Annotated in this window: 52 protein-coding genes (2 of these 52 running past the window's edge); 23 read left to right on the forward strand and 29 right to left on the reverse strand. The window is 41.3% G+C overall.

The window, feature by feature from the left end; all coding sequences use genetic code 11:
* Both carA and dapB read right to left on the reverse strand, forming a co-directional pair.
* Positions 1 to 505 carry the 5' portion of a glutamine-hydrolyzing carbamoyl-phosphate synthase small subunit gene (gene carA / locus IRQ78_RS05660; protein ID WP_055020805.1) on the reverse strand. Its footprint begins 632 nt before the window's first position, so 505 of the gene's 1,137 nt are visible here — the first part of the coding sequence; it begins with the start codon at positions 503 to 505; the stop codon falls past the left edge of the window.
* A gap of 207 nt (positions 506 to 712) precedes the next feature.
* Complete coding sequence (dapB, locus tag IRQ78_RS05665) at positions 713 to 1,510, reverse strand: 4-hydroxy-tetrahydrodipicolinate reductase (protein WP_138600475.1); 798 nt, start codon at positions 1,508 to 1,510, stop codon at positions 713 to 715.
* Between the two features lie 280 nt (positions 1,511 to 1,790).
* On the opposite strand from dapB, the gene IRQ78_RS05670 reads away from it, so the two are divergent.
* Together IRQ78_RS05670 and IRQ78_RS05675 are read left to right on the forward strand one after the other, a co-directional pair.
* Positions 1,791 to 3,104: a Na+/H+ antiporter NhaC family protein gene (locus IRQ78_RS05670; RefSeq protein WP_194441728.1), complete on the forward strand. Its 1,314-nt coding sequence runs from the start codon at positions 1,791 to 1,793 to the stop codon at positions 3,102 to 3,104.
* A gap of 93 nt (positions 3,105 to 3,197) precedes the next feature.
* A complete protein-coding gene (locus IRQ78_RS05675) occupies positions 3,198 to 3,980 on the forward strand; it encodes an outer membrane protein OmpK (protein WP_194441581.1) in 783 nt (260 codons plus the stop codon).
* A 75-nt stretch (positions 3,981 to 4,055) separates the two neighbouring features.
* Here IRQ78_RS05675 and IRQ78_RS05680 read toward each other — a convergent pair whose 3' ends face one another.
* Entirely contained in the window at positions 4,056 to 4,853 is a 798-nt protein-coding gene (locus IRQ78_RS05680; protein WP_054551513.1) for a M48 family metallopeptidase, read from the reverse strand.
* 192 nt (positions 4,854 to 5,045) lie between these two features.
* On the opposite strand from IRQ78_RS05680, the gene IRQ78_RS05685 reads away from it, so the two are divergent.
* Positions 5,046 to 6,245: a Bcr/CflA family efflux MFS transporter gene (locus IRQ78_RS05685; protein ID WP_194441582.1), complete on the forward strand. Its 1,200-nt coding sequence runs from the start codon at positions 5,046 to 5,048 to the stop codon at positions 6,243 to 6,245.
* Between the two features lie 27 nt (positions 6,246 to 6,272).
* Here IRQ78_RS05685 and grpE read toward each other — a convergent pair whose 3' ends face one another.
* Together grpE and IRQ78_RS05695 are read right to left on the reverse strand one after the other, a co-directional pair.
* Entirely contained in the window at positions 6,273 to 6,881 is a 609-nt protein-coding gene (gene grpE, locus IRQ78_RS05690; RefSeq protein ID WP_194441583.1) for a nucleotide exchange factor GrpE, read from the reverse strand.
* Between the two features lie 58 nt (positions 6,882 to 6,939).
* On the reverse strand, positions 6,940 to 7,884 hold the full coding sequence (locus IRQ78_RS05695; RefSeq protein ID WP_054551516.1) for an HrcA family transcriptional regulator: 945 nt from the start codon (positions 7,882 to 7,884) through the stop codon (positions 6,940 to 6,942).
* A 120-nt stretch (positions 7,885 to 8,004) separates the two neighbouring features.
* On the opposite strand from IRQ78_RS05695, the gene nadK reads away from it, so the two are divergent.
* The 4 genes from nadK (at position 8,005) to IRQ78_RS05715 (ending at position 11,748) form a co-directional block, all read left to right on the forward strand.
* Positions 8,005 to 8,889, forward strand: coding sequence for an NAD(+) kinase (nadK, locus tag IRQ78_RS05700; protein WP_166340406.1), 885 nt, complete (start codon positions 8,005 to 8,007; stop codon positions 8,887 to 8,889).
* Positions 8,890 to 8,985: 96 nt separating this feature from the next.
* Complete coding sequence (locus IRQ78_RS05705; RefSeq protein WP_194441584.1) at positions 8,986 to 9,549, forward strand: hypothetical protein; 564 nt, start codon at positions 8,986 to 8,988, stop codon at positions 9,547 to 9,549.
* 68 nt (positions 9,550 to 9,617) lie between these two features.
* Positions 9,618 to 11,291 carry a DNA repair protein RecN gene (gene recN, locus IRQ78_RS05710; protein WP_194441585.1) on the forward strand — a complete coding sequence of 558 codons (1,674 nt, stop codon included), beginning with the start codon at positions 9,618 to 9,620 and terminating at the stop codon, positions 11,289 to 11,291.
* Positions 11,292 to 11,349: 58 nt separating this feature from the next.
* Positions 11,350 to 11,748, forward strand: a complete 399-nt coding sequence (locus IRQ78_RS05715) for a hypothetical protein (RefSeq protein ID WP_054551519.1) — start codon at positions 11,350 to 11,352, stop codon at positions 11,746 to 11,748.
* Positions 11,749 to 11,823: 75 nt separating this feature from the next.
* Here IRQ78_RS05715 and IRQ78_RS05720 read toward each other — a convergent pair whose 3' ends face one another.
* Together IRQ78_RS05720 and IRQ78_RS05725 are read right to left on the reverse strand one after the other, a co-directional pair.
* Positions 11,824 to 13,419: a hypothetical protein gene (locus tag IRQ78_RS05720; RefSeq protein ID WP_194441586.1), complete on the reverse strand. Its 1,596-nt coding sequence runs from the start codon at positions 13,417 to 13,419 to the stop codon at positions 11,824 to 11,826.
* Positions 13,420 to 13,569: 150 nt separating this feature from the next.
* The gene (locus IRQ78_RS05725; protein ID WP_138615983.1) at positions 13,570 to 15,165 is read right to left on the reverse strand and encodes a hypothetical protein; all 1,596 of its coding nucleotides are present in this window, start codon (positions 15,163 to 15,165) and stop codon (positions 13,570 to 13,572) included.
* Positions 15,166 to 15,499: 334 nt separating this feature from the next.
* On the opposite strand from IRQ78_RS05725, the gene IRQ78_RS05730 reads away from it, so the two are divergent.
* The gene (locus IRQ78_RS05730) at positions 15,500 to 17,542 is read left to right on the forward strand and encodes an ATP-binding protein (protein ID WP_194441587.1); all 2,043 of its coding nucleotides are present in this window, start codon (positions 15,500 to 15,502) and stop codon (positions 17,540 to 17,542) included.
* 66 nt (positions 17,543 to 17,608) lie between these two features.
* Complete coding sequence (locus IRQ78_RS05735; protein ID WP_194441588.1) at positions 17,609 to 18,097, forward strand: hypothetical protein; 489 nt, start codon at positions 17,609 to 17,611, stop codon at positions 18,095 to 18,097.
* On the opposite strand, the gene IRQ78_RS05740 is transcribed toward IRQ78_RS05735, so the two are convergent.
* From IRQ78_RS05740 to gltB, 4 genes are all read right to left on the reverse strand, one after another.
* Entirely contained in the window at positions 18,090 to 18,782 is a 693-nt protein-coding gene (locus IRQ78_RS05740) for a response regulator (RefSeq protein WP_187489313.1), read from the reverse strand. The genes IRQ78_RS05735 and IRQ78_RS05740 overlap by 8 nt on opposite strands.
* 12 nt (positions 18,783 to 18,794) lie before the next feature.
* A complete protein-coding gene (locus tag IRQ78_RS05745; RefSeq protein ID WP_228290467.1) occupies positions 18,795 to 19,007 on the reverse strand; it encodes a hypothetical protein in 213 nt (70 codons plus the stop codon).
* Positions 19,008 to 19,269: 262 nt separating this feature from the next.
* Complete coding sequence (locus IRQ78_RS05750; RefSeq protein WP_194441589.1) at positions 19,270 to 20,685, reverse strand: FAD-dependent oxidoreductase; 1,416 nt, start codon at positions 20,683 to 20,685, stop codon at positions 19,270 to 19,272.
* Positions 20,686 to 20,694: 9 nt separating this feature from the next.
* Positions 20,695 to 25,152 (reverse strand): glutamate synthase large subunit, encoded by a 4,458-nt coding sequence (gltB, locus tag IRQ78_RS05755; RefSeq protein ID WP_194441590.1) that lies wholly within the window; start codon positions 25,150 to 25,152, stop codon positions 20,695 to 20,697.
* A gap of 693 nt (positions 25,153 to 25,845) precedes the next feature.
* On the opposite strand from gltB, the gene IRQ78_RS05760 reads away from it, so the two are divergent.
* From IRQ78_RS05760 to IRQ78_RS05785, 6 genes are all read left to right on the forward strand, one after another.
* On the forward strand, positions 25,846 to 27,099 hold the full coding sequence (locus IRQ78_RS05760; RefSeq protein WP_194441729.1) for an efflux RND transporter periplasmic adaptor subunit: 1,254 nt from the start codon (positions 25,846 to 25,848) through the stop codon (positions 27,097 to 27,099).
* Between the two features lie 21 nt (positions 27,100 to 27,120).
* A complete protein-coding gene (locus IRQ78_RS05765; protein ID WP_054551528.1) occupies positions 27,121 to 27,828 on the forward strand; it encodes an ABC transporter ATP-binding protein in 708 nt (235 codons plus the stop codon).
* 2 nt (positions 27,829 to 27,830) lie between these two features.
* Positions 27,831 to 29,144, forward strand: a complete 1,314-nt coding sequence (locus IRQ78_RS05770) for an ABC transporter permease (RefSeq protein ID WP_105173978.1) — start codon at positions 27,831 to 27,833, stop codon at positions 29,142 to 29,144.
* An 11-nt stretch (positions 29,145 to 29,155) separates the two neighbouring features.
* Entirely contained in the window at positions 29,156 to 30,361 is a 1,206-nt protein-coding gene (locus IRQ78_RS05775) for an ABC transporter permease (protein ID WP_054551530.1), read from the forward strand.
* Positions 30,362 to 30,442: 81 nt separating this feature from the next.
* The gene (locus tag IRQ78_RS05780; protein WP_194441591.1) at positions 30,443 to 31,771 is read left to right on the forward strand and encodes a sigma-54-dependent transcriptional regulator; all 1,329 of its coding nucleotides are present in this window, start codon (positions 30,443 to 30,445) and stop codon (positions 31,769 to 31,771) included.
* Positions 31,771 to 33,063, forward strand: coding sequence for a sensor histidine kinase (locus IRQ78_RS05785; RefSeq protein WP_194441592.1), 1,293 nt, complete (start codon positions 31,771 to 31,773; stop codon positions 33,061 to 33,063). Before IRQ78_RS05780 ends, IRQ78_RS05785 begins: the two co-directional genes overlap by 1 nt.
* A 54-nt stretch (positions 33,064 to 33,117) precedes the next feature.
* Here the strand turns inward: IRQ78_RS05785 and IRQ78_RS05790 are convergent, their stop codons facing one another.
* The gene (locus IRQ78_RS05790) at positions 33,118 to 33,456 is read right to left on the reverse strand and encodes a Grx4 family monothiol glutaredoxin (protein WP_054551536.1); all 339 of its coding nucleotides are present in this window, start codon (positions 33,454 to 33,456) and stop codon (positions 33,118 to 33,120) included.
* A gap of 264 nt (positions 33,457 to 33,720) precedes the next feature.
* Here IRQ78_RS05790 and IRQ78_RS05795 point away from each other — a divergent pair, with 264 nt between their 5' ends.
* The 5 genes from IRQ78_RS05795 (at position 33,721) to IRQ78_RS05815 (ending at position 40,200) form a co-directional block, all read left to right on the forward strand.
* Positions 33,721 to 34,302 carry a superoxide dismutase gene (locus IRQ78_RS05795; RefSeq protein ID WP_054551537.1) on the forward strand — a complete coding sequence of 194 codons (582 nt, stop codon included), beginning with the start codon at positions 33,721 to 33,723 and terminating at the stop codon, positions 34,300 to 34,302.
* 239 nt (positions 34,303 to 34,541) lie between these two features.
* Complete coding sequence (locus IRQ78_RS05800) at positions 34,542 to 36,464, forward strand: PrkA family serine protein kinase (RefSeq protein WP_054551538.1); 1,923 nt, start codon at positions 34,542 to 34,544, stop codon at positions 36,462 to 36,464.
* A 26-nt stretch (positions 36,465 to 36,490) separates the two neighbouring features.
* The gene (locus IRQ78_RS05805; protein WP_130167088.1) at positions 36,491 to 37,777 is read left to right on the forward strand and encodes a YeaH/YhbH family protein; all 1,287 of its coding nucleotides are present in this window, start codon (positions 36,491 to 36,493) and stop codon (positions 37,775 to 37,777) included.
* A 20-nt stretch (positions 37,778 to 37,797) separates the two neighbouring features.
* Complete coding sequence (locus IRQ78_RS05810) at positions 37,798 to 39,312, forward strand: SpoVR family protein (RefSeq protein ID WP_194441593.1); 1,515 nt, start codon at positions 37,798 to 37,800, stop codon at positions 39,310 to 39,312.
* A 6-nt stretch (positions 39,313 to 39,318) separates the two neighbouring features.
* A complete protein-coding gene (locus tag IRQ78_RS05815) occupies positions 39,319 to 40,200 on the forward strand; it encodes a universal stress protein (protein ID WP_194441594.1) in 882 nt (293 codons plus the stop codon).
* A gap of 56 nt (positions 40,201 to 40,256) precedes the next feature.
* Here IRQ78_RS05815 and IRQ78_RS05820 read toward each other — a convergent pair whose 3' ends face one another.
* Both IRQ78_RS05820 and IRQ78_RS05825 read right to left on the reverse strand, forming a co-directional pair.
* Positions 40,257 to 41,219, reverse strand: coding sequence for a sensor domain-containing diguanylate cyclase (locus IRQ78_RS05820; RefSeq protein WP_054551542.1), 963 nt, complete (start codon positions 41,217 to 41,219; stop codon positions 40,257 to 40,259).
* A gap of 3 nt (positions 41,220 to 41,222) precedes the next feature.
* Complete coding sequence (locus tag IRQ78_RS05825) at positions 41,223 to 42,227, reverse strand: response regulator (RefSeq protein WP_054551543.1); 1,005 nt, start codon at positions 42,225 to 42,227, stop codon at positions 41,223 to 41,225.
* Positions 42,228 to 42,432: 205 nt separating this feature from the next.
* Here IRQ78_RS05825 and tpx point away from each other — a divergent pair, with 205 nt between their 5' ends.
* Positions 42,433 to 43,014 carry a thiol peroxidase gene (tpx, locus tag IRQ78_RS05830; protein WP_054551544.1) on the forward strand — a complete coding sequence of 194 codons (582 nt, stop codon included), beginning with the start codon at positions 42,433 to 42,435 and terminating at the stop codon, positions 43,012 to 43,014.
* Positions 43,015 to 43,092: 78 nt separating this feature from the next.
* Here the strand turns inward: tpx and adk are convergent, their stop codons facing one another.
* The 10 genes from adk to IRQ78_RS05875 form a co-directional block, all read right to left on the reverse strand.
* Positions 43,093 to 43,737 (reverse strand): adenylate kinase, encoded by a 645-nt coding sequence (gene adk / locus IRQ78_RS05835; protein ID WP_036967590.1) that lies wholly within the window; start codon positions 43,735 to 43,737, stop codon positions 43,093 to 43,095.
* A gap of 180 nt (positions 43,738 to 43,917) precedes the next feature.
* Positions 43,918 to 45,831 (reverse strand): molecular chaperone HtpG, encoded by a 1,914-nt coding sequence (htpG, locus tag IRQ78_RS05840; RefSeq protein ID WP_054551545.1) that lies wholly within the window; start codon positions 45,829 to 45,831, stop codon positions 43,918 to 43,920.
* Between the two features lie 161 nt (positions 45,832 to 45,992).
* Positions 45,993 to 46,601 carry a recombination mediator RecR gene (recR, locus tag IRQ78_RS05845; protein ID WP_054551546.1) on the reverse strand — a complete coding sequence of 203 codons (609 nt, stop codon included), beginning with the start codon at positions 46,599 to 46,601 and terminating at the stop codon, positions 45,993 to 45,995.
* Positions 46,602 to 46,611: 10 nt separating this feature from the next.
* The gene (locus IRQ78_RS05850) at positions 46,612 to 46,938 is read right to left on the reverse strand and encodes a YbaB/EbfC family nucleoid-associated protein (protein WP_054551547.1); all 327 of its coding nucleotides are present in this window, start codon (positions 46,936 to 46,938) and stop codon (positions 46,612 to 46,614) included.
* Positions 46,939 to 46,997: 59 nt separating this feature from the next.
* Positions 46,998 to 49,433, reverse strand: coding sequence for a DNA polymerase III subunit gamma/tau (gene dnaX / locus IRQ78_RS05855; protein ID WP_194441595.1), 2,436 nt, complete (start codon positions 49,431 to 49,433; stop codon positions 46,998 to 47,000).
* 3 nt (positions 49,434 to 49,436) lie between these two features.
* Positions 49,437 to 49,982, reverse strand: coding sequence for an adenine phosphoribosyltransferase (gene apt, locus IRQ78_RS05860; protein ID WP_054551549.1), 546 nt, complete (start codon positions 49,980 to 49,982; stop codon positions 49,437 to 49,439).
* A gap of 161 nt (positions 49,983 to 50,143) precedes the next feature.
* A complete protein-coding gene (locus IRQ78_RS20725; RefSeq protein ID WP_254907726.1) occupies positions 50,144 to 50,266 on the reverse strand; it encodes a hypothetical protein in 123 nt (40 codons plus the stop codon).
* Positions 50,267 to 50,351: 85 nt separating this feature from the next.
* On the reverse strand, positions 50,352 to 51,110 hold the full coding sequence (locus tag IRQ78_RS05865) for an HvfC family RiPP maturation protein (RefSeq protein WP_283235034.1): 759 nt from the start codon (positions 51,108 to 51,110) through the stop codon (positions 50,352 to 50,354).
* Positions 51,103 to 51,966: an HvfB family MNIO-type RiPP peptide maturase gene (locus IRQ78_RS05870; RefSeq protein ID WP_138600427.1), complete on the reverse strand. Its 864-nt coding sequence runs from the start codon at positions 51,964 to 51,966 to the stop codon at positions 51,103 to 51,105. The genes IRQ78_RS05865 and IRQ78_RS05870 overlap by 8 nt, the downstream gene beginning before the upstream one ends.
* 54 nt (positions 51,967 to 52,020) lie before the next feature.
* A complete protein-coding gene (locus tag IRQ78_RS05875; protein WP_194441596.1) occupies positions 52,021 to 52,560 on the reverse strand; it encodes an HvfA family oxazolone/thioamide-modified RiPP metallophore in 540 nt (179 codons plus the stop codon).
* 173 nt (positions 52,561 to 52,733) lie between these two features.
* On the opposite strand from IRQ78_RS05875, the gene IRQ78_RS05880 reads away from it, so the two are divergent.
* Together IRQ78_RS05880 and IRQ78_RS05885 are read left to right on the forward strand one after the other, a co-directional pair.
* Entirely contained in the window at positions 52,734 to 53,711 is a 978-nt protein-coding gene (locus IRQ78_RS05880) for a tRNA-dihydrouridine synthase (protein WP_187490784.1), read from the forward strand.
* Positions 53,712 to 53,762: 51 nt separating this feature from the next.
* A complete protein-coding gene (locus IRQ78_RS05885) occupies positions 53,763 to 54,098 on the forward strand; it encodes a TraR/DksA family transcriptional regulator (RefSeq protein WP_054551553.1) in 336 nt (111 codons plus the stop codon).
* A gap of 14 nt (positions 54,099 to 54,112) precedes the next feature.
* Here the strand turns inward: IRQ78_RS05885 and IRQ78_RS05890 are convergent, their stop codons facing one another.
* The 5 genes in view from IRQ78_RS05890 to IRQ78_RS05910 are tightly spaced (at most 56 nt apart) and all read right to left on the reverse strand, a layout consistent with a single transcriptional unit that may run on beyond the window.
* Positions 54,113 to 55,117 (reverse strand): hypothetical protein, encoded by a 1,005-nt coding sequence (locus IRQ78_RS05890; RefSeq protein WP_194441597.1) that lies wholly within the window; start codon positions 55,115 to 55,117, stop codon positions 54,113 to 54,115.
* 56 nt (positions 55,118 to 55,173) lie between these two features.
* Positions 55,174 to 56,433, reverse strand: coding sequence for a tetratricopeptide repeat protein (locus IRQ78_RS05895; RefSeq protein ID WP_054551555.1), 1,260 nt, complete (start codon positions 56,431 to 56,433; stop codon positions 55,174 to 55,176).
* An 11-nt stretch (positions 56,434 to 56,444) separates the two neighbouring features.
* Entirely contained in the window at positions 56,445 to 57,062 is a 618-nt protein-coding gene (locus IRQ78_RS05900; protein ID WP_054551556.1) for an energy transducer TonB, read from the reverse strand.
* The gene (locus IRQ78_RS05905) at positions 57,062 to 57,466 is read right to left on the reverse strand and encodes an ExbD/TolR family protein (protein WP_054551557.1); all 405 of its coding nucleotides are present in this window, start codon (positions 57,464 to 57,466) and stop codon (positions 57,062 to 57,064) included. Before IRQ78_RS05905 ends, IRQ78_RS05900 begins: the two co-directional genes overlap by 1 nt.
* A gap of 14 nt (positions 57,467 to 57,480) precedes the next feature.
* Positions 57,481 to 57,671: the end of a MotA/TolQ/ExbB proton channel family protein gene (locus IRQ78_RS05910; protein ID WP_054551558.1), read on the reverse strand. The gene runs 334 nt beyond the window's last position; 191 of the gene's 525 nt are visible here — the last part of the coding sequence; its start codon lies beyond the right edge, outside the window; it ends in the stop codon at positions 57,481 to 57,483.

Raw genomic sequence — 57,671 nt, forward strand, 5'->3', positions numbered from 1 at the left:
CAAAATTTTCCTTGGTTGAGACAACTTTTGCTAAATCCATGCCTTTTAAGCCTGGGAAGGCTTGCGCAGCTTCAAGCGCTTTATTCTCATCTAACTCGTCGCCTGCAATGATACAACCGTTTTGAGCGCCTTTATCACGTAAGATACGTGTTAATTTACGAGTGTCGATGTCGGCAATACCTAAGATATTGCGTTCTTTTAAGTAATCACTTAACGATTGCTCGTTACGGAAATTACTTGCTAGCAGTGGCAAATCACGGATCACTAGGCCTTTAGCCCAGATTTGACCCGCTTCTTCGTCTTCGCTGTTAGTACCCGTATTACCGATATGTGGGTACGTCAAAGTTACGATTTGTTCCGCGTATGAAGGGTCAGTCAAAATTTCTTGATAACCAGTCATAGACGTATTGAATACTACTTCACCGACTGACATGCCGTCAGCGCCGATTGCAGTACCGCGAAACACTGTGCCGTCTTCTAGGACTAACAGAGCGGATTTAGTCAAGTTAACCTCCTAACAGTAAAAAACGGGAGTAAAGTCATTTGCTCTACTGCCCGTTTATAGCGATTGGAAACACGCATTTATGAATTTTTGGCAAATTGGCGCTATTCTACAGTAAATTAGCATTCAGATCTAATCTTAATTAATAAATTAGTAAAAATAAGCGTTATTAACTAAAAATTCACTGAAACTGCCAAAAAAGAAACTAAACTACTTCAAGTCAAGCACATCTTGCATGTCATAAAGTCCAGCTGGTTTATTTTTCAACCAGCCCGCAGCTCTTACAGCACCTAATGCGAAGGTCATTCTTGAACTTGCTTTATGAGTTAATTCTAGCCTTTCGCCAGAAGTTGCGAAATATGCGGTGTGTTCACCTACTATATCTCCGCCTCTCATGACTGAATAACCGATTTCATTTTGCGATTTTGCGTGTTCGTCATTGCTTCTATCAAAACGCGCGACTTCATCATGCTGCCAGCCTTTTGCCTCAGCAATCGCTTCACCAATTGCCAATGCAGTTCCTGATGGCGCATCGATTTTGTGACGATGGTGGGCCTCAAATATTTCGATATCCATATCATCGCCAAACTTCACAGCCGCAGTCTGCACTAAGTTAAGCAGTAAATTCACACCTACGCTATAGTTGCGGGCAAAAACAATCGGAATGTGTTTCGCGGCATCATTAAGCGCATCAAGATCATCTTGGTTAAGGCCCGTAGTACCAATTACCATGGCGATATTTTTTTCGACCGCTGTTTGCAGGTGGTTGCGCATTCCTTGAGGTAAGGTGAAATCTATCAATACATCTGCATCTTTTACGTCTGTTTCTTTACTAAATGATACATCTGCTGATGCAGCGCTGTTTAATTGATTAACCGCACTATCTAAAAGTGGTGAGTTTTCGCGTACGTACGCGCCCGTTAATGTTGCGTCATCTTTTTTTGAGACTGCTTCTAAAAGTGCAAGTCCCATGCGGCCGTTTGCGCCAAATACACCTATGCGGTTCATATAGTTACCTTATCTATTCTTCTTAGCTGGCTGGATTTTATCGAAAACTCATGTAATAGTCAGGTTAGCTTATAAAAAATACAGAGCTAATTTTAGATTTATTAATAGAACAACAATAATAACAGATAGTCTTTGCATTTAGCCATCTATACATTTAAACTTCTTCCTTTGCGCCGATTTGGTCTTTGGCTTGCGGGCGCTGTTGTTGTCTTTTAGACACAACTAAATACAGCTAAAAGAAGTGTTTGGCTGTGTTATTGGTTATCTAACGAGGAATATGATGCAGCCATCATTTAATAAAACAAAAGCAAAACTTTCTTTGCTGCCGCTTTTGGTGTTTGTCGGCTTATTTTTAGGCGCTGGCTTATACTTACAGTCTCAAGGTGTCGATTACGCCTTCTATCAATTGCCTGCTCCTGTGGCAATTTTACCTGCCATCATGCTGGCGTTTATCTTAAATAAAAATACCATCAACCACAGTGTTGAAACCTTTATTAAAGGTGCTGGCCATAGCAACATCATCACTATGTGTTTGATTTATTTGCTTGCCGGTGCGTTTTCTGCGGTTGCTGGTGCAACCGGTGGTGTTGATGCCGTTGTTAATGCGGGCTTATCACTTATTCCACCTGCTCTGTTACTACCTGGGTTATTTCTAATCGCTGCGGTTGTGTCGACTGCGATGGGCACTTCTATGGGTACTATCGGTGCGATTGGCCCGATTGCTTATGCCGTCGCCCAAAAAACAGGCATTGATCCATCTCTGATGGCAGGCACGATTGTATCGGGTGCCATGTTTGGTGATAACTTATCAATCATCTCTGACACAACTATTGCTGCAACCCGCACGCAAGGCTGTGAAATGAAGGATAAATTCCGTGAGAACTTAAAAATCGCCTTACCTGCTGCGGCATTAACTATCGGCTTATTATTCTTCTTAACCCCTGCTGCAGAAGCTGTAGAGACACAAGACTTCGATATTTTATTAGTGTTACCTTATGCATTTATCTTAATACTCGCGGTAATGGGCTTTAACGTATTCGTGGTGCTGTTTAGTGGTATTATCTTTGCCGCACTCATGGGCTTTACTGGCAGCTATGAAGGTGCAAGCTTTGTTAAAGATATTTATAAAGGCTTTACTGATATGCAGGAAATCTTCTTGCTATCGATGTTTATTGGTGGCCTTTCAGAGTTTATCCGTATTAATGGTGGTCTTGATTATATTGCTAACAAAATTCAAGCAATTACAAAAATCGTTGCAAAATGGCATCGTAAAGTTGCGGATCAATTAGGGATTGCAGCACTGGTTATGACCAGTAACTTATGCATCGCTAATAATACCGTGTCTATTATAGTTGCAGGCCCGATTGCTAAAAAATTAGCGGATGATGGTGAAATTACAGGAAAGCGTTCAGCAAGCTTACTTGATATTTTTGCTTGTGTTACGCAAGGCTCATTGCCGTATGGCGCACAAGCACTTCTACTGGGCGCAACCTTCAAAATTAGCCCATGGGAAGTCTCTACCTCTTCTTATTACTGCTTTATTCTTGCCTTTACTGCCGTTGCAGTAATTTGCTTACGCCGAAATAAAGCATAAGTTAAATAATTTTTTCTCTCGATACGCCCAAATATGGGCGTATCTGCTATAATCTTTCGTTTGTATCCCCCTTTACACCATCAATATTGAGATATGAACTTGAAAAAGATCCTTTCTGTTGCTGCGCTTTGTGCAGTAAGTACTTCGAGCTATGCCGCTAATTGGAGCTCTACGCAATTACACGTTAATAACGGTGAACACAAAAACCCGTTTTCATTGACTAAGTCAAACACCACGGTTGTATCACTACAACATGCGTCTGGTTATGACTATGGCGACAACTTCTTTTTTATTGATTACAGCAATGACGACCGTCAAGATGGTTATCAAGATAAAGACTTTTACGGCGAATGGTATTCAACATTCAGCTTATCAAAAATCTCTGGCAGTGATTTCTCATACGGCGCAATTACTGATGTAGGTTTAACGGCAGGTTTTAATGCCGCAGGCGATTCGAAAGTTCTTAAGTATTTACCGGGTGTAAAACTAAGCTGGCAAGCACCTGGCTTTAGCTTTTTATCTACTTTATTTACCGCTTACATCGATGACAGTGAAGGTGTAGCACGCGGTGGTGCTCCAACTGAAACGAACAGCTGGATGATTGATGTTGCTTGGGGCTACCCATTCACTATTGGCTCACAAAAGTTCAACGTAACAGGCCATGTTGAATACATTGCAGAGCGTGAAAATGAATTTGGCGAAGAGGTTAAAGCGTGGATTTTAGCGCAGCCAATCATTACGTGGGATTTAGGTCACGCAATGAGCATGAAAGAAAACACCTTACTGCTAGGCCTTGAGTGGCAATACTGGCACAACAAGCTAGGTACAGACACAACTGAATCAGTACCACAACTTCACGTTGAGTGGACGTTCTAATAAGCTGAAAGCTGAAAAAATTAAAGCCTGTAGTCATCACTGAGTACAGGCTTTTTTAATTTCTATAGATATTCTTTACAGTTTACACTGCGGGGTTTTACCCTTTGCTCGCGCCGCTTGTTGGGCTTTTAATGCTTCCGACATATGCTTTTGAAGCTCTTTGATGCGGTTACCCGGTGCTGGGTGAGTCGACATAAACTCAGGTGTACCGCTACTGCCAGCTGCACTCATATTTTGCCAAAGCGAAACTGATTGCTCTGGGTTAAACCCTGCTTTTGCCATTAAATCTAAGCCAACAATATCCGCTTCTGATTCATGTGAGCGGCTAAATGGTAAAACAACACCATACTGTGCGCCTAAGCCTAAGGCTTGCATAATTTCGCCACGATATTGAACATTACCCATATCAAGTGCTGCACCACCAACTTGTAGTCCTGTTTGTAACAGTGCGTTTTGTGATACACGCTCATTAGAATGCTCAGCAATAACATGTGCAACTTCGTGACCTAGTACTGTAGCCAATTGGTCTTGGTTTACAGCGACTTTTAATAAACCTGTATGAACACCAATATACCCCCCCGGTAATGCAAATGCATTTGCTGAATCTTCTTCAAATACAACAACTTCCCAAGACTGCTTGGCATACTCGTTAGGTAAAACCGCAATAACATCATCGGCAATACACTTTACATAAGCATTGACACCTGGATCAGTATTAACAGGCTGTGTTTTTTTCATTTCAGCAAAGCTTGCTTGACCCATTTGGCTCATTTGTTGATCTGAATAAAGTGCGATTTGGGTACGTCCCGTAGGAGAGGTTTTACAGCCAGCTAAAACAGCGGTGGCTAACACTGCCATGATTAACTTTTTCATACTAGTCCTTCAAATACTTTGTGTAATTGAGGCTAATATAGCAAAGCATTGCTTAATTTTATATGAAAATGAACAATCACCCACTCAGTTGTTACCATTTAGTTAATTCTTTTACTTAGCAGGCAAACTAAGTTCACCACAGTGACTCACACTGCTACAATAGTGACCTACTATTTGATGAATGAGTAAACAATGCCTTCCCCTGAGACTTTAAATAAACGCATTTTATTACCTTTACTGGCAAGTATTGTCGCGATTACGCCTTTGGCAATTGATCTATATTTACCAGCGATGTTGGTGATTGCCAACGACTTGCAAACAACCATGCCAAATGTGCAAATATCACTCAGCATTTATTTAGCAGGTTATGCTCTTGGCATGCTTTTTTTTGGCCCGATTGCCGATGAACTTGGCAGGCGATTACTCGCTAAGGTGGGTTTAGCGCTATTTGGTATTAGCTCATTAGCACTTGCATTTTGTACTAACATCGAATTATTTTGGTCTTTAAGAGCTGTGCAAGCATTCACAGGTGCCGCTGCAACCGTTGTAGTGCCGGGTATTATTCGCCACATTTACCGAGAGAACACAGCCAAAGGCATGTCTTACGTCTCGATGATCATGATGGTTGCCCCGTTAATTGCTCCTACTCTAGGCTCATTGATCATGGGTATTTCGACATGGCAGGTTATTTTTATTGCATTGGCGGCCTACAGTTTTGCTATTTTAGCCTTGGTGCAAATTCATTTAATCGATATTCCAATTTTTAAGAGTCAGCAACGTGGCTTGGCATTGTTCTTTAATAGCTATAAAACGGTATTTTCTCGTCGTAGTGCCCTTGCCGATATTGCCAGCTCAATGTTTGCCTCATTCGCATTCTTTTGCTTTTTAACATCGGTACCTTATGTATACCTCGATTTCTTCAAAGTAGATGAGCAATTGTTCGGTGTGTTATTCGCCTTTAACGTGTTGGCTTTAATGTTCGGTAACTTTATGAATACACGTTTAGTGCGGCGCTTGGGTTCTCGTAAACTGTTGTTTATTGGCCTTAGCATTGGCTTTGTGTCTGGTGGGGCATTGTTATTATTCAGTGTGATGCATTTATCACTGTATTTTATCGTAGCAAGCATCGCACCACTGATGATGAGCTTAGGTATTATAGCGAGTAATGCGGACTCATTGATACTGATGCAATTTGAGGAAAAATCAGGCACTGCAACAGCTGTTATTGGTACCCTGAGATTCGGCAGTGGCGCTCTCGTTGGGCCTATCCTTGCATTTGTTCACCCACAAAGTGCGATTCCATTTTCTGCGATGATGTTCAGCGCACTGATACTTATCTTACTCGTGCAGCTTTGGCATCGAAAATTGGACAAAAAAAATGCCTGTGATTAACAGGCATTTTTTATTTTTCTTTAAAGCTTATTCAGCTTCTTTTGATACCATAACCATTGCAGGGCGTAATAAACGGCCGTTTAATGTATAGCCTTTTTGCATTACTGCAAGAACAGTATTAGGTGCTACATCATTGCTTGGTTGAATTGACATTGCTTGATGGAATTCAGGGTTAAATTGTTCACCCTGTGGGTTAACAATTTCAACACCGAATTTTGATACCGCATCATTAAAGCTCTTAACAGTCATTTCGATACCTTCAAGTACAGGCTTAAGCTGCTCATTTTCTTTATCAGAAAACTCAATCGCACGTTCTAGGTTATCGATAACTGGTAATAATTCGTTAGCAAACTTTTCAAGTGCAAACTTATGCGCTTTTTCTACATCTTGAGCGGCACGACGACGCATGTTCTCAACATCTGCAGCAGCACGAACAACACTGTCTTTTTGATCGTTAATCGTTTGTTTAGCCGCTTCTAATTCGCTGTGTAGTAAAGCGATTTCAGCTTCAGGGCTCATTTCTTCGCCGTCAACTTGTTCAGTTGCTTTTTCTGCAGCTTCTACTTCAGCTTGCATTTGTTCAAATTCTTCGTTTAGTTCAACTTCTTGCTCTGGTGATTTTGTCTGCTCAGACATAGCTTACATGCTCCAATTCTTTACAACTGCGGTAATTATGGGGATTGAATTAAAAGATTCAAGAGGCTGATGAGCCGATTAACTTAAATTCTTGGATGATTGCTTCTATTTGCGCTGATTTTGGACAAATTACGCAAAATCGGCTCTGGTATTCATGGTTATTAAAATAAGGAACGCTGATCACCATCAACTCATTACAATCTGTAAATGGCAATTGTTCTGTGTTTAATACCGATACACCATTTTTAAATGCAAGTTTATCTTCAACAAAATTTAAAAACGATACACCTATATTTAAACTGGTTTGACAATCAACTTGGCGGTAAAGGTAGTTTTCACCGACCACAATACTGTTGTCTGAACCAAGCTTTTGGCTTAATTGTCGCGTCCATTGTGTTAGTGAGTCATGGCAATTATTTGGTGCCGTGCCTGCCATTGCCTGCATACGATATAAGCCTTCCATTAAGGTTTGCTGACTAAACACTGTATTAAGCCAAGTAGCAAACTGGTAACGAACGGCATCAGATGAATCTTCAGGTTTGGTAATGCAAATGTTATGGCTTTGCCCTGCTCTATCTATTAGTAGAATTAGCCAATTGCTACCATCAAAATCAAGTACCTCTACTCGAAAGACCAACTGTGAGCTGACTTGAGGTAAGCCCACACAACAACACACTTTATAGCGCTGACTCAAACCATGGGCAAGCTCGACTAATTGTGCTTGCTCAGGCTGCCAATATGGTGCGATTTCAGGTAGAGCAAAAAACTCATCAAGCCAATAATCAAAACCGGCATTGGTTGGTACGCGGCCAGCAGAAGTATGCGGCGAATAGAGTAAGCCCACTTTTTCTAGCCGTGCCATAGCATTACGCACTGTAGCTGAACATACCGCCATGCCTTTTTGTTTGGCAATACGAGTTGAGGCTACAGGCTGACCTTCCCCGTTACAGTAAAGGCTCATCACAGCTGAAAAAATTTGTTGGTCGCGCGGATTTAATTTCATAATTCATACATCTTGCTTCTTGCCAGTGGATATTTGGGCGCAGCAAGTTTATTTCAAGTTATTTTCAAAGCATTAATTTTTAATGTAATCTATCGATATGAAAGTTTAAGTGCAAATAACATGGATTCACCGTTTAAAACCATAGGTTTAATTGGCAAACCTAATCACAGCGGGGCAGCTGCCACACTTGCTCGCCTGCACACATTTTTGCGAGCCTTGGGTTTCGAAGTGCTAGTAGAACAGCGCACTGGCCGTCAACTTGAAGACCTTCCTCAAGAAAACCTAGTTAAATTGGTAGATTTAGGTGAACGAGCAGACTTAGCCATAGTCGTCGGTGGTGATGGCAATATGCTTGGCGCAGCTCGAGTATTAGCGCGTTTTGATGTCGCTGTGATTGGCGTAAACCGTGGCAACTTAGGCTTTTTAACTGACTTAAACCCAGAAGGTTTTGAAGCGAGCCTAGAACAAGTGTTAAGTGGCCAGTTCCTTGAGGAAAAACGCTTCTTGCTTGAAGTTGAAGTATATCGCCATGCCGAACTGAAAAGTGCAAACTTGGCAGTGAATGAAGCGGTACTTCATGCTGATAAAGTTGCGCATATGATCGAGTTTGAGGCCTTTATTAATAACGACTTTGTATTCTCTCAACGCTCTGATGGATTAATCGTTTCAACACCAACTGGCTCAACAGCCTATTCATTATCTGGCGGCGGGCCTATTTTAACCCCTGAGCTGAATGCGATTTCATTAGTTCCTATGTTCCCGCACACATTATCAAGCCGTCCTCTTGTGGTTGACGCTGACAATGAAGTACGTTTAAAGCTTAGCCTCGAAAATACCGACAGCCTACAAGTCAGCTGTGATAGTCACGTAGTTTTAGCTGTATTACCTGGTGACGAAGTAGTGATTAAAAAAGCTGACAAGCGTCTACGTTTGATTCACCCAAAGGAATACTCTTACTACAATGTATTAAGAAAAAAATTAAATTGGGGAAGCCGCTTATTTTAAGTGGCTTTTTTTATCTCAAGCTAATTGCCAAGGCGTATTGATTAGCGCAAAATAATAAGACTAAAAGCTGTATTTTTTAAAGGATTCTAAGGCGAAATGAGTTATATCGTTTTTCTTGCTCTATTATTACTTATCACCTTACTAGGTTGTTACTGGGTGGTTGAGAGCAATCGTCGTAAAGCTATTGAAGCTGAAAAAAAACGTTTTAATCAACGAGTCAAAGAAATCAATAATGACTTTAAAAATAAATTAATTGATTTTAGCGAAGGCAAAATTATCCGCCCTAAGAATATTTCGCGCCTAAATATGATCACCAGCAATTACTTTGTAGTGCAAGCGCACAATGAAGAAAATCTCACTTACCTCGAATTCATTAGCGATTTGCTTATCAACACAATCATAATGGAAGCCAGTAAAGCGCAAAGCCCTGAGGAAATTGATCAGCTCGCTGACAGGTTACAGTATTTTATGGCTGAATTGCCTAACAACGGCATCGAGTACAATAAAGCGTTTTATCAAGAAGCCTTACCATCGCTGATTGAAGTAATTAAATATCAGCCCCCCACCGATTTACAGGACGATCAGCCGCTAGCCCAGAGCACGCAAGCTGCAAATGAATCAGTCCAAGAAAATCAACTGCCAGAATTAAGCAAAGCTTAAAAATTTAATTTGCAAAACCCGAAAACACTGTATAAATTAACAGTTAATTGACTGGATGGATAAACAGTATGTTAATCGGGTTAGAAATTAAAAACTTTGCCATTGTAAGTAATTTAAGTACTGAGTGGCACAATGGTATGACAGCTATTACAGGTGAAACGGGTGCAGGTAAATCAATTGCAATTGATGCCCTGTCATTATGTTTAGGCGAGCGTGCAGATGCAGGTGCTGTTCGCCCAGGTACGGATCGTGCAGAAATTTGTGCACAATTTGATATTAGCCAACTCCCTCTTGCCCAGCACTTTTTAGAGCAACATTTACTCTCAAACAGTGAAGGCGAATGTTTACTACGCCGTGTTATTTGCAAAAATGGCCGCAGCAAGAGCTACATTAATGGCAGCTCAGTTACCGCTGCACAATTAAAAGAGATAGGTCAGTATTTAATTTCTATTCACGGGCAACATGCCCATCAGCATTTATTAAAAGCTGAACATCAGTTGCACCTGCTTGATGCATATGCCGGCCACAACCAGCTATTAGCTGATGTTAAAGAGCGCTTTAAAGCCTACCAAGCATTAATTAAAGAATTTAATCAACTTGAACAACAACAGCAGCAACAAGCAGCTCAAAAGCAATTACTGGAGTATCAAGTAGCTGAACTTGATGAATTTGCCCTGCAACCGGGTGAGTTCGAAGAGATTGAAGCTGAGCATCATAAACTAAGCCATAGCCAGACTATTTTAGAGTCATGCCAACGTGAGCTACAACACTTATACGAAAGTGATGAGCAAAGTGCGTGTTCATTGCTGCAACATAGCGCCCAACAATTTACAGAGCTGGCAAGCTACGATGAAAACTTATCTAGCATAGCATCATTACTGAGTGAAGCTGCCGTTCAAGTTGAAGAAGCTAGCCGCGAGATACGCAGCTATGTTGATGTAACTGATTTAGACCCTGCCCGGTTAGACGAAGTTGAAACGCGTTTAACAGGTGCTATGGACCTTGCCCGAAAACATCATATAAAACCAGAAGAGCTGGTAGAATTTCATCAGTCAATCGCAGAAGAGTTAGCATCAATTAGTTATAACAGCGACCGCCTTGTTGCTCTCGAAAGCGAAATTAACAATGCCCTTGAACAATATAAACAAGCAGCAAAACTGTTAAGTGAAAGCCGCCATAAATACGCAGATACGCTTAATCAATTAATTAGTGATAGCATGGCTAACTTATCAATGGAAAACGGCAGGTTTGCGATTGATATTCAACAAACTAGCGATAAAGCGCCAAGTGCAATGGGTTTTGATACGGTGTCGTTTTTAGTATCTACCAACCCAGGTCAACCGTTACAAGCACTGTCTAAAGTGGCTTCTGGTGGTGAGTTATCGCGAATTAGTTTAGCTATTCAGGTCATTATTGCTCAGCGTGTTACAACGCCGACTCTTATTTTCGATGAAGTAGATGTGGGTATTTCTGGACCAACCGCGTCTGCAGTTGGCAAGCTTTTACGCCAATTAGGTAAATCAACTCAAGTTATTTGTGTAACTCACTTGCCGCAGGTTGCAAGCTCTGGACATCAGCAATTTTTTGTAGCTAAAGAAATTGCAAACGGCGAAACCTACACTCAAATGAATAAGCTATCTAAAGAAGGCCGTATTGATGAAATTGCCCGACTACTTGCCGGTGACAATATCAGTAAAATGGCTAGAGCAAATGCCAAAGAGCTTATAAGCGCACATGCATAACCCATTTTTAGCTATGAAACTTAGATTGTTGATGAATTTGATGGTATAGAGTTTATAAATGAAAAATAAAAATATACTTACAGCTTTGGGTCTTGCCTTAATAACGCTTAACTCAGGGCATTCGTTTGGCGCAGTGGTTGAGCCACCCTATAACGATACGCAGTTAGTCGTTGCTTTATTTAAATGTATTTTGTTTGTCTTGCCCTCAACTACATTGTTGCTGGTTCTATGGAGTCACTGGAAGCACTTAAGATTTAAGCAATTATTACAAACAGTATTAAATTATTCATTGGTCATCATGTTAGCTAGCTTGATAATGGTTAATCATCTAACAGCTGGGCTTTCATCATGGTTAGTTGTGTTTGCTGGTATTCATTCATTGCTTGTTGGCATTAATTATTTATTGGTTAAACAACACACTAACAGGATAAAAAATACACTTACTAGTTGCTGGTAATGAAATTACTTTGGCTGCAAAAAAAATCGCGAAACAGCACGTTTCGCGATTTTAGTTCTTATTTGCTGATTAGCGTTATTCGATTTCGCTAGCTAAATATATCAAATTCATAAATAAACGGTCTGTCATACTACTAACTCCGGTACCATTGGTATAATTACCAACTTTATTTTGAGAGTTAATAATTGCATTATCTGCGAGTAATATATCACCCGATTTCAAGTCAAAAACCACTGTCGGTAAGCCATCTGGATTGACAGCTAACACTTGGCTTTCTTCTGGCATTACTGAGAAGTATCCCTTTGAACCACCGGCCTGATAAAAGCGTGTAACCTCTCCAAAAGGACCTGCAAATATAGCTTGTTGTATTTGAGAGTTTAAACCTTCTGGGTTTTGGGTATTTGGTCCATCTTTGTAGCCTTCTCTGGTTACTGTATAACCCCACTTTGAATACACCTTCTCGTCAGTCATATCGGAATCTGATGCTATGATGACAACATTTCCTTTCTTCTCTGACCAATTATATAGCTCTGCAATTTCTGTTTCAGTAAAATCACTGTTGTAAAAACTACCCATAAAGAAGATATCAGTGTTATAGCTTTCAATCGCTTCCTGAGTAATTGAGCCTGATGCCGCAAAATCATGATTAACCGATACTGATTTAGCTACAACCCCACTTTCACCAAAATTTTCTGGGCTTGCAAGTTTAGCCATCGGTAAATCAAACAAGTAAGCGTTTAATGTGTAGTTTTGCCATTGTGCCTTTCTTTGCTTATCAATACTCGTAATTACAAGCGACTCTACTCCTGTACTACAAGTAGGCTGCGCATAACATGCAACAGGCTTTAGAGTATTTAGTGCTAAATCGTTTATTCGCACTGGGTATGTCCCCAATGTGCATGTTTTACCTGTTTCGATTGATGCTTTATATAATTTAGTAATATTAAAATTACCTTGATCATTAATGACTTCACGGGAAATTACCAATTCGTCATTTTGATTTAGAGCAGCACCTGTTACCGTCGTTAAACCATGTTCAGATTTTTTTGTTAACTCCAGTGTTTCCGGATCCAATAAAAAAATGCTTGTGGCAGAGATGAGGTAAACCTCACCATTTTTAACAACCATGTCGCCACGCAGAATATCTGAACTACTATCGTAGCCCTTCATATTGCCTAAGAACTGAGTTTCACCTGAATCAATAGCAACCTGGTAAAGCTTACTCCCTTTAGAGCCATAAATAACGTCTTTGTTAGGGTCATAAGCAAGACGGGTCATAGGGTTAGTACGTGCCACTACAGTGTGTTTGCCTGTAGACATATCAACATAGGCGAGTTGTGTAAATCGATACTTGTCGGCTTTTATAGGCAGATCATTTAACTCTTCATCTGATAAGTTGAGAACACTCGTATCCAGTTTATAAGTTAAAGGTCTTGGGGCTGAAACATAATAGAGTCTATTTCGATAGCTATCAAAAGCCATTGCTGCGGATGAGAACTTTGCAGCAGAATGAATGTTAGCCGTTTGCGCTTGCTCATCTAAAGAAAAAACGAAGCCCGAGCTCCCTCTCCCTGAGTTGATTCCATATAACTCACCCGTACATTCAGACGCACTAAGGCCAGCAGGTATTAAGCCTAAAAGGCTAACTGTAGATAATAAAAACTTTTTCATTTTAAATTCCTTTCAATGTAAAAATAACTCACTTCCTGTTCAACTTTATTACTATCCTCCTTAGAATTTTGAACGAAATTGGTATAAAACTCACAAACAAAATCGCGAGGCCATAAGCCTCGCGATTTCAATTAGCGTCTAAAATTACAATTAATCGATTTCACTCGCATAATTGATTAAGTTCATAAATAAACGGTCTGACATGCTCGATACCTCGGTACCATCAGTAAAGTTGTCTTCTTTATTTTGTGTTGTCAGCATACCGCTATCAGCAAGTATTATGTCGCCTGTTGCAGCATCTAAAACAATTGTAGGCAAGCCATCCTGATTTACAGCTAAGACTTGAGTCCCTGAAGGCATTTCAGAGAAGTAGCCTTTTGCGCCACCAGCTTGGAAAAAGCGAGATACTTCACCAAATGGTCCTGCAAAGATTGCCTCTTGAGCTGCACTACCCACTCCTTCTGGGTTTTGTGTATTTGGACCATCAACATAACCATTGCGAGTTACTGTATAGCCCCATTTAGCATATACTTTTTCATCTGGCATATCAGAATCTGCTGCGATGATTACAACATTTCCCTGCTTTTTAGACCAGTTGTAAGCTTCATTTAATTCGCTGTCTGTGAAGTCGCTTTTGTGGAAACTACCAATAAAGAAAACATCGGTGCCATAAGCATCTATCGCAGCTTCAGTAATCGAATTTGCCGCTGCAAAATCATGATTTACAGATACTGTTTTATAAACAGTTCCCTGTTCACCAAAGTTTTCTGTACTTAAAAGCTTCGCAAGTGGTTTATCCATCAAGTGACCATTTAGTGTATAATTTTGCCACGTTGCTTTTCTTTGCATATCAATACTTGTAACAACAAAAGAGTCTGGCTCTACACTACATGTAGCTTGAGCATAGCAAGCAACTGGTTTTGCTGTATTTAGCGCCAAATCATTTATGCGCATCGGGTAGGTTCCCATTGCACACGTTTTGCCAGTCTCAATCGATGCTTTATATAACTTGGTAGTATTATAGTGACCTTGATCGTTTATAATTTCTCTAGAAATTAATAGCTCACCATTTTGATCAAGCGCAGCACCTGTAACAGCAATTAAGCCATGCTCTGATTTTTTCGTTAACTCCAATGTGTTCAAATTAACGGAAAAAATACTCGTAGCACTGATCAAAAATAGTTGGCCATCTTTAAAAACCATATCACCGCGTAAAATATCTGAGCTGTCGCCATAGCCAGTTAAGTTACCAAGTAATGTAGTTTTTCCTGATACAGGATCAACAGTATATAACTTGCTTCCTTTAGAGCCATACATCATGTCAGTATTAGCGTCATAAGCCAGTCGAGTCATTGGATTAGATCGAGAAACTACTGTGTGTTCACCAGTTGCCATATCAACATAAGCAAGCTGAGTATATTTGTATTTAGCCCCCTTAATTGGCAGATCTTTTAACTCATCTTCAGATAAGTTCAAATCACTAGGATCAAGTTTGTAAGTTAGCGGTCGAGGAGCTGAAACATAATATAATCGATCCCTTGCACTATCATAGGCCATAGCAGCAGAAGAAAACTTTGCTTTTGAGTGAATAGCGGCTGTTTGCTCTTGCTCATTTAAAGAAAAAACAATGCCTAGATGGCCGCGACCAGAATTAATTCCATACAACTCACCCGTACATTCATTAGCGACTACATTTGTAGATAAAGCACTTGTGACTGCAAGAACTGAAAGTAGCGATTTTTTCATATTATTACACCTAAAAATTAGGCCGACTAACTAAAATAATTAATAAAAATAATTAAATTACTGCTTTAGCATCAGGCCATTACGTTTAAATTTTGTACGCAATAATTTTATTTCGCTACAGTTCAAACACAATCAGAAATTACTGATTTGTCTCGATTTATTATAAAAACAGACATAACAATTAGCACCAATTATGTAAAACACACTTTAGTATTGACAATGGCTAATAACTTCTGATTTTCTATATTCTCAATGTTTTAATATTCTTACTGCTCCATATTTTCCACACATTTTCTCAGTAGCATAACGGCAAACTTGGTCACCGAAATATTTAATGAAGCTAACTGTAACTTTAATTCTTGCTCTTCTTTCTCTTCCTTGTATGGCTAATACAGATCACATACCGCAGATAGAAGAAATATTTGCCTTAGAGCAGAAAGGAAACCTAAAAAAAGCACTATTGTTAATTGAACAACTACAAAGCAAGAACACGCCTGTCGCAAAATCAACGATTGATTTGATAAAAGCCCCCATATTAAGAAAACAAGGGCAATACGAGGCTGCAATAGAGTTACTTTTACCTTTACAGCATATTGCTGAGTTATCCAAAGAAGAGCATTATCAAATCCAAAAAGAGCTTGGTATCAATTACAGACGTCAAGTTAAAACGACCCAAGCTCAGCAGCATTATATGACAGCACTCAAACTAGCTTACGAGTTAAAGGATAAAAACAAACAGGCACAAAGCCATAGTAATCTGGGTACCTTATATGACACGTTGAATGATCTAGACCAGTCTATGTTTCAGCAATTAAAAGCACAAAAGCTTTTAATTGGCAGTAAAGATAATGAGTTAATCGCCACCAATTTTTATATTTTAGCAAACCTTTCTCATCGCCTAGATGATCTTGCTCAGTCTGAATACTTCTACAAAAAAGCACTTGAGTTTGATATTAAAACAAAAAATCAAATAAACATTGCAGATACCAGCTTACAGTTGGCAAAGTTAGTTTATAAACGTGGTGACTATGAGCAAGCTTTGCCCTTATTAAAAAATGCCTACTCACGCTTAGCTGATTTAAATGCTTATGAAGGTATGGCAACAGCAAAGCATACGCTAATGCAACTATATTTAAAGCTCGAAAATAAACATATGGCTTTAAGTAGTGCAGATTCAGGCCTCAGAGCAGCACTTAAATCTGGCTCAGCATTGAGTCAAATATATTCATATTTCAATTTAATTGAACTCCACCTGCCACTTAAGAACTCGCAATTGATTGACCTCTATTTAAGTCGTTCAAAAGAACTTATCGAAGGAATTGATAATCGGTTACTAAATAAAAAGCTGCATGGCTACACCGCAGTTTATGCCGAACTTATCGGTGACTACAAACTCGCAACTGAGCAATTGAAGCTTGAAAATAAACTGGCCGAGTCTTTGTTTGAAGAACATTTAAATCAAGCCGTTGAAAAAAACAAAAAGCAATTAACAGCAATCGAGCAACAGCAACGTATTGATGATGAAGTGCAAAAAAATAAGCTCACTACTGCACAAATGAATAACCAACGACTAGAAAAACAGATTTGGTTATTGTCTGCGGGTATTGTTTTGTTGTTCACGACTCTTGCGCTCGTGCTTTATTACTTCAAGCATCGAAAAGCGCTATTTAAAGCAAAACTTTATCAATATAACCTGCTTGAAAAAGACAAAATGCTTGCTGATATATCCCATGAATTACGCACCCCTTTAAGCGTATTAAAACTGCATATAGAAGCACTTGAGCTCGATATTCAAGAAAACCGCGATCTAGCCTATAGCAAGATTAATGGCAAAATAGCGCAACTTAACAACCTAATTTCAGATGTGTATCAGTTATCTCAAGCAGAAAACAAAACTCTCGCGCTAAATCTCCAACGCTTAAATGCTGCAAATGTCTTTGCTGAGTACGAGCAAGACATGCGTCATTATGTTCGCAGCCACCACCTGACATTTTTTTCAGACATTATTATTGCTAATGATGTTGAGATCACGGTAGATAAACAAAAGCTCGATCAGATCCTTAATAATATTTTTACTAATGCCTGCCTATATACCGACAGCCCAGGTCATGTTCGGCTCAAAGTGAGAACTAACAAGCAAGAGCTGTTTATTCAAGTCGATGATACTTCTCCGGGAGTAGGTAAAGCCCATATAGGCAAACTCTTTGACCGTTTATATCGTGTTGAAGAATCTCGAAGCCGCGCATCAGGAGGCTCAGGTTTGGGGCTATCAATTTGCCAGAGTTTTGTCGAATTAATGTCTGGCAGTATCAGTGCATTACCGGGTAAGTCGGGTGGATTATGTATCCGAATTTTACTGCCTTTAAGCAATAAATAAGCTTCTCCATTTTTCCACCATATTTTATTGCTTAAATAGCATAATAAACTACTGTGGAATGGAACCATGTCAGAGTCATTAAAGCATGCTCAATGGGCAAAATCTGTTGAGCGTAAACACCGCCAAAGCAAAGTTAAAAAAGCCAAAAAATCACCTTTTCCTATCTGCGCCGCGCTTGCTTGTGTGCTATTGAGTGCTGGGTTTTATTATGCGAGTTATGAAAAACCGAAAGAGTATCCACCGTTATCTGCAGCTGCGAAACAGCGTATCTCGCAATTTTTTGCCAAACAGTTTTTACTGGGGCAATGGCGCTTAAATAAAATTAACTACTCATCTGATGCAATTCAGGTGTATGTGCAAACGCCAAGCAAAATTGCTCTAGAAGGTGAAGCTTTGAGTCAATATTTACATTACGCTTTATGCCCTGTGGCTAGCAAACGCATTTGGCAAGATATCAAAACGAGGGAATTATCAGTGTATGTGTTTAGCCATTCGATTCGAAAAGGTGATCGAACAGTATGTAATTTAGAAAGCGATGAACGCCAAATCAATTGATTTGACGTTCATCATAGCGATAGCCAGCACCATAAACGGAAGCGACTATCTTAGGAGAGAAATCTAAACTCTTAAGCTTTTTGCGAATATTTTTAATATGGCTGTCGATTACCCGATCGGTAATATCAAAGTTGTTTGGTTGGATATGGTCAAGTATCTGCTGCCTAGAAAAAACACGCTTTGGGGCTTTGTACAAAAGTTTAAATACGTCAAATTCCACTTTTGTTAAACCTAAAGAGACACCTTTAATTTCAACTTCAAGCGCATCTTCTATTAAGCAAATTGCATCAGTCGCTTGCACTACTACATCGGTACTAGGTGCTGACGCACAACGCCTTAAAATAGCTTTAACACGCATCACCAGCTCTGCGCCGCTAAAAGGTTTACAAACATAGTCATCGGCACCATGTTCTAGCCCTTTTAGCCTATCAGCCTCTTCAACTTTAGCAGTTACCATAATAATAGGTACCATAGAAAAAGCGCGGATCTGCTTCATGCACTCCACGCCATCTAAATTAGGTAACATTACATCTAAAATTATCGCATCTGGATTATTTTCTTTAACCCACGACACCACAGCACTGCCATTAGTGATGTGGTGAGTGGTAAAGCCAGATGCATTGAAGAACAACAGCACTTGTTCTGCAATATCTAAGTCGTCTTCAACGACTAATATCTGCGGCATTTCTATTTCCGTTTATATTTTTTTTATTGTTCTAAGTTGTTGCTTCACCATCGCTTTAAGCGTATCTGATAAGGTTTCATCTAATAAAACCATAGTCAGAATATCGTGCAGATCTTCACTATTCATAACCTCATTGAGTAAATCATTTTCAGATTTCGAATTTGGCTGAAAAAAGCTTAACTGCTCGTCATTTGTGTGTTCGCAAAACATTTTCTTTTTATCCATGTTGTTAGCATCAAATATTAAGATGGGCTTCTGCCTCTACTAAATATTAAAACGCAACAATATGGAGCAAATATGGAGTTAGTACGAAATAATGAATTTTTTCTGTTCAACAGTTAGATTCATTCCTAGATTTTAGGTAATAAGCGCTATTTTTTCATTATTTTTCTAAAACTAGGTTAAATTTTCGTATCAATAAAATGATAGGCAATAAAAAAGCAAGCTCGGTAGCTTGCTTTTAAAAGTGTTGAATGGCGCCTTAGAATTAAACGCCTAAATAATCCATAATCCCTTCCGCGGCATTTCGGCCTTCGAAAATAGCCGTTACCACTAAATCTGAACCGCGGACAATATCGCCACCGGCAAAAATCTTAGGGTTGGTTGTTTGGTGAGTAAATTCACCTTTTTCTGGTGCATTGATACCACCCCAATGATTGATTTCAACACCGTACGGTTCTAACCAATCCATTTTATGAGGTTTAAAACCAAACGCCATGAGCACTTTAGTTGCTTCAATAACATGCTCAGAACCCGCAACTTCTTCAGCACGACGACGACCATTTTCGTCCGGCTCACCAAGTTGGGTTTTCACCATCTTAACGCCAGCAACTTTACCTTGCTCATCAACCACAATGCCTTTTGGCTGAACGTTAAAGGTAAACTCAACGCCCTCTTCACGGGCATTTTTAACTTCGCGCTTTGAGCCTGGCATGTTTTCTTCGTCACGACGATATGCACAAGTAACCTGTGTAGCCCCTTGACGAATAGAGGTTCTCACACAGTCCATTGCTGTATCACCACCGCCTAATACAACGACTTTTTCGTTCGCCATATCAATATAAGCTTGCTTGTCTTCTGCATAGCCCATAACACGGTTAGTGTTACCAATTAAAAACGGCAGTGCATCAAACACACCCTCTGCATCTTCATTCTCAAGGCCTGCACGCATACTTTGATAGGTACCCACCCCTAAGAATACGGCATCATATTCAGCCAAAATTTCATCAAGGGTAATGTCAACGCCAACTTCAGTGTTTAGCTTAAACTCGACACCCATTTCCGTAAAAATTTCACGACGCTTTTGCATTACTTCTTTTTCAAGCTTAAATGAAGGAATACCAAACGTAAGAAGGCCACCGATTTCTGGGTGACGGTCAAACACCACAGGCTTAACACCGTTACGTACTAAAATATCCGCACAACCTAAGCCCGCTGGACCTGCACCAATGATAGCCACTTTTTTGTCAGACCATACCACATACGACATATCTGGTTTCCAGCCCATTTTAAATGCCGTATCAGTGATGTACTTTTCGATATTACCGATAGTGACAGCACCAAACTCTTCTTCAAGTGTGCAAGAGCCTTCACACAAGCGATCTTGTGGACAAACTCGTCCACACACCTCTGGTAAGCTGTTTGTACGGTGAGACAGCTCTGCCGCTTCTAAAATACGGCCAGTACGAATGAGTTTTAACCATTGTGGAATATAGTTATGCACTGGGCATTTCCATTCACAGTACGGATTACCACAATCTAAACAGCGATCCGCCTGTGAGTTAACTTGTGTCTCAGAAAACGGCTCGTAGATTTCTACGAAAGATTGTTTACGTGCTGAAATTGGCTTTTTACGCGGATCAACACGTTGTACATCGATAAACTGGTATACATTTTCGCTCATACTACCCCCTTACTGAGCCTGAACACGAAGCTCTGCGCTACTGCGCGCTCGGTGTCCGAGTAAACTTTTTACATCACTAGATTTTGGCTTAACTAATTTAAACATTGGCATGTATAAATCGAAGTTAGCTAAAATCTGCTCAGCGCGATTTGAGCCGGTAAGCTCTAAATGCTCAGCAATGAGGCCGCGTAAATGTTCTTGATGTGACGCTAACCCTTCAAGGGTAACAATTTCAACAAGCTCAGGGTTAATGCGTTTTTCAAAGTCGTTGCCCTCATCAAGAATATACGCAAATCCCCCTGTCATACCTGCACCAAAGTTAATACCTACTTTGCCAAGTACGCAAACCACACCACCTGTCATGTATTCACAGCCATTGTCACCAACACCTTCTACAACCGCTTGAACGCCTGAGTTACGCACTGCAAAACGCTCACCGGCACAGCCTGCAGCAAATAACTTACCGCCTGTTGCACCATATAAACAGGTATTACCGGCAATGGTCGCTTTGTGGCTTTCAAACGATGAACCCAGCGGTGGGCGAATTACTAGCTTACCGCCAGCCATGCCTTTACCAACATAGTCATTGGCATCACCAACCAGTGTCATTTCAAGGCCACCCGCATTCCATACACCAAATGACTGACCCGCTGTACCATGAAGCTCAACAGAGACAGGATCAGCAGCCATACCTTGGTTACCGTGTTTAGAAGCGATATAGCCAGATAACATAGCGCCCACTGAACGGTCTGTATTGCAAATACGGTTAACCAGTGAGATACCTGATTTTTCATCAATTGCTTGTTTAGCTTTTTCAAGCAAGGTTTCATTTAGCTGACCTAAGTAGTGTGAGCTATTTGGCGCACTACAATACAGTGTTTCACCCGTTGGGTTGTTAGGCACAGCAATCACAGACGACAGATCGACTTTCTTTTGTTTCTCTGTGTTGCCTTCGATTGCTTCAAGTAAGTCCAAACGACCAATTAAATCTGTTAAACGAGTTACACCTAAACTTGCCATAATTTGGCGAGCTTCTTCGGCTATAAACTTAAAATAGTTCATCGCCATTTCTGGTAGGCCATGATAATGCTTTTGGCGCAGCGTATCGTCTTGCGTTGCAACACCAGTCGCACAGTTGTTTAAGTGACAAATACGTAAATATTTACAACCAAGTGCCACCATAGGGCCAGTACCAAAGCCAAAGCTTTCAGCACCTAAAATAGCCGCCTTAATGATATCTAGACCCGTTTTAAGACCACCATCTGTTTGCAAACGAATACGGTGACGTAAACCATTTTCTACCAGCGCTTGCTGGGTTTCAGCAAGACCAAGCTCCCAAGGGCTACCTGCATACTTAACAGAGGTAAGCGGGCTTGCACCTGTGCCACCGTCATAACCAGCAATGGTAATTAAATCTGCATAGGCTTTAGCTACGCCAGTTGCGATAGTACCTACACCCGGCTCAGAAACGAGTTTCACCGAGATCAGTGCATCTGGGTTTACTTGTTTTAAATCGAAAATAAGCTGGGCTAAATCTTCAATCGAGTAAATATCGTGATGCGGCGGAGGCGAAATCAAGGTCACACCTGGCACTGAGTAACGTAATTTTGCAATATACGGCGTTACTTTTTCACCCGGTAATTGACCACCCTCACCTGGTTTTGCACCTTGCGCCACTTTAATCTGAATGACATCAGCGCTACGTAAGTAATGTGGTGTAACACCAAAACGGCCCGAAGCAACTTGCTTAATACGTGAGTTTTTCTCTGTACCGTAGCGAAGCTTGTCTTCACCACCTTCACCAGAGTTTGAACAACCCCCTAAGCGGTTCATTGCAATCGCGAGTGCTTCATGTGCTTCTGGCGATAATGCACCAATACTCATTGCAGCAGAGTCAAAACGTTTGTAAAGCTCAGTTGCTGGCTCTACGTCATCAACACTCACACCGCTTTCAGGAATTTTCACCGCCAACATGTCACGTAAATTGGTGATCGGACGGTTATTTACTAAATCAGCATAAGCCAAGTAGTCTTTATAATCCCCAGAGCGTACTGCCTTTTGCAGTGTTTGAATAACATCTGGGTTATAAGCATGGTACTCACCACCGTGAACATATTTTAGTAAGCCACCATGACTTAATAACTTACGTTTACTAAATGCCAGCTTATGAAGTTTACGTTGGTCATCATCAAAATCAGTAAAACACGCCCCTTTGATACGACTAGCTACACCGGTAAAACAGGTTTCTACAACCGCATCTGATAAACCAACTGCCTCAAATAACATCGAGCAGCGGTACGAAGCGACAGTACTGATCCCCATTTTCGACATGATTTTATACAGACCCTTGTTGATCGCATTACGATAAGCAAGCGTTACTTCGCAATAGCTCTTGTTTAAAATCTTTTTGTCACTCATTGCAACTAATGATTCATATGCAAGGTACGGATAAATTGCCGTTGCACCAAAACCAAGTAATACCGCAAACTGATGCGCATCACGGACACTACCCGATTCGATGATGATATTAGATTCACAACGTAAGTTATTATCGACTAAACGCCTTTGAATTGAACCAACCGCCATCGCAGCCGGGATCGGCAAATGCGTTTCGCTAAAGTTACGATCACTTAAAATAAGCATGACACAGCCTGACGCTGCTTTTTCTTGTGCTTCATCACAAATACGTGTGATTGCTTTTTCTAAGCCTTCTTCTTGTGTGTAAGTGATATCAATTTTACAGTAGCTGTAATGCTCATCGTCAGCATTGATCAGCTGTTGCATATCAGCGTACATCAAAATCGGCGTATCAAACTGTAAACGCTTAGCGTGGCCGGTTGTTTCGTTAAATACGTTTTGCTCACTACCAATACAGGTTGCCAGTGACATAACGTGATTTTCACGAAGTGGGTCAATTGGTGGATTGGTTACTTGCGCAAATTTTTGTCGGAAATAATCAAACAGTGAGCGATGGCCTTCTGACAGTACCGCAAATGGCGTGTCATCACCCATTGAACCTGTTGCTTCTTGACCATTTTCACCCATTACACGAATTACACTATCAAGCTCTTCGTTGGTGTAGCCAAACATTTTTTGATACTTAAGCAGTGTTTCGTCATCAAAAGAACGGTTACCGGCATCTTTTTCAGATAACTGTTCAAATGGCGTTAAACGCTTAACGTTTGCTTCAAGCCATGCTTTATATGGATGGCGTGACTTAAGATCTTGGTCAATCTCATCTGAATGCCAAATTTTACCTTGATGAGTATCAATAACTAATAACTCACCTGGGCCAACACGGCCTTTTTCAACCACTTCGTCTGGCGCGTAGTCCCAAATACCGACTTCTGATGCAAGGGTAATAAAACCATCTTGGGTAATTACATAACGCGCTGGGCGTAAACCGTTACGGTCAAGGTTACAAGCAGCAAAACGACCGTCAGACATGACAATACCAGCTGGGCCATCCCATGGTTCCATATGCATTGAGTTAAAGTCGTAGAATGCACGTAGATCATCATCCATAGCACGGTTTTTTTGCCATGCTGGCGGCACAAGCATACGCATTGCACGGAATAAATCCATGCCACCGGCTAAGAACAATTCAAGCATATTATCTAAACTTGAAGAGTCAGAGCCACTTTCGTTCACGAATGGTGCTGCTGATTGCAAATCAGGAATAAGTGGTGAGGCAAACTTATACGCACGGGCACGAGCCCATTGGCGGTTACCTTGAATCGTATTAATTTCACCATTATGTGCTAGATAGCGGAATGGTTGCGCCAGTGGCCAACGAGGTTGTGTATTAGTAGAGAAACGTTGGTGGAATACACAAATCGCACTGGTCATGCGGATGTCAGCTAGGTCTAAATAAAAGTTAGGTAAGTCTACAGGCATCATTAAGCCTTTATAGACAGTAACTAAACCAGATAAGCTGGCAATATAAAAATGTTCATCGTTTTCGAGGCGTTTTTCAGCACGACGACGCGCTACATACAAGCGACGTTCTAAATCTTTTGGACGCCAGCCTTCTGGTGCGCTTACAAAAATTTGTTCAAAGCCTGGTAGTTGTTTTTTTGCAATTGGCCCTAAACATGACGCATCGGTAGGTACTACGCGCCAGCCTTGAATGCTCAAGGTTTCTTTTTCGAGTTCTTCACTCAACACATCTTTAGCTGTTTGCGCAAGTACAGGATCGGCATTTAAAAATACCATGCCAACGGCGTAGTTCTTTCCTAAATGCCAATCATGTTCGCTGGCAATAGCACGAAAGAAGCTATCAGGTTTTTGCATTAATAAACCACAGCCATCACCTGTTTTACCATCTGCAGAAATACCCCCACGGTGCTCCATGCGATCTAAGCCAGTGATTGCTGTTCGAATCAAGCGGTGACTCGCCTGACCATTGACCTGGGCTATTAAGCCAAAGCCACAATTATCTTTTTCTAATTTTGAGTCGTATAACATAGACCCCTCCCCTTGCTACAACGACTAGCGGTTCAGTCTTTTGTGACAGTGCTAGCAGACGAACAAAACTATCGCCAAATACCTCATGAGTCAATAGAGTTTTGAATACATATTCATATTCATGAATATTTCTCACTTAAGGTACTTTTTAAATTCTATGCTATTTTTTTACATTTAGTCGTATTTTACCCGTTATTTTTTTATGACACTGGTGTCAAATTTAACAACTTGTAAAAAAACAATCTAAAAACCCGCCACTTTACGTTAACGTAAACTGCGCTTTATTTTGAATAATTATTCAAACTATGAATATCAATGCAGTTTTTTACAGGGTCTCGACTAGCCTAACTGCATCATTATTTACTCTTGGCTTTAGCATAGTTACAAACTACGTATCTGCAGACTACCTTAGTCGCAATGACTGAGTTCTTTACCCTTGCGTCAACAATCAGCAATTTAAAAGTGTCCGCTGCGGACACTTTTTCTGTCCGCGGACAGACATTAACTCACTGTTAAAACATAAAATAATTAAAAATCAATAAATTAAAAACTGGCACGCTACTGGTATAGATAAGACATCAGCGAAATTGAGGATTTCAAAATGTTCACTATCAGTTTGTTTATGGCTTCTCCACTTACCATGCTTGCCGTTGGCTTCATGATTGTGTGTTTTGAGAATCGTAAGGAGTTATGATGATTAAGGATACCAGTGCCCAAGATATTACCGTGGCAAAGAAAAACACCATTAAAAAGCCACTTATACTAGCTGCAAGTGTAATACTTGTTGGTGCACTCGGCTTTCAAGCATTGTTTGCCAGTAACGATGACAGCATTTCGGTTGATGCAGCAAGCCTACAAATTAGTGAAGTAAGCCAAAAGACACTCACCAGAGATGTAGCTGCGAGCGGTAAAATCGTTGCAGCTAATGCGCCAAAGGTTTACAGCCCTGAACGCGGCTTTGTCGATTTAAAAGTAAAAGCCGGTGACAGCGTTACAGTAAATGAAGTGATCGCAGCCGTAACCAGCCCTGAGCTAACTAACGAACTAAAACAGCAGCAATCAGTATTAGCGCGATTAGAAGGCGAATTACAGCGCAAGCAACTTGAAGCGCGCAGACAAAAACTAAGCCTTACTAAAGCGCTCGATTTAGCGCAAGTTGAACTCAATGCCGCAGATAGAGAAAACCGCCGAGCTAAAATCTCAATCGAAAAACATTTAATTAGCCAAATAGATTTAGAGAAAGCCGTTGATGACTTAGCTCGTGCCAAGCTGTCTTATAAGCACGCCGAGCAAGAAGTCAGCTTAGCTAAAGACACCCTCGCATTTGAGCTAAAAGCTGCAGAGCGTGATCTGGCACGTCAGCAACTGATTGTTGATGACTTACTCAGACAAGTAAATGAACTCACTATTACCGCGAGTGTAAGCGGCATTGTGGGTAACTTATTAGTGCAACAAAAAGAAGCGGTCACACAAAGCCAACCATTAATGACATTGGTCGATTTAAGTAACTTTGAAGCAGAACTGCAAGTACCAGAAAGCTACGCCAATGAGCTGGGTCTTGGTATGCAAGTTGAGCTTACTTTAGGTGCTCGTCATGTCACAGGCACGCTCTCGGCTATATCACCTGAAGTAAATAACCGCGAGGTCACAACCCGCGTACGCTTTGACAATGAGATTTCTGGCATCCGCCAAAACCAACGCTTAACTGCACGTATTTTACTAGAGAATCGCGACGATGTATTACAAATAAAACGCGGCGCATTCTTACAACAAGGTGGCACCCATGCCTATAAGGTTGACGGTGACATGGCTTATTTAATCGATATAAAAACCGGTGCAAGCAGTATCAATGCTGTGGAGATAATTGAAGGCGTAGAGCCTGGCGATAAGTTAATTATCTCAAACTACGATCGCTTTAAAAAAGCACCCACACTGGTTTTACGCTAACAAATAAAAGGAATAATCAACATGCTTACAATGAACAACATCAGCAAAGTGTATCAAACAGATATGGTACAAACACATGCCCTTCGTGACTTTAATCTTCAAGTAGAAGAAGGTGAATTTATTGCCGTAACGGGCCCAAGTGGCTCAGGAAAAACCACATTTTTAAACATCGCCGGTATGTTAGAACCCTTTAGCGAAGGCCAATACATGTTAGACGGTATTGACGTGGGTAAGCTAAACGACAACCAGCGTGCAGATCTTCGTAATCAAAAAATTGGTTTTATTTTCCAAGGTTTTAACCTTATTCCAGATTTGAACCTCTATGAAAATATTGAAGTACCACTGCGTTATCGCGGTATCAAAGCCGCCGAGCGTAAGCGCCGAATCGAGCAATGCCTAGAGCAAGTTGGTTTAGCTTCACGCGCTAAACACTTACCGCAACAACTTTCTGGTGGTCAACAACAACGTGTGGCTATTGCCAGAGCCCTTGCAGGTGAACCGCGCTTTTTACTTGCCGATGAGCCAACCGGTAATTTAGATAGTTTAATGGCGCGTCAAGTGATGGAGCTACTTGAGCAAATCAACCGTGATGGCGCAACTATCATCATGGTTACCCATGATCCTGAACTTGCTCGCAGAGCACCTCGTAATATCCAAGTTGTTGACGGCCAACTCGCTGACTTCACCTTATATCAAGGTACTCAAAACCTTAAAGCGGCTGGAGTGTAACCATGTTCCTTCATTATTTAGATTTAAGCTGGCGCAGCTTTAAGCGCACGCCACTTGTGAGCTTTTTAATGGTACTGGCCATTGCCATTGGTATTGGCGTAACCATGACCAGTTTATCTGTGTATCACATGATGTCGGCAGACCCTATTCCTGAAAAAAGTAGTGACCTTTATACAGTACAGCTACAAACCATGGATGAAGGCCGTACGTGGTGGACAGTCGATAACATGCCACTGCAATTAACTTATCAGGATGCCGTTAACCTTAATCAAGCGAATGCGGGTGGCAAACGTGTCACTATGGTTAGAACGGGTTTTTCGGTTTATTTAGACTCAGATAAAGTTAAACCATTTATTGGACAAGCACGCCTAACCACGCCTGATTTTTTCGATATGTTTAACCTATCGTTTATTTACGGTGGGGTTTGGAGCGCGCAACAAGAAGCCGATGCAGCCCCTGTTGTGGTGATCAATAAAGAATTAAACGACAAGTTATTCGCAGGTGAAAACCCTGTCGGTAAAATGGTGTACCTCGATGATGCCAGCTACGAAGTTATTGGCGTGATTGATGATTGGGATATCACCACCAAATATTATGATCTGAACAACGGTGCATTTAATAAGACCGAGCAACTATTTTTACCATTTAGCCTAATGAAAGCACGCCAGCTTGAAAACTGGGGTAATACCAATGGTTGGAAGCACGAAAAAACCAATACCTTTAACGACAAACTCAATTCTGAAATGGTGTGGTTACAATTTTGGGTTGAACTAAAAACACCTGCAGAAAAACAAGCTTACCAAGACTTTTTAATGGCCTATATGCAAGAGCAACAAAAGCTAGGTCGTTTTAACCGCGAAAAATTAACCGCCACCTTACGCGATGTAAATGAGTGGATGCAGTACAACAATGTCGTTAGCGAAGACAACGAAATTCTGGTTGGCCTAAGCTTTATGTTTTTAGCAGTATGCCTTGCCAACATTTTAGGTTTATTACTAGCGAAATTTTTACGCCGCGCTCCTGAGGTTGGTGTGCGCCGTGCATTAGGTGCCAGCAAACGCCAAATATTCTTTCAACATATTGTTGAGGTCGCGATGTTAGGTTTCTTAGGTGGCATCTTCGGAATTATTTTGGCGCAAGTGGGCTTATTAGGCGTACGTCAAAGCTATAGCTACTACCAAAGCTTAGCCACTATGGATTTAACCATGCTACTCAGCGCACCTGTGATTGCAATTAGCACCTGTGTGATAGCGGGTCTGTACCCTGCTTGGCTGGTATGTAAAACCAACCCTGCTATTTATCTTAAGAGCCAATAAGGAAGACACCCATGTTAGAAATTAAACCTATCTTTCACGCCTTATGCCGCTCAAAAGTTGGCGCCATTTTATTACTGATCCAAATTGCCATCACCACTGCAATTGTTAGTAACGCAGCGTTTATTATTCAAGACAGAATTAGCTATTTAAGCCAAGAGACTGGCTATCCTGAACAAGACATTTTCGTTTTTAATGTCATGATGTTTGGCAAAGATGTGTCGCCGTCACAGCAATATGAGCTTGATGAAGCCATGCTTCGTCAAATACCTGGTGTAGTTGATGCTGCTTATTCAAGTAATACACCGCTTTCGGGCAGTGGCTCTTCGTCAGATTTTAGTTTAAAGCCAGCACCTGAAGAGAGTAAATCAGCGCGTAGCTCTTACATGTTTATCGATGAGCATGGCATTAATACTTATGGTGTAAAACTCATTGCTGGGCGTAACTACACCGAAGACGAAGTGATCGTTACCGATAACTATGATGAGCTTTCAAAAGTAACCGTTGTTACTAAAACCCTACTCGATGAGCTGTTCCCTGACGGCAATGGTTTAGGTCAAACTGTCTATTTTGGTGACATTCCAATGAAAGTAATTGGTGTTGTTGAACTTATGAAAGGCCCATGGCTTAAAGACAGCCGTCCAGATAACGTAGCACTGCTGCCTTTTATTAAGCCTGGTACAAATGCACGCTTTGTGGTTAGAACAGAGCCTGGTCAACGTCAATCAGTCATGAACCGTGTTGAAGAAGCCATGCTGAAAAACTACAACAAACGCGTGATTTCTCGCATTCGTGGCTTAGATGACGATAAAGAGTCATACATGGCTGAGGATACATTAATGATGCGCATGCTGATTGTACTTATTACTATTTTAGTGTTGGTGACGGCCCTGGGTATTTTCGGCCTAACGCTGTTCAATATTAGTAAGCGTACTAAACAAATAGGTACTCGCCGTGCTTTAGGGGCCAGAAAATCGGCCATCATCAGCTACTTCTTAGTTGAAAACGCCATGATATGTATAGTTGGTTTAGTGATTGGTGTGATTGCTGCCGTGTATTTAGGCCAGGTGCTCATGCAGCACTTTTCAATAGCTCAGCTTGATATTAGCTACGTGCTTGCTACGGCGCTGGCAGTGTTCGTTATGAGTTTATTAGCAGTACTTGCACCTGCAAAACGGGCGGCGAATATCTCACCGAGCATTGCAACTCGAACAATTTAGTTCTCCCAACCTATGCTACACTGGATTAACAGTGTAGCATTCATCTTGCACCCTTATTAGGAAAATAACTAAAACAATAATATGGAAAAAATACTTATCGTCGACGATAACCCAGCAATTTTGGATGCATTGTCGTTATTACTCGAAATTCACGGTTTTGATGTTGTTACCGCAAGTAACCCGTTTGAGGCAATTCAAGCCGTACAATACCAACGCATAGCGCTTGTTATTCAAGACATGAACTTTACCGCCGACACCACTTCCGGCGAAGAAGGCAAAGAACTTTTTTATGCCTTACGAGACATTAATCCTCACCTACCGATTATTTTGATCACCGCATGGACAGAGCTTTCTACTGCCGTTGAACTTGTCAAAGCAGGGGCTGCTGATTATTTACCAAAACCATGGGACGACGCCAAGCTACTTACTTGTGTAAATAATCTAATCGAACTGGGTAAAGCAAAACAGCAAAACGAGACTTTTACCCGCCACCAGCAAGAGCGTGACGCATCTGTGCAACAAGCAAATTTGGTGGGCTTGGTTTATAAAAGTACCGCTATGGAGCACATTGTTAATCTTGCGATTCAAGTGGCTAAATCGGATATTTCAGTACTGATCACAGGCCCCAACGGCAGTGGTAAAGAACGCATTGCACAAATAATACAAGCCAATTCATTATTAGCAGATAAACCCTTTATCACTGTTAATGCCGGTGCTTTGCCAAGCGAGCTTATTGAGGCTGAGTTATTTGGTGCCGAAGCTGGCGCTTATACAGGTATTACCAAACAGCGTATTGGTCGTTTTGAAGCGGCCGATGGTGGCACCCTATTTTTAGACGAAATTGGTAACTTGCCACTTTCTGGGCAAATGAAATTATTACGCATTTTACAAACCGGTGAATTTGAACGTTTAGGTTCAACACAAACACGTAAAGTGAATGTGCGGGTGATTTCAGCAACCAATGAAGATTTAAGCCATGCAATTAAAACAGGTCAATTTCGAGAAGACCTTTACTACCGCTTAAATGTAATTGAGTTAAATTTACCAAGCCTTGCCCATCGCCCAGATGATATTTTAGCTTTAGTCGCACACTTTTTACCTGAGCGCACACTGTCGCTAAGTACAGAAAAAGCCCTGCTCGCCCATAGTTGGCCGGGTAATGTTCGTGAGCTTGAAAATGCCTGTAAACGCGCTGGCGTTTTAAAACCCTCAGGGGTGATTGAGCTTGCTGATTTTGGCTTACAAGTTGAAACAAACAGCCCAACACAAACAAGAGCAGAGCCTAACAAACAGGAGATCGAACTTGCCATGCGCGAGTACAAAGGTGTGATTGCTAAAGTGGCTCGCCATTTTGGCTTAAGCCGCCAAGCGCTTTATCGCAGGCTTGATAAATTTAAGATTGAATACTAATGCGTTCTTCGTTTCGATATAAAATCATCACTTTGTGTATTGCAGCGTCTGCATTGCCGCTAATATTGGTGTGTTATTTTGCGGGCATAAGCTTGCTTTACAGCCTATTAGCCCTACTCGCTTGCACCTTGATAAGCGGATTTTTTGCCGCGCAATTATCAGCTCCGCTCATTGATGGCATGAACTCGCTCGAAACCGGGCTGCTTAATTTTAAAGATGGTGAGCTGGCTACATTATTAGCCTATGATGGCAGTGATGAGCTAGGTGATTTATGCCGGCTTTATAACCAAACTGCAAAACAGCTTCGCCAAGAAAAACAATGGATTTATCAGCGTGAGTTGATGCTCGACAAAGTACTGCAAAGCTCCCCACAAGCTGTGCTTTTGACTAACGACCAAGGCTTTATTGTTTATAGCAACCACAGTGCCCGCAGCTTACTTGATGCTAAATCAGCCCTTGAAGGCGCCAAGCTAGAAAACTTATTAGATTCAAGCTGCGAGCAATTAACGCGTGCCATACACAAAGGTGTTGATGGCTTATTTACCCTCGACAAAGCGGATCAAGAATCACAAACTTGGCATATGGCAACAGGCCGATTATTGCTTAATAATCAGTTTCATCAACTGTATGTTTTTAAACAGCTGACCCGCGAACTAAGCCGCCAAGAAGTAGAGGTTTGGAAAAAAGTTATTCGTATTATTAGCCATGAGCTTAACAACTCCCTTGGGCCAATGTCATCAATGCTTCATAGCGCGCAACTTTTAACAAAAGAAGTCGATGAACCACGCTTAAAACGGGTATTTACCACCATTGAAGACCGCATAAAACACCTTAATGAGTTTGTGCAAGGTTATGGTAAATTTGCCAAGTTACCCACCCCTCAACTATCAACGATTAACTGGCCGACACTGATTGAGCAATTAAAAAGTCAGTGGCAAGTTGAAGTCTCACTTGATGAGCGTGTAACAACTGATGCTGATCACACTCAGCTCGAACAATTACTTATAAACTTATTAAAAAATGCCTATGAGTCAGGGTCAAACCCCGAAGATGTCAGCTTAACAGTGCAACAAGAAGCAAGTGGCACACACATCACGGTGAGTGATAAAGGTAAAGGTATGAGTGAAGCTGTAATGGCTAACGCACTTATACCCTTTTACTCCACTAAAGCAACAGGCAGTGGCTTAGGGCTAGCACTGTGCAGAGAAATAGTTGAAGCACACCACGGGCAAATTAGCTTACATAACCGCGAGCAAGGTGGATTAAGCGTCCATGTTTTGCTGCCCGCGTAATACAACAGATACAAAAAAGCCGCAATCAGCGGCTTCTTTCTACACTAAATATAATTATTCAGCGTCTTTTTCTTTGTACTTTGCAGCTGTTTCAGTGATTAGTGGCTGTAATTCACCACGTTGAAACATTTCGATGATAATGTCACAACCACCGATAAGCTCGCCTTCTACCCATAGTTGTGGGAATGTTGGCCAGTTTGCGTATGCAGGTAACTCTGCACGGATATCTGGGTTAAGTAGAATGTCAACGTAAGCAAACTGCTCACCACACGCCATAAGTGCTTGTGATGCTTGTGAAGAAAAACCACAGTTAGGTAACTTTGGTGATCCTTTCATGTAAAGAAGGATAGGATTTTCAGAAATTTGCTGTTTAATTTTATCGATGGTTTCCATTTACAACCTCAAAAAAGACATTGGCTTACTACATTGGCCTTGAAAAAGTTTCACTGTGGCCTCAGATATATAACTTAAAATCGGCATTCGTAGCCACAATTTTAAATAGTCTTTAGCAATAGCATTGCTGTTTGCTAAAACTTGAGTAAAATACTCAACAATTATAGTAACACTATAATACCACTTGGTATAGGGAAGTACGCTGTTTACCTTGCTATTACCTATAACTGAGTGGACTATCAACCAAGAAGATGGAGATAAAAAATGGCATTTGAACTACCGTCACTACCATACGCAATCGATGCATTAGAGCCACATATTTCAAAAGAGACTCTAGAGTTTCACCACGGTAAACACCACAACACTTACGTTGTGAAATTAAACGGTCTGATCCCAGGCACAGAATTCGAAAACAAATCTCTAGAAGAAATCGTATGTTCTTCAGAAGGTGGCGTATTTAACAATGCTGCACAAATCTGGAACCACACGTTCTACTGGAACAGCCTATCTCCAAACGGTGGTGGCGAGCCTACAGGCGCAATCGCTGACGCGATCAACGCTAAATGGGGTTCTTTCGACGCATTCAAAGAAGCGTTAAACGACAAAGCAGTAAACAACTTCGGTTCAAGCTGGACTTGGTTAGTTAAACTAGCTGACGGCACTCTTGATATCGTTAACACATCAAATGCTGCAACGCCATTAACTGATGAAGGTGTTACTCCAATCCTAACTGTGGATCTTTGGGAACACGCTTACTACATCGATTACCGTAACGTTCGTCCAGATTACCTAAAAGGTTTCTGGGCATTAGTTAACTGGGACTTCGCGAACGCTAACTTCGCTTAATCTTCTGTTACTAGCAGTAATCAAAAAAAGACGCTTCGGCGTCTTTTTTATTGCCAGTGCACGCCCCTTCTAAGTCGCAGCCAAGCCCTCAGCCAAAAAGCGTAATCAAGATGAGCTTTTTTCAATTAAATTCTTAATTTTCTTGCGCAAAAATTCAAAATCGTGACTAAGCTTTAATTAGCCTTTGCTTTTCTCTTAATCTAATTACACGTCATTTTAGCGGGTTTTCGGAGGTCTCTATGAGTATTTTTGAGCATTACCAATCACGATACGAAGCAGCGCAAGAAGAAGAATACAGTATTGAGGAATTTCTCGAGATCTGTAAGAAGGATAAATCAGCTTATGCCAGTGCACCTGAGCGGCTATTGATGGCCATCGGTGAGCCGGAGATTATCGACACTTCAACCGATGCGCGCTTAAGCAGGCTGTTTTCTAATCGCGTAGTCGCACGCTACCCTGCATTTCACGATTTTTATGGTATGGAAGATGCCATTGAGCAAATCGTCTCTTATTTAAAACATGCTGCGCAAGGCTTAGAAGAATGTAAGCAAGTACTGTATTTACTTGGCCCAGTAGGTGGCGGTAAATCATCCATTGCTGAAAAACTAAAATACTTAATGCAGCAGGTACCTATTTACTCAATCAAAGGCTCGCCTGTTAACGACCACCCTTTAGCGTTATTTGACCCAAATGAAGACGCTGAACTTTTAGAAAAAGAATACGGCATTAAACCGCGTTATTTAAAAACGGTGATGTCACCGTGGGCTGCAAAACGCTTAAGTGAATTTAATGGTGATATCAGCCAATTTAGAGTGGTTAAGCGCTTTCCATCTATTTTAAATCAAGTTGCGATTGCGAAAACTGAGCCCGGCGATGAAAACAATCAAGACATTTCAGCGTTAGTTGGTAAGGTAGATATTCGCCAGCTTGAGCACTTTGCGCAAAACGACCCTGATGCCTACGCCTACTCAGGTGCACTTTGCTTAGCAAACCAAGGCTTAATGGAGTTTGTGGAAATGTTTAAAGCGCCAATCAAGGTGCTACATCCACTGCTTACAGCCACGCAAGAAGGCAATTACAACGGTACAGAAGGCATTAGTGCCCTGCCGTTTAATGGCATGATTTTAGCTCACTCAAATGAATCTGAGTGGCAAACATTTAAGAATAACAAAAACAATGAAGCATTTTTAGACCGTGTTTACATCGTCAAAGTGCCTTATTGTTTACGTGTATCTGAAGAAGTCAAAATTTACAATAAACTTCTTGAAAACAGTGAATTACATGATGCACCTTGTGCACCGGGCACATTAAAAACACTGGCACAATTTACCACTCTTTCGCGTATTAAAGAGCCTGAAAACTCAAGTATTTATTCAAAAATGCGGGTCTATGACGGCGAAAGCTTAAAAGATACTGACCCGAAAGCGAAGTCGTATCAAGAATACCGCGATTACGCGGGTGTTGATGAGGGCATGACCGGGCTTTCTACCCGCTTTGCGTTTAAGATCCTATCGCGGGTATTTAACTTCGATACCACTGAAGTGGCAGCCAACCCAGTGCACTTATTCTATGTTCTTGAACAGCAAATTGAGCGAGAGCAATTTACCGCCGATGTTGAAGAGCGTTACTTAAGCCACTTAAAAGGCTACCTCATTCCTCAGTATGTAGAGTTTATCGGGAAAGAGTTACAAACAGCCTATTTAGAGTCTTATTCTGAATATGGGCAAAACATCTTTGACCGCTACGTCACTTATGCAGATTTCTGGATCCAAGATCAAGAATACCGCGACCCAGATACTGGCCAGTTATTTGACCGTGCTGCGCTTAACGCAGAACTTGAGAAGATTGAAAAACCTGCGGGTATTTCAAACCCTAAAGATTTCCGTAATGAGATAGTTAATTTCGTACTGCGGGCGCGTGCCCACAACCAAGGCAAGAATCCGCTTTGGACCAGCTACGAAAAACTTCGCACAGTTATTGAGAAGAAAATGTTCTCAAATACCGAAGATCTGCTGCCGGTTATTTCCTTCAATGCGAAAACCTCTGCAGAAGATCAGAAAAAACACGAAGACTTTGTCAATCGTATGGTTGAGAAAGGCTATACCCAAAAACAAGTACGTTTACTTTCTGAATGGTATTTACGCGTTAGAAAATCGCAGTAAAAAACGTTTGTTTTAAGGGGGTTGTTATGGCGCATTTTATTGACCGACGCCTGAATGGAAAAAACAAAAGTACCTTGAATCGTCAACGATTCATCAGGCGTTATAAAAAACAGATTAAAGAAGCGGTATCTGATGCCATTAATAAGCGCAGCGTAACCGATACCACCAGCGGCGAGAGTATCTCTATTCCGCAACGTGATATCAGTGAGCCTATTTTTCATCAAGGACGTGGTGGCGACCGTGAACAGATCCACCCAGGCAATGACCAGTTTTCTACGGGCGACAAAATCAAGCGCCCGCAAGGAGGCGGTCAAGGTGGTGGTAGCGGCGAAGGTGAAGCCAGTGACTCTGGTGAAGGACAAGACGACTTTGTATTTTCTATTTCAAAAGATGAATACTTAGACTTATTGTTCGAAGATCTTGAACTGCCCAACCTGCAACAAAACCAGCTCGATAAACTGGTGCAAATGAAAACCCATCGCGCTGGTTTTTGTAACGACGGCATGCCAAGCAATATTGATATTGTTCGCTCATTACAAGGCTCGCTTGCTCGAAGAGTGGCGATGACTGCAGGCAAAAAACGCCACCTTGCAGAGCTTGAAGGTCAGCTCGCTCTGCTACAAGCTGAAGAGCAGCCAGACAAGGCAGCCATTGCGTTACTTGAACGTCAGATTGAGGAGCTGCAAAACCGCATAAAAGCAGTGCCATTTATTGATAATTACGACTTACGTTTTCGTAATTATGAAAAGCAACCACACCCAACAAGCAAAGCTGTGATGTTTTGTTTAATGGATGTGTCTGGCTCGATGGATCAAGCAACGAAAGACATGGCAAAACGCTTTTATATTCTGCTTTATCAATTTTTAACTCGTAGCTACAAAAATATAGAGGTTGTCTATATTCGTCATCATACCCAAGCGAAAGAAGTCGATGAACAAGAGTTTTTCTATTCTCAAGAAACGGGTGGCACCATAGTATCTAGTGCATTAAAACTGATGAACGAAATCATCGCTGAACGTTATAACCCTGAAGAGTGGAATATTTACGCAGCGCAAGCCTCTGATGGTGATAACTGGGCTGATGATTCACCAAACTGTGGCGAAATTTTACGTAATAAACTGTTAAAGGCGGTGCGCTATTACGCCTATATCGAAATTACCGCTCGTGCTCATCAAAGTTTATGGCGAGAGTATCAATCAATAGTGCAAACCCACGACAATTTTGCCATGCAACACATTCGTGGCGTTGAGGACATTTACCCTATTTTCCGTGAATTATTTAAAAAGAATCGTCAGCAGCAAGGCGCCGCATAGCCTTGCCAGTGAGGTAAAGTATGGCCGATAAACGTATTAGCGACGGTCCTGATTGGACATTTGATCTATTAACAGAGTATCAAACTGAAATTGAACGGGTAGCGAAAATTTATAAACTCGATACCTACCCAAATCAAATTGAGGTGATCACTGCTGAACAAATGATGGATGCCTATTCGAGTGTGGGAATGCCGATTGGCTATAGCCACTGGTCGTATGGTAAAAAATTCATTCAAACAGAGCAAAATTATAAGCGTGGGCAAATGGGCCTTGCTTATGAAATTGTTATTAACTCAGACCCGTGTATTGCCTATTTAATGGAAGAAAACACCCTACCAATGCAAGCCTTGGTAATGGCCCACGCCTGCTATGGTCACAACTCATTTTTTAAAGGCAATTACTTATTTAAAACCTGGACTGATGCCAGCTCAATTATCGATTACTTATTATTTGCCAAAAATTACATTGCCAAGTGCGAAGAAAAATACGGTATTACCGAGGTCGAAAACCTGATTGATTCATGCCATGCGTTAATGAATTATGGTGTCGACCGCTACAAGCGCCCGCAACGTATTTCACTTTTTGAAGAACAAAAACGCCAACAAGAACGTGAGGACTACTTGCAATCACAAGTCAACGAGTTGTGGCGCACAATCCCTACTTCGCAGCAAGAGTCGAAAAAGCGTGAGCGCCGTTTTCCAGTAGAGCCACAAGAAAACATTTTGTACTTCATCGAAAAAAATGCGCCGCTGCTAGAGTCATGGCAACGAGAAATAATTCGAATTGTGCGTAAAATTTCGCAATATTTTTACCCACAAAAACAAACTCAAGTGATGAATGAGGGCTGGGCTACGTTTTGGCATTACACCATTTTGAACCACCTGTACGATGAAGGTAAGCTCACCGATGCCTTTATGCTCGAGTTTTTACAAAGTCACACCAATGTGGTGTATCAACCGCCCTACAATAGTAATTATTATTCAGGGATCAACCCCTATGCTCTTGGCTTTAACATGATGGTTGATATTCGCCGTATTTGCGAAAACCCAACAGAAGAAGACAAAAAATGGTTTCCGGAGTATGCCGGCAGCGATTGGTTAGAAACCCTGCATTTTGCAATGCAAAACTTTAAAGACGAGAGCTTTATTAGCCAGTTTTTATCGCCAAAAATGATTCGTGATTTTAAACTCTTTACCATTATTGATCATGAAAAAGAGCCAACCCTTAATGTCGGCGCCATCCATGATGAAATGGGCTATCACCAGGTTCGTGAAACCCTGTCGGCACAATACAACTTAAGTAATCACGAACCAAATATTCAAGTCTATAATGTTGATATTAGAGGAGATCGTTCACTTACTCTGCGTTATGTACCGCATAACAATATTCCGTTAGCTAAATCAAAAGATGAAGTGTTAAAACACCTTTACAGGCTATGGGGCTTTAAGGTAAAACTGGAACAAGAAACCGCAACAGGTGAAGTTTCATTATTGGGTGAATGCCCAAGCAGTGATACCCGACACACAACAGAGTAGCCAAAAATGAATAAAAAAATACTGGTGATCATCGACTCTACAGCCGATGCTAAAACGTCTATATTACATGCAAAGCAAAAAGCCAAAGGCGTGAAGCATATTGATATTGTTGCTTTTAGCTACGAAGACACCAATAACATTTTATTCTCTATTCCACCTGATGAAGCGCTCGCTATTCAAGACAAAGAGCTCGCTAAAGTCCGTGCAGCACTTGGTCCACTTATCAGTGAGCATTTAGATGATGGTAGCTATACTTTGCAAACCCTGTGGCATGAAAGCCCAGTTCAGTGGCTAGCCAATGAGCTTGATACGTCAGACTATGAAATGGTGATTAAAACTCGCCACATCGACGAAGAAACGCAATTTACAGAGCTAGACTGGCAGCTTATTCGCTTTAGCCCGCTGCCACTTTATTTGGCCGCCGATAACAAGTGGCGTAACAATACCAATGTGCTGGCAGCCCTTGATTTAGGCAGTGAGAAGGCGACTAAATACTGTTTAAACGAAGCAATTATCAAAGCAGGCTTAGCCTATGCAAAAGACTACGACAGCGAGTTTTATGCCTGTTATACCGTACATGTATCACCGTTTTTACGTGATTTAGGCATTGTATTTTCAGATGAGCAAGTGATTAACGCCTTTGAAAAGCTACCCGTAGCACAGCGAACCTTAATCGAAGCGCACGACTTAAAAGACAAGCTTAAAATCAAAGCCGGTGTGGTTGAGCAAGTGATCCCAAGTGTTGCAGCTAAATTAAATGCTGACTTAGTGATTATGGGTTCGGTGGGTAATACAGGTATTAAAGGTCATTTAATTGGTAATACCGCCGAAAAAGTCATGAAGCTACTTAAAACAGATATTCTTGTTTTACCGCCACTTGGGGTTTAATTTGCTTAACTGAATAGAGTTACTATGAAAAAGGGGCTTAATTGCCCCTTGTTTGTTTATAAATCTGTGTAAGCTGTGACCTTGTTACGGCCGTTTTCTTTTGAGTGATATAAGGCTTTATCGGCGGCTTCAACCCACTTTTCGTAGCGATCAAACTTCTCGTCGAAGCAGGCAAAGCCAATACTGACCGTCAGTTGAATTTGTTTGCCATCAAAGTAAATTGATGAGTTCTCAATGAGTGTTCTTAATCGCTCAGCAAATATATGTGCACCTTCATGATCAGTATCAAGCAAGGTTACCGCAAACTCTTCACCGCCATAGCGACCTGCTAAGTCTGTTTCACGCAGAGTTTTACGCAGTAAGTCTGCAATATGACGCAGCGCCTCATCACCGCCGCGATGGCCATGTTCATCATTGACCTTTTTAAAGTGATCAATATCAAACATTAACAAGGTGCTGCACCCGCCACTGCGCACTATGCGCATGTATTCTTTGCGTAGCTTTTCTTCCCAATAACCACGGTTAGTAAGCTTAGTAAGTGCATCGGTACGGCTCATTTGTTCAAGCTTGCTATTCGCTTCTTCTAGCTCTTTTTTATTCACCGCTTCATCGGTTACATCATAGATAATGATACAGATATGCGATACTTCACCTGTGGTCGTCGTCAGTGGAATAAAAGTGGCATTTTGATACATATGATCCGCTTTACCGGTAATTGGGCGGTAATTCTTAAAACGGAAAATATATGGCTGCTGCTCCCAAATAGTAAATGAGCGATTATTTAAAATGAACACAGACTCAGATTTGCTGCGAAACCACTTTTCATCGATTGATGGAAACAAATCAAACAGGTCTTTATCTTTCACCGCGCTTGGCAATAGGCCAGAATGGTTTTCCATAAACCCATTCCAGATGCATACTTTGTAGTCTCTATCGAGCACCACTAGGCCTACATCAACGGTATTAAACATATCCATTAACCAATGGAGTTCATTCATATTAAAATCGGCTGCAGGCATAGTTTAGTCTTCTAATAAATAAGCTACTTTGTACTTAAGGGTTTTTAATGAGTCCTCGGTGAACAGCAACATCAAATCACAGTTAATATTGTGATTTTCGATGCCATAGCTGATCTCAATCGCCAGCGTTCGTTGCCAGCGAGATTTATTCGCCTTTACTAAATCAGATACATCACAGTGTTGTCCCAGCACCACAGGATGACCTTGGCTAAAACGCATATCTAATTGGTGCGACAGTCCTGTCAGAATAGCCCCTATTAATATGTTACTCACATCCATTAATAGCTCTAATTCAACTTTATCGTTGAGCTCACCCTCATAATTCATTAACGAGGCGATTTCTTTAAAACTTGAATCATTTAACAGCAATAGTGCTTCGCCAGAAACACCGCCGCCAATGAAACCCTGACATACACCTGAGGTTGCGGCATTGGCATCAATCGAGCGCAAAGCCATATCTAGTTCATTGACTTCTAAAACATTTACATTAGGAATAGGAAGCTTTACGAATACATTAAGAAGACGCGCTAATAAGTCTCCAGCTTGCCCCATTGCGACATTGGTGAGTTCTTGGTAGATATCACGCACATCGGGATCAACTTGCTCACCTAGCTTATTAGCAAGACGCTCACGCATGGCTTTATCTTTAATACCATGATGTTCAATAATACTCGCTAGTTTCTCGGCGGAACAAGGTTTTTGAATAAAGTCGATTGCGCCTAACTCAAGCACACGTCGATGAGCATTAGGTTGGATGTCTCCAGATACAACAACAGTGAGAACATGAAGGTCTTGTTCTTGAATGGCTTGCAGTACTTCGTAACCATCCATTTCAGGCATGTTTAAATCGAGAAATAAAATTTCCGGCTGAATTTTTTTGATTTGCTCAATACAGTGAACACCATTTTCAGCAAACTCAATTTTTATATCCCAATCATCGGGTAAAGAGCGTGCTAATTGTCGACGTGCTAACTTTGAATCATCACAAACTAATACCGATGTTGACATATATTCTCTCTAAATCCACACTTTCTAACTAGCAAAAACATTAACTAGTAACTTTATTCTTATTTTTATATGTAAAAAATAGGGTCACAGGCACATGTTAATCAAACTAATGGTTATTTACAATTTTAAATTGTACTAATCCTTGGAGCCACTTCATGAGTATAATACACTGAAGTTAAATGCGTTAATTTAAAGGAATTTTATTATGTTACGTCCGCTAATGTTTGCATTAGGCGCTGTGTGCACGTTTAGTTATGCAGGTGATTTATCAGAAAATAGTTTAGACGCAGGTAAGGTTTCAGCTCAGTCTAAACCGGTTACTTTACTAGGGCAAGGTGTTGAAGTTGGCCAACAAGCGCCTAATTTTAAAGTAGTAGATGGCAACTTTACCCCCGTCACACTAGACAACTATCGAGGCCAAGCAGTGCTTTTAAGCGTTGTGCCAAGTTTAGACACAGGTGTATGTAGTATTCAAACCAAACACTTCAATGAAAAAGTAGCTTCAGAATACCCAAGTGTGGCGATGCTGACCTTAAGCGCAGATTTACCGTTCGCACAGAAGCGTTTTTGTAAAGCCGAGAATATAGACAAAATAGTGACCTTATCTGACTCTGTATGGCGTGACTTTGGTAAGAACTACGGTTTGATTATCAAAGATATGGGCTTGTTAACCCGTGCCGTATTTGTGCTCGATAAAGAACATAACATCGTTTACAAGCAGCTTGTCGATAACCTTTCAAAAGAGCCTGATTACGACAGTGCTATTGCGGCATTAAAGAAACTGTAAAAGCGCAATTTTAACTTGCAGTGATACAAACACAAAAAAACCGCCCAAGGCGGTTTTTTCATATCAGCAATTAGGCTATTAACCTAAAAGCTCACCAAGTTGTTGGCTAACAGCTTCAACAGCTTGAGTACCGTCTAATTTGTGGTACTGAGTGTTGCCTGCTTTCGCTTCAGCTTGGTAGTAATCAACTAATGGTTTAGTTTGGTCGTGGTAAATACCTAAACGCTTACGAACTGTTTCTTCAGTGTCGTCATCACGAATGATTAGGTCTTCACCTGTGATGTCATCTTTGCCATCAACTTTAGGTGGGTTATAAACAACGTGATAAACACGACCAGAGCCAGGGTGTACACGACGGCCGCCCATACGCTCAACGATAATTTCATCAGCAACGTCAAATTCGATAACGTGATCAACTACCACGCCATTCTCTTTCATTGCATCTGCTTGAGGAATAGTACGAGGGAAACCGTCTAGTAAGAAACCTTTTTCGCAATCTGGCTTAGCAATGCGCTCTTTAACTAGACCGATAATAATTTCGTCAGATACTAATTGACCTGCATCCATTACTTTTTTAGCTTCAAGACCAAGTGGTGTACCTTCTTTGATTGCTGCACGCAGCATATCGCCCGTAGAAATTTGTGGAATACCGTATTTGTCCATCAAAAACTGAGCTTGAGTACCTTTACCTGCACCCGGCGCGCCCAAAAGAATAATGCGCATATCATTGTCCTCTGTGTGATACTAATCTTAAAAAATGGTCGATCAGTGGAGTTTTGTTTTTAGAGCCTGAATTCTTCCACAACTAAGGCTATACCTCAAGTAACTTATACCAATTGCCTATATTAGCGGCAATAAAAAAGGGAGCCTTGCTCCCTTTTCCAACTCATTGCGCTAAAACGCTTATTTGCTTAAATCTAGCATAAGTTTGTTCAAACGAGTTACAAAGCCTGCAGGGTCTTTTAACGTACCGCGTTCAGCCAGTAATGCTTGATCTAGAAGTACTTGTGACCACTGGGCAAACTTGTCTTCATCTTGTTCAACATTTAAGTGTTTAACAAGCTGATGCTCTGGGTTTAGCTCAAAAATTGGCTTTTGCTCAGGCACTGTTTGACCAACTGATTCCATTAACTTTTGCATTTGCGAGCTCATATCGTGCTCATCAGCAACAACACACGCTGGTGAGTCAGTTAGACGGTGCGTAAAGCGTACGTCTTTAACGTTATCACCTAGTGCAGTTTTAATGCGCTCAACTAAGCCTGCAACTTCTTTTTCTGACTCTTCTTGCGCTTTTTTCGTTTCTTCGTCATCCATGTTGCCTAAATCTAAGTCACCACGGGTAATTGACTGGAATGATTTTTCGTTGAACTCTGTTAAGTAGCTCATCATCCACTCATCAACACGGTCGCTTAATAGCAACACTTCGATGCCCTTCTTACGGAAGATCTCTAGGTGTGGCGAGTTCTTCGCTGCAGCGAATGAATCAGCAACTACATAGTAGATTTTGTCTTGCTCTGGCTTCATACGCTCAATGTATTGCTCAAGCGATACATTTTGAGTGCTTTCATCAGTGTGTGTAGAAGCAAAACGCAGTAGCTTAGCAATGGCTTCTTTGTTAGCCGCATCTTCAGCTGGGCCTTCTTTTAACACCTGACCAAACTCGTTCCAGAAAGATTGGTAATCTTCTTCGCGGTTTTTCGCCATACGCTCAAGCATCTTAAGTACGCGCGACGTACACCCTTTACGGATTGCTTGTGTTACTTTGTTGTCTTGTAAGATTTCACGCGACACGTTTAGTGGTAAGTCGTTTGAATCAAGTAAACCTTTCACAAAACGTAAGTAGCTTGGCATGAACTGCTCAGCGTCATCCATGATGAAAACGCGTTGTACATACAGTTTTAAACCTGATTGACGCTCACGGTTCCATAAATCGAAAGGTGCTTTTTTCGGGATGTATAACAGGCTGGTGTATTCTGTTTTACCTTCAACCTTGTTATGTGCCCAGCTTAGTGGCTCTTCCCAATCGTGACCGATATGCTTATAAAACTCTTTGTACTCTTCGTCTGTTACTTCTGACTTGTCACGGGTCCATAGTGCTGTCGCGCGGTTAATACCTTCCCACTCGCCTGGCTGTGCTGGAATTTTCTCGCCGTCAGGACCTTCAGATTCAGGTACCTCTGCTTTATACATCTCAACTGGAATAGAAATATGGTCTGAATATTTAGTGACGATGCTACGTAAACGGAACTCATCAGCAAATTCTGTTTCGTCTTCACGAAGGTGAAGAATGATTTCAGTACCACGTGATGGTTTATCAATCTCTTGTAATGTGTACTCACCTTCACCTGCAGATTGCCATTCAATACCTTGGCTTTCACCTGCTTTACGCGTACGCACTGTTACTTTGTCAGCAACGATAAACGCTGAGTAAAAACCAACACCAAATTGACCAATCAATTGTGAATCTTTGCTTTGGTCACCAGTTAGGTTTTGGAAAAATTCTGCGGTGCCTGATTTTGCAATTGTACCTAGTGAATTGATCACATCTTCACGGCTCATACCAATACCATTATCAGTAATGGTGACCGTGTTTGCTTCTTTATCGGCACTGATACGTACTTTTAGTTCCGCATCGTTTTCGTATAAATCGCCATTAGAAAGCGCAAGGAAACGTAATTTATCTGCCGCATCTGACGCGTTTGATACAAGCTCACGTAGGAAAATCTCTTTATTAGAGTAAAGAGAGTGAATCATCAGGTTTAATAGTTGTTTGACTTCTGTTTGAAAGCCTAATGTTTCTTTTTGTGCTGCAGTCATTGTGTAAATCTCCAATTAACAAAGTGTCTAATCTGCACTATGACTCTTTATATGGGGCAGGCTTTTTGAACTTCAAGGCAAAAAATTAAATTTACGGCCAAATTGGGGGGCTATACACAAAAAAGCCTGCTTAAAGCAGGCTTTTGATACCATATCAGGTATTAATTTTGGTTTACGGCGCGTCGTCCGCTAAATGCATGCATCAATGTCATACCATCAAGTAAGTCGAGCTCACCACCAACAGGGACACCGTGAGCAATTCGAGATGCACCTACCTGATACTTATGACAAAGCTCAGCAATGTAGTGGGCTGTGGTTTCACCTTCAACACTTGGATTGGTCGCGAGGATCACCTCATTAATGCCACCTTGTTGCAACTTGCTTTCAAGAATATCAAGGCCAATTTCTTTTGGTCCTATGCCATCAATTGGCGACAAGTGACCCATTAAAACAAAGTAAAGACCTTGGTATTGACCTGTTTGCTCAATCGCGAGTACATCGGTTGGTGATTCGACCACACACAATAAACCACTATCTTGGCGTTTAACACTTGAACAAATATCGCATACAGCTTGCTCTGTAAAAGTACGACAAGATTGACAATGCCCTACTTCATCCATTGCCTTGGTTAATGCATGGCCAAGCTGTTTACCACCCTGACGGTCACGCTCAAGCAAATGAAAAGCAATGCGCTGTGCCGACTTAGGGCCTATGCCCGGCTGGCATCGTAGCGCTTCAATTAGCTGTGTTAAACTAGGAGATAGTTGCATACAAAATCACTTAGAATGGCATTTTCATACCTGGTGGTAATTGCATACCGCCAGTTACTTTGCTCATGCGCTCTTGTGTTTCTTCAGCAACACGACGTACAGCATCGTTACACGCTGCCGCTAATAAATCTTCGATCATGTCTTTGTCGTCTTCCATTAGGCTGTCATCTAATTCAACACGACGAACATTGTGGTTACCAAGCATAGTTACTTTAACTAGGCCTGCACCTGCTTCACCTACAACTTCAAGGTTTGCGATTTCTTCTTGGGCTTTTTGCATGCGCTCTTGCATTTGCTGCGCTTGCTTCATCATGTTACCCATTCCACCTTTAAACATAACTGTCTCTCTTTCTAAACTACTTTAATTGGCATGAAGATAAGGGCTATTGTAACTAATTACAATGCCTGAATACTGTTTTCATCGATTATAGCGCTAAATAACTGCTGAAATTGCACTATATTTTCATCGCTATTTATTACATCAATCGCTTGTTGATGACGTCCCGCATCAATTTTTTGTTGAATCAAATACGGTGAATCAATTACGCCATCAGCAAACTCGATACTAAGCTCAACATTATGGCCATAAATTTCACTTAATGCGGCATTGAGCTTTTGTCTTAGCACAGCGCTATCTAAATGGCGCTGTGATGAATCAACTTCAATGTGCAGCTGATTATTCTGCTTGGTAAAGATTGAATGCAGCGCAAATTGGCGCATGCGACCACCCAGTCCCATGCGTTTAATTAAATACGCCCATTCGTCTTGTTCGTGTGCAAATTTAATACTGCTGATCGGGCTTTCAAAATCATCAGGTATCGGAATACTGGCTTCTTCAACTACTGGCTCTGGCGCTTTTTGTGGATTGATCTGCTCAAGTAACTCTGGCGCTAAGTTTTCGGTGATTGTTTGATGCTTTTCTCGAAAGTCGACTTTTTTTACTTTACTACTGCTCTCCCCCGTTTGCTGGGGGATGGGCTTTTTTACTTCAGCAGCCATTGCTTGCTGCTGAGGCTGAATGTTGGTCGCGGCTGTGCTTTGTTGCACTGACGGCTCTGCTTTGGACTTAGTTTCAGGCTGTGGTTCTGCTTTAGCATGAGTTTGCGTTGCTGCACCACTTAAACGCCCAGCACCTGAAATATTGCGATCTTGTAAAATACGAGCAATGGCCGACTGCGCCTGACTTTGCTGCTGTTGTAATTGTGCTGGTGCTGTTTGCTGTTGCTGAGGCGCAGATGCTTCATTGGCAGTAAAGCCCTGATCATAGGCGCTATTCATCACATCATCGTATTGCGCTGCAAGTGATGAATCCATTTCGGCATCATCATCCATATAATCTTGCGAAGAATACTCTGGTGATGAGTACTCAGCTGCTGGCACTTGCTCTGAGTGGCTTGGGTCTTGCTGTTGTGGCGCAGGTTGAACTTCAGCAACCATTGCCGTTTCAACAGATTGCTGAGGCTGTTGACCAGCATCAGGCTGCTCTACTGCTGTTGCTTCAACTTGCTGGGCAGGCTCATGGCTATGTGCCGTTTCTGCCTTGGCTGCTTGAATAGGCTCAGCTTGTGTTGGCTGAGGCTCTGAAGGAACAGCAGTTGTCTGTGCAGAGCTATGTGCAACTGGTGCTTGCTCTGAAGCAGCTTGCTCACGTTGCGCCGTAGATTTTTTCAAAATATCACGCAGTGCACCGGCACCACTTGGCTTAACCTGCTGCTGGGTATTCGATGGTGTTTGGCTTTGTGCAAATTGCGTAGGTTGGAATGCAAGCAGTCGCAACATGATCATTTCAAAGCCAAGTTTAGCATCGGGTGCCCACTGCAAATCTTTTTTACCATTGAGTAGCAATTGGTAGTAAACCTGCATCTGCTGTGCATCAGTGGTTTGTGCCACCTGTTCAATAAAATCTCGGTTAGTATCATCAAGTGCCGCTGCACTAGGCACGAGTTGCACAAGCTGGATAAGGTGCGTAAGTGCGATTAAATCGTCGAGCAAGGCTACAAAGTTAGGGTTTCGGCTAACGACCGCTTTTACTTCTTGAAGTAATGCGTCGCCATCTTGGCACAATAACGCTGCTAACATGGTTTGGCTATATTGAGTATCCATCAAGCCAAGCATAGTTTGCACAGCCTGATGATTAATATTACCATTGGTTTGCGCAATTGCTTGGTCTGTAAGACTCAATGCATCACGCATACTACCATCGGCTGCCTTAGCTAAAATAGACAATGATTTATCATCGAAACTTAGCTGTTCTTGATTAAGAACATGGGCAAGCTGATCATGAATTTCTGATTGCGACAAAGCATTTAAATTAAACTGTAAGCAACGCGATAAAATCGTCACGGGTAGTTTTTGCGGATCGGTTGTCGCTAATAAAAACTTCACATGCTCTGGCGGCTCTTCCAATGTTTTTAGTAATGCATTGAAACTGTGCTTTGACAGCATGTGAACTTCATCGATTAGGTATACCTTGTAACGACCACGTGTTGGTGCGTATTGAACGTTATCAAGGATTTCGCGGGTATCTTCTACTTTGGTACGTGATGCCGCATCGATTTCTAATAAATCAATATAACGGCCTGCTTCAATATCAGTACAACTTGAACATTGGCCGCATGGCTCAGCAGAGATACCCTTATCGCAGTTGAGACTTTTTGCGAATATACGTGCAATGGTTGTTTTACCCACCCCACGGGTTCCAGTAAAGAGATAAGCGTGATGGAGTCTATTTTGTGTTAATGCATTAACTAATGCTTGTTTAACATGAGACTGCCCCACTAACTCGTGAAAGGTTTGTGGTCGCCATTTCCTTGCTAGAACCTGATAACTCATTAATTATTCGCCTTCGAATTCAACCAACTTTAAGATTTTGATGCCCATATCAGCAACTCGTTGCTCACCACCCAGCTCAGGTAAAGAAACAACAAATGCCGCATCAGTTGCGTTACCGCCAAGTTTAGCAACTAATTTTGCCGTTGCTTCGATTGTGCCACCTGTAGCCAGTAAGTCATCTACTAGTAACACTTTATCGCCAGGGACAATTGCGTCTGTATGAAGCTCAAGAATATCTTCACCATACTCTAATTGATAACTTTGTGAAATCACTTCGCGAGGAAGTTTGCCTGGTTTACGAACAGGAATGAATGGAATACCTAGTGCGTAAGAAAGTGGTGCACCGAAGATAAAACCACGAGATTCAGTACCGATGATTTTTGTAAAACCTTGGTCTTTATATGCTGCAATAAAGCTGTCGATGGTTGCTTTAAATGCGTCAGCATTAGCCATTAAAGTAGTTACGTCGCGGAACATAATGCCCGGCTTTGGGTAATCAGCGATCGTTGCAATGCTCTGTTTGATGAGCGTTGAAGTTGCTTGAGTCATAATTATACTGCTCAAAAAGTTTATCTAACAAAGCTCGAGAGTATAACATCACCTTAGTAGAAAGTCGGTAGCAAGTTTCGAAATTAATCATTTAACAAGAAATATAAGCTATAAAAAAGGCTGCATAATGCAGCCTATTGTCTTTAATTTGCTTGCGCAGATTAAGATAAAGAAGTGATCCAACCAAGAATAGCGTTTAGACAGCCAATGCCACCGAATACAGCTAAAAACGCAATGAAATAAGTTGCATTGAACGGATCTTTAAAGTCTTTATCATTCGACATAATTACTACCTTTATTTAAGCACGACAAAATAAGGCGCTCATAATAGTCGAACTAAATACATCAATAAAGACTTTTAGCTGATTTTTAAACCAAGGTATTAGAAACCACAATGCCGCGTTCAGCCATTGCACTCAAGGTATTGAGGGCTCCCTGATACAGCTGCTCTTGGCTAAATTGAGGCGCATGCTCTGCAACTGCTTGGCATACATCATTTAAATCTGCACCCGGCTGAGATTCAATAATATTAAGAAGTAATGCGGTCATCGCATTTGTCGATAAAAATTGTACTTCGTCATCGCTATCACGATAAACCACAAAGTAACTGGGTTGTGCAGCCGGTTCACTTGGTTGATTATCTGCACTGATGGTATGAACAGGAAAACTGTAACTCAAATTACGGGCAAGTGAACTTAAGAATAATGCAGAGCTTGTCACTTGATGAGCCGATAAACTGACTTCTTCTGCCACCTCTTGAGCAACCGATACATCAAGCTCAACCCATTCATAGTGCGCTAGCTCTAACATAAACGCGGGATCATCGCTTTGCACTTCATAGTCATTAGCAAGAAAAGCCAGAAACTCCCCTGCAATATCTAAAAAATAAGGTGATTTACAATCATGCTGGCTAAAAAACTGCCTAACGAGTCTGTGCCAAGCTTGCTCTGAATATAAACTTTTTAATACTGGATACGCAGAGCTGACAAACCCATCCACATTATTAAAAAATAAGTCGCGGTAAATAGCCATCCGACGCTCTTCAATATCGCTAGGCTTAGCATGTTGCTGGGGGTCGCGGATATGCGCCATAAACGCTTGCTGTACTTGAGTAAAATGTTCAGGCACTGTGTTTCACCCTTGCTTGGTTTTGCTTGCTCACTGTTTGCTGCAGTGCTTCAATGGTTTTTAGCTCGGTTAACAACTCACTCATCGGCGGAATATTAAAATCACGCTCTAATAAGGTGGGAAATACGCCATGAACTTCATAAGCTTTTTCAAGCAATTGCCAAACAGGATCGATAACTGGCGCACCATGGGTATCAACCAGTAGATCTTCGGCCTCAGTGTAATGGCCCGCAACATGCCCATAGGCAATCCGTTTTGTTGGTAATTCAGCTAGGAATTGCTCAGCGTTATAACCATGATTAATCGAATTAACGTAAATATTATTCACGTCGAGCAGCAGTTTACAATCAGCTTCTTCTAAAACAGCATTAGTAAATTCAAGTTCTGTCATTTGTTGCCCAGGGGCGCCATAGTAAGACACGTTTTCAATAGCAATTGGCTGTTCTAAAATATCTTGTACTTGCCTAATACGAGAAGCAACATGCTTAATAGCATCTTCAGTAAATGGTATGGGCATTAAATCGTACATATGTCCTTCGCCCGAGCAATAACTTAAGTGCTCGCTGAATAAACGAATATTATGCTCTTTAAAAAAGGTTTTAAGCGATTGTACAAATTCAATATCAAGCGCTGCTGGTGAGCCAATCGATAACGATAAACCATGACAAACAAAGGCATGTTGTTCGGTAAGCTGTTTAAATTGTTTACCAAAACGCCCCCCAAGCTTTAGCCAGTTTTCAGGTGCAACTTCTAAAAACTCAATAGGTTTAGGAACATCAATGAGCATTTCATCAAGCATTTCTCGGCGCAAACCTAAGCCAATCAGCCCAAAATCAGCTACTGATTCATTTAACATACTACCTCCTACTAAAAAGGGCCTTTACGGCCCTTTTAAAAGCTAAATGAGCGCTTAGTGATTAGAACCACATTTACCTTCGCCACACTTACCTTCTTTAGCTTTCTTTTTGTCTGCGCCACATTTACCTTCGCCGCACTTACCTTCTTTGGCTGCTTTTTTGTCTGCGCCGCATTTACCTTCGCCACACTTACCTTCTTTGGCTGCTTTTTTGTCTGCGCCGCATTTACCTTCGCCACACTTACCTTCTTTGGCTGCTTTTTTATCGCCGCCGCATTTACCTTCGCCGCACTTGCCTTCTTTGGCTGCTTTTTTATCTGCGCCGCATTTACCTTCGCCGCACTTACCTTCTTTGGCTGCTTTTTTGTCGCCGCCGCACTTACCTTCACCGCACTTGCCTTCTTTTTCAGCTTTTTTATCGCCGCCACATTTACCTTCACCGCATTTACCTTCTGCGGCATCTAGTTGATAGCCTGCTTGCATTTGCTGAAATTCAAATGGGTTTGCACTCGCATCAGTTGCTACAAAACTTGACGCACCTACTACAACCGCACCTAATGTTAATGCAATTGAATTTTTCTTAACTGTGTTCATTCGATGACTCTCTTTTTTATAAAGGGTTATTAAACAAGACCCGAGAACTAAAAATTACTTTCAAAATTTTTATAATTATTTTCTGAAAGTGCCGAGAATGCAAATTACGATTTATAAAACAATCCAGAAAAGCTAGAATACGCGTCCTAATTTTTGATGAGTTAACAGGTATCATGCGACTAGTTTTAGCACCGATGGAAGGCGTTGTGGATTTTAAAATGCGACAACTCTTAACTGATTTAGGTGGATTTGATTTATGCGTAACAGAGTTTGTTCGTGTCGTTGAAGACACACTGCCCGAACGCGTGTTTCACCGCTATTGTCCTGAGCTAAAAACAGGTGGCTATACCCGTGCAGGTACGCCAGTGCGTATTCAGTTGCTAGGTCAAGTTGCTCATGCTTTGGCAGCAAATGCCGTCAAAGCAATACGCCTAGGCTCCCATGGCATTGACTTAAATTTTGGTTGCCCAGCTAAAACAGTGAACAAAAGTAAAGGTGGTGCGGTACTGTTAAAAGACCCTGAGCACATGTACGAAATTATTAAAGCCGTACGTGATGCTGTTGATCCTTGCCATGAAGTTAGTGCCAAAATTAGGCTTGGTTTTGATGATGATAGTAATAGCCAAGAAATTGTTGATGCTGTTGTTAGCGCGGGTGCTTCAAGTCTTGCTATTCATGCCAGAACTAAAAGAGATGGCTACAACCCTCCGGCATACTGGGAAAAAATCCCGCCGTTGATCAAAGATAAAAATATTTCGGTCGTTGCTAATGGCGAAATTTGGCAAGTTGAAGATGCCATGCTTTGTCAAAAGCGCAGTCATTGCCAAGATTTAATGCTTGGTCGTGGTGCATTAGCGATGCCTGATCTAGCAAAACAAATAAAATCTCATGCAGAAAACGAGCATTACACTCCGATGTTATGGGAGCATGTGATATACCACATTATTCATTCATCTATGCACCAAGACGAGAGCAAATGTGAAAAGTATTTTGCTTCTCGTACTAAGCAATGGCTCGGCTATTTAAAGCGCCAATACCCACAAGCTAACGCACTTTTTGATGAGATCCGCCGCCTAAAAGCCAAAGACGAAGTTGCAGATGTACTAAGAAAGTACGCGAAAGCGCCGAGTATTGATACAAATCATAATTAGCAAATCGATTTTGTTTGATAATACCAGTATTGCCCACTTGGAAGAAAAGCGATGAACAATACTGAAATTCAAACAAAGTTATCTGCGGAACTTGCGCAGGTTCGACAACGTTTACTGGATATGCTGGCTAATTCTGATCAAGCCTATCATCAGCAACTGCTATCGCAACTCAAGGATCATCCCCCTTCAGACTGGTTAGAGCTGACAGCAAATAATCTCGGTTCTGAGTATCAAATATTGATTGCTCGAATAGAAAAGTTAGAAGCAGCACTATGCCAAATCGATATTGGGCAGTATGGCTATTGCTGTGATTGTGAAGAAAAAATTGATGACGAACGTTTACTTGCAGATCCTGCAAGCCAACGCTGTCGGCGATGCGCTCCATAGAGCGCAGCGCTGTACTAATTTATAAAAATAAAGCTCATCGCAGGATAAAGCACGATATCCTCAATTAACCAATCAGCTTGTTGCTGATTTACCCCTAGACGCTTCATCAAACTAACACGTGCTTGCTGTTCACTCCATGTGTGATAATGAATTCCTAAGTCGGTTTCCATCATAACTTGCCAGAAGTATTGCTCATCTTTTGTTAATTTACGCTTACTTTTGAGCGGGTCGAGATAATCAAGCTGCCAATCAAGACCTGTGTGCTGATGACTTTCTACAAAATAGTTCATTACTAATGGTTTAGCGTGAGAGTCTGATACAGGTAATACAAAATCTGCATTCTGCGATTGCTTTAACGAAGCCTGGATTTCACTTAACCAAGTTAAAGGCGGCTTAGTCTCACCACTAAAGTAATTAAGTTTACTTTGATACCAATCTTTACCATTTGCCAAACCGACTAAACCAAGTTTTGTACGCGGTTTATATTGAGTTAAATATTGATTAAGTTTGTTTAGTGCTGCTTGTACACTGTCATCGCTATTATCAAGGTGCGATTTGACCATATTATGTAAAAGCGTTAATTCGATTTTATTTAATTTCAGATTGCTTTGCTCAGCTGCAATTAGCTGCGTTTCAACTAACTCTAGCCAGTTAGCTAATTCATTTACCGAATAGTCATCTACTAAACGAGCTTGGCTAATAACATCACGTTGTACAGGCCACACAAAGTAACGTTCGGGATAACGCTCAGCAATGATTAAATAGTTCAATTGCGCCTGTTGTGACACATCTAACGTCGTCGTTTTTAGTCCTTGATAAGCCTGATGACGTGCTTGCAAATAACTTTCTGAGAAAGGCCAGCTAGCAGCTTCACTTTGCTGTTCTTGAGTCGATAATAAATTATTAATAGTTTGCAGCGCTTGCTGCCCTTCACTAAATGTTTTGAAAGCTGATGTTTGCTCAGAGCAAGCTATCAGCATCACACTTGCGACAACTAATAATACGATCTGTCTTAGCATTTTAAAATTCCATAAAAAAAGCCCCAGAGGGGCTTTTTAATTTAAAACAACATCAATTAGATTTTTACACCGTTACGAGCGGCTTTATCTTTGATGAAGGTCGACCAGCTCTTCGCAAACTTGCGAGTGCGCGGATCGTCCATTGCTTTAGTGATAGCGTTATAAGCTTGCTTATACTTCTCTTGGTAGTAATAAGCTTCAGCTAAATCAGAGTAAATAGTTCCTTTTTTGTCAGAACCTAACTCTATTGCCTTGTTCAAACGAACAACGGCTGCACTATAATTTTGCGATTGTAAAAGTAATGAACCCGCTTTGCGGTAAAGCTCAGCATCATCATCAAATTTAGCCGCTTCTTCATAGTATTTAGCTGCTTTTTCAATATCTTTAGAACGGTGGTAGTTAGATGCCACTGCACTGATATTTTGCTTGTTACGCTTAACTTTTTCTTCGTTGATTGCCTTTTCAAGTACAACTGCTGCTTTGTAAGGGATATCATTTAACGAATAAAAGTTAGAAAGTACTTTGTATTCAACTTCGTTTTCAAAATAGCCATTTTTATAGGCAACTTCCATGGTCGCTAGACCTTTCTTGAAGTCTTCGGTTTGAAGGTAGTATTTACCTAAACCAACCCAGGCTTTTTTGTCTTCAGGCCAAACACGAACAATTTCTTCAGCAACACCTACCATATTTTTGTACTGTTTAAGTTCAAAATAGGCAGCTAGCTTTAATTGGTAAGCAGCCTTTGCAGGTTCTTTTGCCAATTCAATTGCTTTGTTTGCAGCAGGAAGTACGTCTTTGAAAAGTTTTAACTCGTAGTTTGCTTGCGCAATACGTGTATAAACCTTGTCATCTTCCTCACCTGTGAAGTCCATCCAAGCTGCATAAGCTTCTTTCGCTTTTGCATATTGCTCAGTACCCGCGTACATATCACCTAGAAGTTTTAAGCCTTGCTCTTGGTCAGCAAAATTTAAAACGTCAGGCTGAACTGCAGCTGCGATATGCTTGATAGCCAATTGATACTGCTCTTTTTGAGCGTACATTTGACCTAAGTAACGATCGACTGTTGCCTTATCAAATTCATCCGAAGGATCGATTTCTTTAAGTAACGCAATCGCTTCATCAAGCTTCTCTTCATTGTACAAATCAAACGCTTTAATAACTTTTTTACCAACGCGCTCGCCCATTACTTTAGTTTTTGCTTTTTTACGCGCTTCAATCTTCGCGTAATCTGGCGCTGCTAAAGCAGGTGCAGTGAAAGCTACACCTGATAGAGACATAAGAAGCGCAAGTGCAGTTACTTTAGATAAATTTCTCATTACTCGCCTCCTTAGTTACCTTGGTTAAGTTTAAAGTCTAGTTGTACTTGAAGACCAAATTGCTTCTGTGGTTTGCCGTCAATGATTTTCGGACGGTACTTCCACTTACGTAGCGCACGTTTAGCTTCGCGGTCGAAGATACGTTTAGGATCGGCGTCGATCACTTCAACATCTTCTACACCACCCACTTCATTGATAGTGAATGAAAGTTGTACCCAACCTTCTTTACCATCACGCGCTGCTTGCGTAGGGTATTTTGGTTCAATACGAACGATAGGTGTCGCGTCACCATCACGTCCAAATGCACCTGGACCACTTAGGCCACCAGCTGTGCTACCCACATCGATGCTTGGCATATTAAATGACAAACCACCAGTGTTAGGGTTGCTGTTTTCCGGCTGAGGCGGCTGCGGTTTAGGCGGCTGCTTTGGCGGTGGCGGAGGCGGAGGCGGAACACGCTTCCTCTCCTGCACCTTAGATTCAGGCGGATTCGTCATAATTTCGACTACGATCTGTTCTTTTTGTTCAGTCGCACGGTCAGCTCCACCGGAGATGAGGTACGCCATGAAGTAGAACAAGCCGAAAGTAACTGCCCCACCTGCAATCAGTGAAAACAGAAAACGAATCATTACTGATCTCCAGCTATTGAAATTTTAAGGTTATCACCCGTCGCTTTGATCTGGTCCATAACTTTAACTACTACGCCGTGTTTTGCTTCTTTATCAGCTTGCAAAATTACAACTTCAGTAGGTTGTTCTGCTAATAAACTTTCAAGTTTAGCTGATACACGCTCAACGTCTACTTGTTGTTTATCAATCCAGATCGCACCGTCAGCGCGGATAGCAACAAAAATGTTTGCATTTTTTTGCTTCGTAGCTGCAGCTGCTTTAGGTTTATTGACTTCGATACCAGCCTCTTTAACGAACGATGTAGTTACGATAAAGAAAATAAGCATGATAAATACGATGTCAAGCATTGGCGTCATGTCAACCGCTGCTTCTTCTTCTTCACGAAAACGTTGTTTACGTGCCATATTTAATTCTCTCTCTAGTGATGAGGCATGCTATCTACAAGTTTAGCTTTCGCCATTCTCGCTCTCGCTTCAAGACGTGAGCTAAAGAATACTCCAGATAGTGCCGCAACCATTCCAGCCATTGTTGGGATTGTTGCCATTGAAATACCTGATGCCATTAAACGTGCGTTACCAGTACCTTGAGTAGCCATGGTTTCGAAAACCG

Origin of the sequence: Pseudoalteromonas simplex (genome assembly GCF_015278155.1) — a bacterium.
In the GTDB taxonomy this organism is placed as follows: domain Bacteria; phylum Pseudomonadota; class Gammaproteobacteria; order Enterobacterales; family Alteromonadaceae; genus Pseudoalteromonas; species Pseudoalteromonas simplex.

What these genes read in the sequence shown, in the direction of transcription:
- dnaX (WP_194441595.1), bottom strand. Translation starts at nt 49,433, where the DNA reads ATGAGTTATCAGGTTCTAGCAAGGAAATGGCGACCACAAACCTTTCAC.
- IRQ78_RS05725 (WP_138615983.1), bottom strand. Translation starts at nt 15,165, where the DNA reads ATGAAAAAATCGCTACTTTCAGTTCTTGCAGTCACAAGTGCTTTATCT.
- IRQ78_RS05895 (WP_054551555.1), bottom strand. Translation starts at nt 56,433, where the DNA reads ATGAGAAATTTATCTAAAGTAACTGCACTTGCGCTTCTTATGTCTCTA.
- dapB (WP_138600475.1), bottom strand. Translation starts at nt 1,510, where the DNA reads ATGAACCGCATAGGTGTATTTGGCGCAAACGGCCGCATGGGACTTGCA.
- IRQ78_RS05905 (WP_054551557.1), bottom strand. Translation starts at nt 57,466, where the DNA reads ATGGCACGTAAACAACGTTTTCGTGAAGAAGAAGAAGCAGCGGTTGAC.
- IRQ78_RS05880 (WP_187490784.1), top strand. Translation starts at nt 52,734, where the DNA reads ATGCGACTAGTTTTAGCACCGATGGAAGGCGTTGTGGATTTTAAAATG.
- IRQ78_RS05745 (WP_228290467.1), bottom strand. Translation starts at nt 19,007, where the DNA reads ATGGATAAAAAGAAAATGTTTTGCGAACACACAAATGACGAGCAGTTA.
- IRQ78_RS05810 (WP_194441593.1), top strand. Translation starts at nt 37,798, where the DNA reads ATGGCCGATAAACGTATTAGCGACGGTCCTGATTGGACATTTGATCTA.
- IRQ78_RS05770 (WP_105173978.1), top strand. Translation starts at nt 27,831, where the DNA reads ATGTTCCTTCATTATTTAGATTTAAGCTGGCGCAGCTTTAAGCGCACG.
- IRQ78_RS05890 (WP_194441597.1), bottom strand. Translation starts at nt 55,117, where the DNA reads ATGCTAAGACAGATCGTATTATTAGTTGTCGCAAGTGTGATGCTGATA.
- IRQ78_RS05740 (WP_187489313.1), bottom strand. Translation starts at nt 18,782, where the DNA reads ATGCCGCAGATATTAGTCGTTGAAGACGACTTAGATATTGCAGAACAA.
- IRQ78_RS05695 (WP_054551516.1), bottom strand. Translation starts at nt 7,884, where the DNA reads ATGAAATTAAATCCGCGCGACCAACAAATTTTTTCAGCTGTGATGAGC.
- IRQ78_RS05825 (WP_054551543.1), bottom strand. Translation starts at nt 42,227, where the DNA reads ATGTCAACATCGGTATTAGTTTGTGATGATTCAAAGTTAGCACGTCGA.
- IRQ78_RS20725 (WP_254907726.1), bottom strand. Translation starts at nt 50,266, where the DNA reads ATGTCGAATGATAAAGACTTTAAAGATCCGTTCAATGCAACTTATTTC.
- gltB (WP_194441590.1), bottom strand. Translation starts at nt 25,152, where the DNA reads ATGTTATACGACTCAAAATTAGAAAAAGATAATTGTGGCTTTGGCTTA.
- IRQ78_RS05885 (WP_054551553.1), top strand. Translation starts at nt 53,763, where the DNA reads ATGAACAATACTGAAATTCAAACAAAGTTATCTGCGGAACTTGCGCAG.
- IRQ78_RS05800 (WP_054551538.1), top strand. Translation starts at nt 34,542, where the DNA reads ATGAGTATTTTTGAGCATTACCAATCACGATACGAAGCAGCGCAAGAA.
- IRQ78_RS05790 (WP_054551536.1), bottom strand. Translation starts at nt 33,456, where the DNA reads ATGGAAACCATCGATAAAATTAAACAGCAAATTTCTGAAAATCCTATC.
- recR (WP_054551546.1), bottom strand. Translation starts at nt 46,601, where the DNA reads ATGCAACTATCTCCTAGTTTAACACAGCTAATTGAAGCGCTACGATGC.
- IRQ78_RS05670 (WP_194441728.1), top strand. Translation starts at nt 1,791, where the DNA reads ATGCAGCCATCATTTAATAAAACAAAAGCAAAACTTTCTTTGCTGCCG.
- IRQ78_RS05720 (WP_194441586.1), bottom strand. Translation starts at nt 13,419, where the DNA reads ATGAAAAAGTTTTTATTATCTACAGTTAGCCTTTTAGGCTTAATACCT.
- IRQ78_RS05735 (WP_194441588.1), top strand. Translation starts at nt 17,609, where the DNA reads ATGTCAGAGTCATTAAAGCATGCTCAATGGGCAAAATCTGTTGAGCGT.
- apt (WP_054551549.1), bottom strand. Translation starts at nt 49,982, where the DNA reads ATGACTCAAGCAACTTCAACGCTCATCAAACAGAGCATTGCAACGATC.
- tpx (WP_054551544.1), top strand. Translation starts at nt 42,433, where the DNA reads ATGTTACGTCCGCTAATGTTTGCATTAGGCGCTGTGTGCACGTTTAGT.
- htpG (WP_054551545.1), bottom strand. Translation starts at nt 45,831, where the DNA reads ATGACTGCAGCACAAAAAGAAACATTAGGCTTTCAAACAGAAGTCAAA.
- IRQ78_RS05785 (WP_194441592.1), top strand. Translation starts at nt 31,771, where the DNA reads ATGCGTTCTTCGTTTCGATATAAAATCATCACTTTGTGTATTGCAGCG.
- IRQ78_RS05820 (WP_054551542.1), bottom strand. Translation starts at nt 41,219, where the DNA reads ATGCCTGCAGCCGATTTTAATATGAATGAACTCCATTGGTTAATGGAT.
- IRQ78_RS05875 (WP_194441596.1), bottom strand. Translation starts at nt 52,560, where the DNA reads ATGAACACAGTTAAGAAAAATTCAATTGCATTAACATTAGGTGCGGTT.
- adk (WP_036967590.1), bottom strand. Translation starts at nt 43,737, where the DNA reads ATGCGCATTATTCTTTTGGGCGCGCCGGGTGCAGGTAAAGGTACTCAA.
- IRQ78_RS05680 (WP_054551513.1), bottom strand. Translation starts at nt 4,853, where the DNA reads ATGAAAAAGTTAATCATGGCAGTGTTAGCCACCGCTGTTTTAGCTGGC.
- IRQ78_RS05750 (WP_194441589.1), bottom strand. Translation starts at nt 20,685, where the DNA reads ATGAGCGAAAATGTATACCAGTTTATCGATGTACAACGTGTTGATCCG.
- IRQ78_RS05775 (WP_054551530.1), top strand. Translation starts at nt 29,156, where the DNA reads ATGTTAGAAATTAAACCTATCTTTCACGCCTTATGCCGCTCAAAAGTT.
- IRQ78_RS05795 (WP_054551537.1), top strand. Translation starts at nt 33,721, where the DNA reads ATGGCATTTGAACTACCGTCACTACCATACGCAATCGATGCATTAGAG.
- IRQ78_RS05705 (WP_194441584.1), top strand. Translation starts at nt 8,986, where the DNA reads ATGAGTTATATCGTTTTTCTTGCTCTATTATTACTTATCACCTTACTA.
- IRQ78_RS05815 (WP_194441594.1), top strand. Translation starts at nt 39,319, where the DNA reads ATGAATAAAAAAATACTGGTGATCATCGACTCTACAGCCGATGCTAAA.
- IRQ78_RS05900 (WP_054551556.1), bottom strand. Translation starts at nt 57,062, where the DNA reads ATGATTCGTTTTCTGTTTTCACTGATTGCAGGTGGGGCAGTTACTTTC.
- IRQ78_RS05715 (WP_054551519.1), top strand. Translation starts at nt 11,350, where the DNA reads ATGAAAAATAAAAATATACTTACAGCTTTGGGTCTTGCCTTAATAACG.
- IRQ78_RS05870 (WP_138600427.1), bottom strand. Translation starts at nt 51,966, where the DNA reads ATGTTAAATGAATCAGTAGCTGATTTTGGGCTGATTGGCTTAGGTTTG.
- IRQ78_RS05850 (WP_054551547.1), bottom strand. Translation starts at nt 46,938, where the DNA reads ATGTTTAAAGGTGGAATGGGTAACATGATGAAGCAAGCGCAGCAAATG.
- nadK (WP_166340406.1), top strand. Translation starts at nt 8,005, where the DNA reads ATGGATTCACCGTTTAAAACCATAGGTTTAATTGGCAAACCTAATCAC.
- IRQ78_RS05805 (WP_130167088.1), top strand. Translation starts at nt 36,491, where the DNA reads ATGGCGCATTTTATTGACCGACGCCTGAATGGAAAAAACAAAAGTACC.
- IRQ78_RS05685 (WP_194441582.1), top strand. Translation starts at nt 5,046, where the DNA reads ATGCCTTCCCCTGAGACTTTAAATAAACGCATTTTATTACCTTTACTG.
- recN (WP_194441585.1), top strand. Translation starts at nt 9,618, where the DNA reads ATGTTAATCGGGTTAGAAATTAAAAACTTTGCCATTGTAAGTAATTTA.
- IRQ78_RS05675 (WP_194441581.1), top strand. Translation starts at nt 3,198, where the DNA reads ATGAACTTGAAAAAGATCCTTTCTGTTGCTGCGCTTTGTGCAGTAAGT.
- IRQ78_RS05730 (WP_194441587.1), top strand. Translation starts at nt 15,500, where the DNA reads ATGAAGCTAACTGTAACTTTAATTCTTGCTCTTCTTTCTCTTCCTTGT.
- IRQ78_RS05780 (WP_194441591.1), top strand. Translation starts at nt 30,443, where the DNA reads ATGGAAAAAATACTTATCGTCGACGATAACCCAGCAATTTTGGATGCA.
- IRQ78_RS05765 (WP_054551528.1), top strand. Translation starts at nt 27,121, where the DNA reads ATGCTTACAATGAACAACATCAGCAAAGTGTATCAAACAGATATGGTA.
- IRQ78_RS05760 (WP_194441729.1), top strand. Translation starts at nt 25,846, where the DNA reads ATGATTAAGGATACCAGTGCCCAAGATATTACCGTGGCAAAGAAAAAC.
- grpE (WP_194441583.1), bottom strand. Translation starts at nt 6,881, where the DNA reads ATGTCTGAGCAGACAAAATCACCAGAGCAAGAAGTTGAACTAAACGAA.